The organism is Actinomadura sp. 3N508, assembly GCF_044326375.1.
Taxonomy (GTDB): Bacteria; Actinomycetota; Actinomycetes; order Streptosporangiales; family Streptosporangiaceae; genus Spirillospora.
In genome coordinates this window covers 114,430-171,582 of the sequence record NZ_JBIRAX010000006.1, presented here as the reverse complement: position 1 = coordinate 171,582, position 57,153 = coordinate 114,430, and the positions used below count along the sequence as shown (strand labels likewise).

The 57,153-nt window shown below is 72.7% G+C and carries 50 protein-coding genes and 1 tRNA gene (2 of these 51 cut by a window edge); 26 read left to right on the top strand and 25 right to left on the bottom strand.

The genetic code is table 11. The features are described from left to right. Together ACH34S_RS22530 and ACH34S_RS22525 are read right to left on the bottom strand one after the other, a co-directional pair. Positions 1–392, bottom strand: the beginning of a protein-coding gene (locus ACH34S_RS22530; RefSeq protein ID WP_395954715.1) for a polyprenyl synthetase family protein. Its footprint begins 598 nt before the window's first position; 392 of the gene's 990 nt are visible here — the first part of the coding sequence; its start codon is at positions 390–392; its stop codon lies beyond the left edge, outside the window. Next, entirely contained in the window at positions 385–627 is a 243-nt protein-coding gene (locus ACH34S_RS22525) for a hypothetical protein (RefSeq protein WP_395954714.1), read from the bottom strand. The genes ACH34S_RS22530 and ACH34S_RS22525 overlap by 8 nt, the downstream gene beginning before the upstream one ends. 517 nt (positions 628–1,144) lie before the next feature. Between ACH34S_RS22525 and ACH34S_RS22520 the strand changes: the two genes are divergently transcribed. Beyond that, on the top strand, positions 1,145–2,518 hold the full coding sequence (locus ACH34S_RS22520) for a glutamate decarboxylase (RefSeq protein WP_395954713.1): 1,374 nt from the start codon (positions 1,145–1,147) through the stop codon (positions 2,516–2,518). Positions 2,519–3,348: 830 nt separating this feature from the next. Continuing rightward, complete coding sequence (locus tag ACH34S_RS22515) at positions 3,349–5,742, top strand: NACHT domain-containing protein (protein ID WP_395954712.1); 2,394 nt, start codon at positions 3,349–3,351, stop codon at positions 5,740–5,742. 172 nt (positions 5,743–5,914) lie between these two features. On the opposite strand, the gene ACH34S_RS22510 is transcribed toward ACH34S_RS22515, so the two are convergent. After that, positions 5,915–6,160 carry a hypothetical protein gene (locus ACH34S_RS22510; RefSeq protein WP_395954711.1) on the bottom strand — a complete coding sequence of 82 codons (246 nt, stop codon included), beginning with the start codon at positions 6,158–6,160 and terminating at the stop codon, positions 5,915–5,917. A 265-nt stretch (positions 6,161–6,425) separates the two neighbouring features. Here ACH34S_RS22510 and ACH34S_RS22505 point away from each other — a divergent pair, with 265 nt between their 5' ends. The 3 genes from ACH34S_RS22505 to ACH34S_RS22495 all read left to right on the top strand — a co-directional run bounded on the left by ACH34S_RS22505 (position 6,426) and on the right by ACH34S_RS22495 (position 11,357). Next, on the top strand, positions 6,426–6,686 hold the full coding sequence (locus ACH34S_RS22505) for a hypothetical protein (RefSeq protein ID WP_395954710.1): 261 nt from the start codon (positions 6,426–6,428) through the stop codon (positions 6,684–6,686). Positions 6,687–7,042: 356 nt separating this feature from the next. Next, positions 7,043–10,711, top strand: coding sequence for a protein kinase (locus ACH34S_RS22500; RefSeq protein ID WP_395954709.1), 3,669 nt, complete (start codon positions 7,043–7,045; stop codon positions 10,709–10,711). Positions 10,712–11,213: 502 nt separating this feature from the next. Continuing rightward, entirely contained in the window at positions 11,214–11,357 is a 144-nt protein-coding gene (locus tag ACH34S_RS22495) for a hypothetical protein (protein WP_395954708.1), read from the top strand. 546 nt (positions 11,358–11,903) lie between these two features. Here the strand turns inward: ACH34S_RS22495 and ACH34S_RS22490 are convergent. The 3 genes from ACH34S_RS22490 to ACH34S_RS22480 form a co-directional block, all read right to left on the bottom strand. Beyond that, positions 11,904–13,133: an acyl-CoA dehydrogenase family protein gene (locus ACH34S_RS22490; RefSeq protein ID WP_395954707.1), complete on the bottom strand. Its 1,230-nt coding sequence runs from the start codon at positions 13,131–13,133 to the stop codon at positions 11,904–11,906. A gap of 93 nt (positions 13,134–13,226) precedes the next feature. After that, positions 13,227–14,210, bottom strand: coding sequence for a glucosyl-3-phosphoglycerate synthase (locus ACH34S_RS22485; protein WP_395954706.1), 984 nt, complete (start codon positions 14,208–14,210; stop codon positions 13,227–13,229). A 91-nt stretch (positions 14,211–14,301) separates the two neighbouring features. Beyond that, a complete protein-coding gene (locus ACH34S_RS22480; RefSeq protein WP_395955079.1) occupies positions 14,302–15,738 on the bottom strand; it encodes a helix-turn-helix domain-containing protein in 1,437 nt (478 codons plus the stop codon). A 150-nt stretch (positions 15,739–15,888) separates the two neighbouring features. Here ACH34S_RS22480 and aceA point away from each other — a divergent pair, with 150 nt between their 5' ends. The 5 genes from aceA (at position 15,889) to ACH34S_RS22455 (ending at position 21,684) form a co-directional block, all read left to right on the top strand. Next, positions 15,889–17,172 (top strand): isocitrate lyase, encoded by a 1,284-nt coding sequence (gene aceA / locus ACH34S_RS22475; RefSeq protein WP_395954705.1) that lies wholly within the window; start codon positions 15,889–15,891, stop codon positions 17,170–17,172. A 264-nt stretch (positions 17,173–17,436) separates the two neighbouring features. After that, positions 17,437–18,951 (top strand): M1 family metallopeptidase, encoded by a 1,515-nt coding sequence (locus ACH34S_RS22470; RefSeq protein WP_395954704.1) that lies wholly within the window; start codon positions 17,437–17,439, stop codon positions 18,949–18,951. Positions 18,952–19,066: 115 nt separating this feature from the next. Further along, positions 19,067–19,855 carry an ABC transporter permease gene (locus ACH34S_RS22465; RefSeq protein WP_395954703.1) on the top strand — a complete coding sequence of 263 codons (789 nt, stop codon included), beginning with the start codon at positions 19,067–19,069 and terminating at the stop codon, positions 19,853–19,855. Positions 19,856–19,857: 2 nt separating this feature from the next. Then, a complete protein-coding gene (locus ACH34S_RS22460; protein ID WP_395954701.1) occupies positions 19,858–20,691 on the top strand; it encodes an ABC transporter permease in 834 nt (277 codons plus the stop codon). A gap of 12 nt (positions 20,692–20,703) precedes the next feature. Further along, the gene (locus ACH34S_RS22455) at positions 20,704–21,684 is read left to right on the top strand and encodes an ATP-binding cassette domain-containing protein (RefSeq protein WP_395955078.1); all 981 of its coding nucleotides are present in this window, start codon (positions 20,704–20,706) and stop codon (positions 21,682–21,684) included. 58 nt (positions 21,685–21,742) lie between these two features. On the opposite strand, the gene ACH34S_RS22450 is transcribed toward ACH34S_RS22455, so the two are convergent. After that, positions 21,743–22,195: a hypothetical protein gene (locus tag ACH34S_RS22450; RefSeq protein ID WP_395954700.1), complete on the bottom strand. Its 453-nt coding sequence runs from the start codon at positions 22,193–22,195 to the stop codon at positions 21,743–21,745. A 243-nt stretch (positions 22,196–22,438) separates the two neighbouring features. On the opposite strand from ACH34S_RS22450, the gene ACH34S_RS22445 reads away from it, so the two are divergent. The 3 genes from ACH34S_RS22445 to ACH34S_RS22435 all read left to right on the top strand — a co-directional run bounded on the left by ACH34S_RS22445 (position 22,439) and on the right by ACH34S_RS22435 (position 25,566). Next, the gene (locus ACH34S_RS22445) at positions 22,439–24,493 is read left to right on the top strand and encodes a DUF6077 domain-containing protein (RefSeq protein ID WP_395954699.1); all 2,055 of its coding nucleotides are present in this window, start codon (positions 22,439–22,441) and stop codon (positions 24,491–24,493) included. A gap of 87 nt (positions 24,494–24,580) precedes the next feature. After that, positions 24,581–25,171 carry a hypothetical protein gene (locus ACH34S_RS22440; RefSeq protein ID WP_395954698.1) on the top strand — a complete coding sequence of 197 codons (591 nt, stop codon included), beginning with the start codon at positions 24,581–24,583 and terminating at the stop codon, positions 25,169–25,171. 5 nt (positions 25,172–25,176) lie between these two features. Then, positions 25,177–25,566, top strand: a complete 390-nt coding sequence (locus ACH34S_RS22435; RefSeq protein ID WP_395954697.1) for a hypothetical protein — start codon at positions 25,177–25,179, stop codon at positions 25,564–25,566. 61 nt (positions 25,567–25,627) lie between these two features. Here the strand turns inward: ACH34S_RS22435 and ACH34S_RS22430 are convergent, their stop codons facing one another. After that, positions 25,628–27,064, bottom strand: a complete 1,437-nt coding sequence (locus ACH34S_RS22430) for an alpha/beta fold hydrolase (RefSeq protein ID WP_395954696.1) — start codon at positions 27,062–27,064, stop codon at positions 25,628–25,630. A 242-nt stretch (positions 27,065–27,306) separates the two neighbouring features. Between ACH34S_RS22430 and ACH34S_RS22425 the strand changes: the two genes are divergently transcribed. Then, complete coding sequence (locus ACH34S_RS22425) at positions 27,307–28,056, top strand: hypothetical protein (protein WP_395954695.1); 750 nt, start codon at positions 27,307–27,309, stop codon at positions 28,054–28,056. Between the two features lie 47 nt (positions 28,057–28,103). After that, positions 28,104–28,955 (top strand): helix-turn-helix domain-containing protein, encoded by an 852-nt coding sequence (locus tag ACH34S_RS22420; RefSeq protein WP_395954694.1) that lies wholly within the window; start codon positions 28,104–28,106, stop codon positions 28,953–28,955. Between the two features lie 31 nt (positions 28,956–28,986). Here the strand turns inward: ACH34S_RS22420 and ACH34S_RS22415 are convergent, their stop codons facing one another. The 3 genes from ACH34S_RS22415 to ACH34S_RS22405 form a co-directional block, all read right to left on the bottom strand. Continuing rightward, positions 28,987–29,316: a DMT family transporter gene (locus tag ACH34S_RS22415; protein WP_395954693.1), complete on the bottom strand. Its 330-nt coding sequence runs from the start codon at positions 29,314–29,316 to the stop codon at positions 28,987–28,989. Next, positions 29,316–30,194 (bottom strand): LLM class flavin-dependent oxidoreductase, encoded by an 879-nt coding sequence (locus ACH34S_RS22410; protein ID WP_395954692.1) that lies wholly within the window; start codon positions 30,192–30,194, stop codon positions 29,316–29,318. Before ACH34S_RS22410 ends, ACH34S_RS22415 begins: the two co-directional genes overlap by 1 nt. Positions 30,195–30,266: 72 nt before the next feature. Further along, the gene (locus tag ACH34S_RS22405; RefSeq protein WP_395954691.1) at positions 30,267–31,427 is read right to left on the bottom strand and encodes a helix-turn-helix domain-containing protein; all 1,161 of its coding nucleotides are present in this window, start codon (positions 31,425–31,427) and stop codon (positions 30,267–30,269) included. Between the two features lie 129 nt (positions 31,428–31,556). Here ACH34S_RS22405 and ACH34S_RS22400 point away from each other — a divergent pair, with 129 nt between their 5' ends. Next, positions 31,557–32,351, top strand: coding sequence for a class II aldolase/adducin family protein (locus tag ACH34S_RS22400; RefSeq protein WP_395954690.1), 795 nt, complete (start codon positions 31,557–31,559; stop codon positions 32,349–32,351). Positions 32,352–32,358: 7 nt separating this feature from the next. On the opposite strand, the gene ACH34S_RS22395 is transcribed toward ACH34S_RS22400, so the two are convergent. Both ACH34S_RS22395 and ACH34S_RS22390 read right to left on the bottom strand, forming a co-directional pair. Next, positions 32,359–33,771, bottom strand: a complete 1,413-nt coding sequence (locus tag ACH34S_RS22395) for an ATP-binding protein (RefSeq protein WP_395954689.1) — start codon at positions 33,769–33,771, stop codon at positions 32,359–32,361. Beyond that, the gene (locus ACH34S_RS22390; RefSeq protein WP_395954687.1) at positions 33,768–35,414 is read right to left on the bottom strand and encodes an FAD-dependent oxidoreductase; all 1,647 of its coding nucleotides are present in this window, start codon (positions 35,412–35,414) and stop codon (positions 33,768–33,770) included. Before ACH34S_RS22390 ends, ACH34S_RS22395 begins: the two co-directional genes overlap by 4 nt. A gap of 98 nt (positions 35,415–35,512) precedes the next feature. Between ACH34S_RS22390 and ACH34S_RS22385 the strand changes: the two genes are divergently transcribed. Beyond that, positions 35,513–36,568: a Gfo/Idh/MocA family oxidoreductase gene (locus tag ACH34S_RS22385; RefSeq protein WP_395954686.1), complete on the top strand. Its 1,056-nt coding sequence runs from the start codon at positions 35,513–35,515 to the stop codon at positions 36,566–36,568. 11 nt (positions 36,569–36,579) lie between these two features. Here ACH34S_RS22385 and ACH34S_RS22380 read toward each other — a convergent pair whose 3' ends face one another. The 7 genes from ACH34S_RS22380 to ACH34S_RS22350 form a co-directional block, all read right to left on the bottom strand. Continuing rightward, the gene (locus ACH34S_RS22380; RefSeq protein ID WP_395954685.1) at positions 36,580–37,596 is read right to left on the bottom strand and encodes a coiled-coil domain-containing protein; all 1,017 of its coding nucleotides are present in this window, start codon (positions 37,594–37,596) and stop codon (positions 36,580–36,582) included. 191 nt (positions 37,597–37,787) lie between these two features. Continuing rightward, positions 37,788–38,228, bottom strand: coding sequence for an HNH endonuclease (locus ACH34S_RS22375; RefSeq protein WP_395954684.1), 441 nt, complete (start codon positions 38,226–38,228; stop codon positions 37,788–37,790). Between the two features lie 25 nt (positions 38,229–38,253). Continuing rightward, a tRNA-Asn gene (locus tag ACH34S_RS22370) sits at positions 38,254–38,324 on the bottom strand. Between the two features lie 104 nt (positions 38,325–38,428). Further along, on the bottom strand, positions 38,429–39,406 hold the full coding sequence (locus tag ACH34S_RS22365; RefSeq protein ID WP_395954683.1) for a GNAT family N-acetyltransferase: 978 nt from the start codon (positions 39,404–39,406) through the stop codon (positions 38,429–38,431). A gap of 114 nt (positions 39,407–39,520) precedes the next feature. Beyond that, complete coding sequence (gene meaB, locus ACH34S_RS22360; RefSeq protein WP_395954682.1) at positions 39,521–40,504, bottom strand: methylmalonyl Co-A mutase-associated GTPase MeaB; 984 nt, start codon at positions 40,502–40,504, stop codon at positions 39,521–39,523. Next, positions 40,501–42,714, bottom strand: coding sequence for a methylmalonyl-CoA mutase (scpA, locus tag ACH34S_RS22355; protein WP_395954681.1), 2,214 nt, complete (start codon positions 42,712–42,714; stop codon positions 40,501–40,503). Before scpA ends, meaB begins: the two co-directional genes overlap by 4 nt. After that, on the bottom strand, positions 42,711–44,558 hold the full coding sequence (locus ACH34S_RS22350; RefSeq protein WP_395954680.1) for a methylmalonyl-CoA mutase family protein: 1,848 nt from the start codon (positions 44,556–44,558) through the stop codon (positions 42,711–42,713). The genes scpA and ACH34S_RS22350 overlap by 4 nt, the downstream gene beginning before the upstream one ends. A gap of 106 nt (positions 44,559–44,664) precedes the next feature. Between ACH34S_RS22350 and ACH34S_RS22345 the strand changes: the two genes are divergently transcribed. The 5 genes from ACH34S_RS22345 to ACH34S_RS22325 all read left to right on the top strand — a co-directional run bounded on the left by ACH34S_RS22345 (position 44,665) and on the right by ACH34S_RS22325 (position 48,881). Then, entirely contained in the window at positions 44,665–45,843 is a 1,179-nt protein-coding gene (locus tag ACH34S_RS22345) for an acyl-CoA dehydrogenase family protein (protein WP_395954679.1), read from the top strand. Between the two features lie 129 nt (positions 45,844–45,972). Further along, positions 45,973–46,182, top strand: a complete 210-nt coding sequence (locus ACH34S_RS22340) for an HGxxPAAW family protein (protein WP_395954678.1) — start codon at positions 45,973–45,975, stop codon at positions 46,180–46,182. Between the two features lie 17 nt (positions 46,183–46,199). Next, entirely contained in the window at positions 46,200–46,379 is a 180-nt protein-coding gene (locus ACH34S_RS22335; protein WP_395954677.1) for a hypothetical protein, read from the top strand. A 140-nt stretch (positions 46,380–46,519) separates the two neighbouring features. Beyond that, positions 46,520–47,608, top strand: a complete 1,089-nt coding sequence (locus ACH34S_RS22330; protein ID WP_395954675.1) for a glutamate--cysteine ligase — start codon at positions 46,520–46,522, stop codon at positions 47,606–47,608. A gap of 307 nt (positions 47,609–47,915) precedes the next feature. After that, entirely contained in the window at positions 47,916–48,881 is a 966-nt protein-coding gene (locus ACH34S_RS22325) for an anti-sigma factor RsbA family regulatory protein (RefSeq protein WP_395954674.1), read from the top strand. A gap of 10 nt (positions 48,882–48,891) precedes the next feature. Here the strand turns inward: ACH34S_RS22325 and ACH34S_RS22320 are convergent, their stop codons facing one another. Beyond that, on the bottom strand, positions 48,892–49,836 hold the full coding sequence (locus ACH34S_RS22320; protein ID WP_395954673.1) for a phosphotransferase: 945 nt from the start codon (positions 49,834–49,836) through the stop codon (positions 48,892–48,894). Between the two features lie 108 nt (positions 49,837–49,944). On the opposite strand from ACH34S_RS22320, the gene ACH34S_RS22315 reads away from it, so the two are divergent. From ACH34S_RS22315 to ACH34S_RS22300, 4 genes are all read left to right on the top strand, one after another. Then, positions 49,945–50,388 (top strand): hypothetical protein, encoded by a 444-nt coding sequence (locus ACH34S_RS22315; protein ID WP_395954672.1) that lies wholly within the window; start codon positions 49,945–49,947, stop codon positions 50,386–50,388. A gap of 95 nt (positions 50,389–50,483) precedes the next feature. Next, entirely contained in the window at positions 50,484–51,116 is a 633-nt protein-coding gene (locus ACH34S_RS22310; protein WP_395954670.1) for a GNAT family N-acetyltransferase, read from the top strand. A 328-nt stretch (positions 51,117–51,444) separates the two neighbouring features. Continuing rightward, complete coding sequence (locus ACH34S_RS22305) at positions 51,445–52,239, top strand: SAM-dependent methyltransferase (protein WP_395954668.1); 795 nt, start codon at positions 51,445–51,447, stop codon at positions 52,237–52,239. Between the two features lie 196 nt (positions 52,240–52,435). Further along, a complete protein-coding gene (locus ACH34S_RS22300; protein ID WP_395954667.1) occupies positions 52,436–53,767 on the top strand; it encodes an acyltransferase family protein in 1,332 nt (443 codons plus the stop codon). Positions 53,768–53,770: 3 nt separating this feature from the next. Here ACH34S_RS22300 and ACH34S_RS22295 read toward each other — a convergent pair whose 3' ends face one another. The 4 genes from ACH34S_RS22295 to ACH34S_RS22280 form a co-directional block, all read right to left on the bottom strand. Beyond that, positions 53,771–54,667, bottom strand: a complete 897-nt coding sequence (locus ACH34S_RS22295; RefSeq protein WP_395954666.1) for an alpha/beta hydrolase-fold protein — start codon at positions 54,665–54,667, stop codon at positions 53,771–53,773. 10 nt (positions 54,668–54,677) lie between these two features. Next, positions 54,678–55,625: a DMT family transporter gene (locus tag ACH34S_RS22290; protein ID WP_395954665.1), complete on the bottom strand. Its 948-nt coding sequence runs from the start codon at positions 55,623–55,625 to the stop codon at positions 54,678–54,680. A gap of 443 nt (positions 55,626–56,068) precedes the next feature. Beyond that, on the bottom strand, positions 56,069–56,266 hold the full coding sequence (locus ACH34S_RS22285) for an MbtH family protein (RefSeq protein ID WP_395954664.1): 198 nt from the start codon (positions 56,264–56,266) through the stop codon (positions 56,069–56,071). Position 56,267: 1 nt separating this feature from the next. Further along, on the bottom strand, positions 56,268–57,153 hold the 3' portion of the coding sequence (locus ACH34S_RS22280; RefSeq protein ID WP_395954663.1) for a lysine N(6)-hydroxylase/L-ornithine N(5)-oxygenase family protein. Its footprint extends 419 nt past the window's final position; the window shows 886 of its 1,305 coding nt (coding positions 420–1,305); its start codon lies beyond the right edge, outside the window; the stop codon is at positions 56,268–56,270.

Sequence of the window (57,153 nt, the reverse complement as noted above, 5' to 3'; positions counted from 1 at the left end):
CGCGGCAGCCCGCAGGTGTGGAACAGCTCTCCCGCCCATGCCAGCAGCAGATCACCGATCATGATGGCCAGGCCGTCGCCGAGCCTGGCGTGCGCGGTGACCCGGCCGCGCCGCAGCGGGCTGCGGTCGATGATGTCGTCGTGGACGATCGCCGCCGCGTGGACCAGTTCCAGCGCCGCGGCCGCCCGCACCATCGGCTCGGCGTCGGGCTGTCCGGCCGCCCGCCACCCCCAGTAGCAGAACGCCGGACGGATCCGCTTGCCCCCGGCGACCGAGGCGCGCAGTTGCTCGGCCACCGGCGCCAGCTCGCCGTCCAGCGCCGTCAGCGCCCCTATCTCGGACTCGACGAACTCCGCCAGGGCCCGGTCGACACGGATCCGGAGGTCACCCATCGGCCCGGGTGGCGCGCTCGCTCACCCGCCGGGCCAGCACCTCCATGTGCGCCGGCGGCGCCTGTGCGGTCCGCCGTAGCGCCAGCTCGCCCCGCGCCCGCAGTTCCTGCCGCACCTCGCCCAACCCGGGTAGGCGCCGCACCACGCCCCGCATCCCGCCCATCACCACGTCGGCCGCCCCGGCCGCCAGGTGGAGCACCTCGTCGCGCGCCCGGGCATCCTCGCCTCGCACCATCGCAACTCACAGTCATATGGACGACACCATCCGCAATATCAACTCACTTCTGGCCACGTCCTGCCATCGACCCGTCACAGTTCTCACCATCAGGTGAGAACACGCTGGCGCCACATGCCACTCCGCTGCCCGCGTGGTCGCCTAGGCCACGAGTGCCGCTGCTTGCCACTGTCCAGATATCGAGAGGCGCGGCACCTGGCTTGGCGCGCTGCGGTCGCGGCCTACATGGACGTGTCCGGTGGCGGCTCCGGCGGCCACTTCATGCTCGCTCGGCCTCTCGTGTGAACGAGGAACGTGCCAGGGCGACTTCGCGGCCGGCCAGGCGCGGTTCTCGACCCGGCATCGCGATCAGCATTTCCCGCGAGTACCACAGGGACAGCCTGCCTGCCCGATGGTATTTTCCCTCCCCGTTGCCGTTTCAGCGTTTTGCGAGATGGGGCGAGCCGGGTATGCATGCCCGCGAGTTGGTCGGCTGACGGCTCGTTCTCTTCCAGCTCCCATCCGCAGGGGTTTCTCTATGGCGTTGCACGAGGTGAAGCAAGCGAAGCCGCATGACTTCGATGACGTCTACGCCGAATCGCTGAGCGAGCGGAAGCTGGCCAAGTACCGGATTCCCGAGCGTCTGTCCGATCCGCGCGCGGTGTACGAGCTGGTCAGTTCCGAACTGCTGCTGGACGGCAACGCCGCGCAGAACCTGACGACGTTCTGCACCACGTGGAGCGAACCCGAAGTGCACCGCCTGATGGACCGGTGCCTCGACAAGAACATGATCGACAAGGACGAGTATCCGCAGACCGCGGAGATCGAGTCCCGCTGCGTGCACATTCTGGCCGATCTGTGGAACTCCCCTGCCGAGCAGACCACGATGGGCTGTTCGACGACCGGTTCCAGCGAGGCCGCGATGCTGGGCGGCCTGGCGATGAAGTGGCGGTGGCGGCAACGCCGGGAGGCGCAGGGCAAGCCCGCCGACAAACCGAATCTGGTGTGCGGTCCCGTCCAGATCTGCTGGGAGAAGTTCGCCCGCTACTTCGACGTCGAACTGCGGCAGGTACCGCTGGAGGCGGGGGCGACCGGTCTGCGGCCCCACCAGCTCGCACAGTACGTGGACGAGAACACCATCGGCGTGATCGCGATCCTGGGCGTCACCTTCACCTGCGACTACGAGCCCGTCGCCGAGCTCGCCGCCGAGCTGGACCGGATCCAGGACACGACGGGTCTTGACGTGCCGATCCACGTGGACGCCGCCAGCGGCGGCTTCGTCGCCCCGTTCATCCAGCCGGACCTGGTGTGGGACTTCCGCGTCGAGCGGGTCGTGTCGATCAACTCCTCGGGCCACAAGTACGGGCTGGCGCCGCTGGGCGTGGGATGGGTGGTGTGGCGAGACTCGGAGTCGCTGCCGCAGGAGCTGATCTTCAAGGTGAACTATCTCGGCGGCGACATGCCGACCTTCGCGTTGAACTTCTCCCGTCCCGGCGGCGAGGTCGTCGCGCAGTACTACCTGCTGCTGCGCCTGGGCCGCGAAGGGTATCGGCGCGTCCAGCAGGCGTGCGCCGACACCGCGCGGTACCTCGGTGAGCGGATCGCCGGGCTGGGCCCGTTCGAGCTGCTGTACGACGGCCGCGGCGCGCTGCCCGCGGTGTCCTACACACTGAAGCAGGGCAGCGCGTTCACCCTGTACGACCTCACCGAGCAGTTGCGGGTCCGGGGCTGGCAGGTGCCGTCGTACCCGCTGCCCGCCGACCGGGACGACACCGTCATCCAGCGGGTGATGATCCGGCATGGCATCGGCCGCGACGAGATCGCTCTGCTGGTCGCCGACATGCGCCGCTGCCTGGACCGGCTGTCGGCCGGCAGCACCGGCGCACCGCACCAGCCGGGGTTCCACCACTAATGAACGTCCAGGTGCCCGCACGCCGACGGGCGGACGGTCACCGCCACCGAGCGCGGCCACCGGGAGCCACCAGCTTCACTGACCACTCCGGCAAACCACGCCGCCACTGCGCTGGCCGGTATCTGGAGAATTCGCCAGCGCGATCCCAGGGCTCATTTTCGTTGTCTCCCCGGAACGCACACCAGTACCAATTCACAGCACTCCAGCTGGACAACAAAAGCCTGCCCGAACCCGACTCGGCGGCACCAATCCAACCGCTGGACCGATCCCTGCCACCTGTTCGCCCCCGAGCAACTAGCCGCGCTCGGCCGCGGCTTCGCCGAGGTCCACGCACCTTCCTCGCCCATTGCCGCACCGCTGCGCCTGCCCCACACCGACCAATGCAACTTCACAACCCGGGACGCCAAGCATCCCTTCTCACTCCAGGTTGGCTGGATCGCCACAGGCGGAAAGGGCCGTGGACGACCACGGCTTCACAGCCATCTGATTGTGGCCTCCCATCTCAGGCCCCTTGCGCGCGGTCTATGCCGACTGCGGGCAGCTGCGCGGACCCCACCTCTCACGAGGTGCAAGTGATCCGGCAGGACGGGAGGACCGTACGGCTCGCTGTGGTCATCCACCACCCGAAGGGGCTCCTGTACCGCACAGACGCCGGCCCATGGCAAGCCCCCCGCCGCACCGCGCCACCGATAGCTCCTCACGCGATGCCATCGCCCCATGTGCCCTTCCCCAATTCGGGCTGCCCGCCTGGTGGGTTCGGGTGGGCCGGGATGGGGTGATTGTTGACCTTGTCCAGCGCTGTGCGGGGCATCGGCGGCACGATGGCGATCGTGGGAAAGGCTAAGGGTTGGTGGACATGGCTGGCGGTCCTGGCGGTGGTGGCCGGGGTCCTGGTGCTGGTCGGGTGGACGTTCTGGCCGATATTGGAAAGTGGTCAGAGCGGAATGAAGCAGGCGTCGGAGCGTGCTCCGCTGACCGGAGGGGTCCTGTTCACGGCCGCGGTGATCATTGTCGGCACGGTGCGGTGGGCCCGGCGACGCTCCCGACGGCTCGGCGCCGCCGCACCGACCGCAGACACCCTGGCGCAGGCCAAGAAGCTGCTGGCCGATCTGGTGAAACAGCAGTGGCAGCAGGAGGAGCGGCTGCGGTCGCTGGCTGATCCCGTCCCGATCCCGGTGCGGTGGCGGACCCCGGACGCGGCCGAGGTGATGGACCATGCCATCAACATCGACCCGTCCGCCGCACCGCCCGGTGGGCCTGCGGGTGGATCGGCGCGGTTATGGTGGGCGGCCTCCAGCGCCGACATCGGCGCGCTGGCCGATCGGTTCCGCCGCACCCGGCGACGCCGGCTGGTGATCCTGGGCGGACCGGGTACCGGCAAGACCACCCTGGCGGTGCAGCTGCTGCTGCACCTGCTGGCCAAACCCCCCGCCGATGAGCCGGTCCCGGTGCTGCTGCCCGTGGCCGGCTGGGACACCCGCCGCCACCCCCGCCTGCAGGACTGGATCGCCGACCGCCTCGCCAGCGACTATCCGGCGCTGCGCGCACCCGAGCTCGGCGCCCAGGTGGCAAGCGCGCTGGCCGGGCGCGGGCACATCCTGCCGGTCCTGGACGGGCTGGACGAGCTGCCCCCACCCGCCCAGACCGCGGTGATCACCGCAGTGAACCGCTCCCTGGGCGGCGACGACCAGCTCATCCTCACCAGCCGCACCACCGAGTTCACCGCCGCGATCAGCGCCGCCGGGGACGTGATCACCTCCGCCGCCGTGCTGGAACCACTCCCGCTGACCCCCGCGGCAGCCGCCGACTACCTCACCCGCTGCCTGCCGCCCTCCCCCGGACCGGCCTGGCAGCACACCCTGACCGCGCTACGCGCCACACCCCCCGCCGACCAGACCCCGCCCGGCCAGGCCCGTCGGCCGGCGGCGGCGCTGGCCGACCTGGCCGCCACCCCGCTGGGACTGTGGCTGGTCCGCACCGCCTACACCGAACCCGGCGCCGACCCTACGTCGCTGACCGACCCGGACCGCTTCCCCACCCCCGCCGCGCTCCAGGCCCACCTGTTCGACCTGCTCATCCCCGCCGTGATCACCACCCGCCCTCCCAGCGACAACTCCGCCGAACCGTTCCGCCCCCGCCGCGGCCACGACCCCGCCCAGGTCCGCCACTGGCTGGGATTCCTGGCCCACCACCTCACCACCCAACCGGCCACCGGCGGCCAGGGCACCCGCGACCTGGCCTGGTGGCGACTGGCCGCCACCACCCACACCTTGACACCCACTACCCGATTCACCCTCGCTCTCGCCGTCACCCTCACCACCGGAGTCGCGGTCGGGCTCCCGGTCGGGCTCGCGGTAGAGCCCCTGCTCGGGCCCGCGGTCGGGCTCCCGGTCGGGCTGGCGGCCGGACTCGCGGCCGGGCTCACGGCACGGTCGTGGGCACAGGACTCACCCGGATACGCGGACCTGCATCTCCGCGGACGCTCGGCCGCCCTCGCGCGCAACCTCGCAGCCAGGCTCCTGGTCGGGCTCGTAGTCGGGTTCGTGGTCGGGCTCGCGCTTGCGCCCCTGGCCTGGCTCACGCAGAGGCTCGGGAACGCCTCCCCGGACAGTCTCGGCGGCCTCGCGTACGAACTCCCACGCGAACTCAAGTCCGAGCTCGTGCACGACCCCGCGGAGAACTTCGTGATCATGCTGTCGGTCGGGCTCGTGTCCGGGCTCGTGGTCGGGCTCCCGCTCGCGCTGGCGCTGGGGATCATGGCCTGGGCAGCCACCCCGGCGCAGGCCGATCACGCCACTACACCGATGAGCAGCTGGCGCACCGACCGGAGACTGAACCTGCTCCGCTTCGGCACCATCACCCCTGCGGTCGCCGTCGTGGCCGCGGCCGCCGCCGCGGTCTTGCTGATGATGGAAACGGGCGACCTTTCGTCCGGCCTTACGTCCGGGCCTGCGTTCGGGCTTGCCCTCGGGCTTGCGTTCGGGCTCCCGATCGGCCTTGCGTTCGGCAAACACCGGGCCTGGTGGGCCTACCAGCTCGCCACCTGGAAACTGGCACGAGCCGGTCACCTGCCACGCCGGCTCATGCCCTTCCTGGACGACTGCCACCGCCTCGGCCTGCTACGCACCGTCGGCCCCTACTACCAGTTCCGCCACGCCGAACTCCACGACCACCTCGCCGCAACCCACCCGCCTCCGCACCACCCCCGACGCCAGACACCGTAAGCACTCCCGCACGATTTGAACCGCCAGCACACCGATCCCCGAAGGCCAGGGAAATACTGCACCCCTAGAAAACCGCAGTGCACCGATTCGCCCGATGGCACCGGCGATCGACTGGTTACGGCCGATGACCTTGGTCCGGGGGGGCCGCCCCGGACCGCAGAAGGTTCACCCCCTACGTCCAGAGCACCCGCGACCGATCCAGGCCGGGCTGGATGCGCTGGACGGTGAACCGTTCCTGGCCATCTCCCGCAACCACGGCACCTATGCCCGATGGGATCGCCCGGTCCCCGCGGTCACTGGGTAAGGCGATCACCACATGCTCGTCCTTCCGGGCGGCGACCGCATCGTGGACGGCTGCCGGATCCGCATGCTCGGCACCACTGAAAAAGCGTCCGCGCAACGGTTCGATCACAGCCACCGCTGGGCCCTCACCCGCACCCAGCCGATACCAGGATCCGCGACATCGGAGGGCTCCTGGCCGGTAACGCGGTCAGTGTGAACGTGGCGCGATGGCTGGCCGAACGGATCCAGTACCCCCTGACCGCCTAGCGTCATCGTGCTCTGGCACGAACCGGCGCCTACATTCCCGGGCACGGCACCCCGACGGTGATCTTGGCCAATCGCAACCAGCCGCCTCCAGCGCCACCGTGGCGACCGTGCGGGGCAACCGTGGTGAACCGCGTGTGCCCGAGGACCCCGCCAAGGGTCTGGTGTTGCAGGCGATCACCGAGGCGGTGCGCGCGCACGAGAGCTACGCGTGGTTGGCCGCCGCGCTCGACCAGCACCGCCCCATCTCCGGGCCGGAACCCGTGGAAGGCGCGCACGAATCCATGCCTGACCGCGCCTCCACGCCCGCCGGTCGCATGGCCGCGACCGCAGGCCAGAACGCACCCGTCACCCAGCCCGCCCTGTTCGACCTGCTGCCGGAGCAAACAGGAGCATGAACCCGCACCCGGCGTTTCTCGCCGACCTGCCGGTGGCGGAGCGACCGCGGTTCTGGCTGCTTGCCCAACCCGTGATCAAGCATCCGGACGGCCCAGGGCTAAGGGTCGGGCGGGCGGCCTTTGCGGCGGACCGTCGAACCGGGTTTATGAAGCCCCACACGAACTAGCTTGCCTGGGCGCGCGGCGGCCGCTTCGCGGTCAGCCAGTATCGCTCCGAGGATTTCATCTCACGGCGAGTCTCCGTGCACCGCGCTTGGTGCACCTGGGCGATGCCGAACTCGTCCCGGATTCGCGTCATCATAGTGAATTGTTGATCATTTACCGCCATAGGCGACGTTCTGGATGGGGTTGATCTGGTGTCGGGTCGGCTGGAGGCGGGAGATCCCGAACGGATCGGTGAGTTCTGGCTGTCGGGACGGTTAGGCGCTGGTGGGCAGGGCGTCGTGTACGACGCCTACGCTCCGGACGGGAGCCGGGTGGCGGTCAAGGTGCTGCACGGAGTCCAGGGGTCGCCCAAGGAGCTGGAGTGGATGGCCGCCGAGGCGCGGGCCGCGCAGCGGGTCGCCTCGTTCTGCACTGCCAAGATCCTTCAAGTGCGGCTGGAGCCGCCCCGGCCCTACATCGTCAGCGAGTACATCGACGGCCTCAGCCTCCAGGACACCGTCAACGGCACCGGCGAACGCCAGGGACGCCGGTTCACCGGGGACGATCTGCACCGCCTCGGGATCGGGATCGCCACCGCGCTGGCGGCCATCCACCAGGCACGGGTGGTGCACCGCGACCTCAAGCCCGGCAACGTGATGCTGGGCCCGGACGGGCCACGCCTGATCGACTTCGGGATCGCGCGGATACTGGACACGCATACGACTACCGAGGGCGGCGGGTTCGCCGGGACGCTGCGGTACATGGCGCCGGAGGTGTATGCGGGGCAGCGCGCCGGGGCCGAAGCCGACGTGTTCGCCTGGGGCGCGATCATGGTGTTCGCGGCCACCGGCGAGCACGCATTCCGGGGCGGCGCGCTGCCCGAGATCGCCCACCGGATCCGCACCCACCACCCCGACCTGAGCGCGTTGCCCGAAGCGCTGCGTCCCCTGGCGGAGGCGGCGCTGGCCAAGGACCCGCTGCACCGCCCGTCCGCGCGGACGATCCTGGCCGCGCTCACCGGGGACCCCCGGGAAGGCGCGGGCGACCTGGCGGAACTGGTCGCCACCGGGGCCGCCCAGTCGGGGCTGCGGTCGCGGTGGGAGCCGGGCGACCCGGCACTGGGCAAGGTCGCCGAGGACGCCTACGCCGCCCTGCCGCCGCACGAGCAGAGCCTCGTCCCGGAGGTGTTCCTGCGGTGCGTGGTGCCTGGCGAGGACGGGAGCCTGGCCACCCGTCCCGTGGCGATCGCGGAACTGGCCGACCGGGACGATCCCGCCGAGTCGCAGGCACTGCAGCACCTGACCCGGGCATTCCATCCGCTGCTGGTCGAGTCCGGCCAACAGGTCGTCCTGGCGCGTCCCGCAGTGCTACGGGCCTGGCCGCGGCTGCGGAGCTGGGTCGCGGACGAGCGCGAGGGGCTGGGCACCCACCAGCGCATCCGCCAGGCCGCACGTACCTGGGACGATCACGGGCGGCGCCGCGGCGACGTGCTGACCGGCGCGCACCTGGAGGAGGCCGTCCGCTATGCGACCACCGCGGAGCGCCGCCAGTCCCTCAACCGGCTGGAACGCGGCCTGCTGGACGCCAGCACCCGCGCCCAGACCGCGCGCAGCCGCCGTACCCGCGTGATCGCGGTCGTGCTCGCGGTGACCACGGTGCTGTCGCTGACGGCCACGGGATGGGCGGTCCAGGCACAGCGAAGCACCGTGCGGCAGCGCGACACCGCGGCCTCGCGGCAACTCGCCGCGCAGAGCCGGCAGTTCAGCGCCACCGCCCCGGACAAGGCGGCCCTGCTCGCGGTCGCCGCCCACGGCATCCGCGAAACCTCCGAGAGCCGCGCCGCGCTGCTCAACCTCGTCACCAACCCGGCGCGTGGCGTCCTGAGCGGATACCAGCGCAATGCCGTCTCCGTCTCCGCCGACCGCGACGGACGGTTGCTCGCCATCGGCAACGACGACGGCACCATCGCACTGTGGGATGTGCGAAGGAACCGCCAGATCGGCGGTTTCCTGCGCCTGTACACCCCCTCCCTGCCTCGGGGAGGGTCGTCGGTGGCGTTGAGCCCGGATGGCCGGACGCTGGCCGCGGCCGCCAGCGAAATGGACGACTCCGGCGAAGTGCTGCAGAAGGCCGTGCGACTCTGGGATGTGCACACCCGCCGGCCGCTGGGCGACCTGCCCGTACCGTCCCAACCCGATTCGGTGGTCTTCACCTCCGATGGAAAGAAGGTCGCCGTCGACAACGGCAAGGGGGTCGCGCTCTGGGACGTACAGAGCCGCCGTCGGCACGGTCACTTCATTTCCTACCCGTCCGCCGGGAGCGCCGACGTTTATCCTGTGATCGACTCCCGCGCCACGACCGTGGCCGTCGGCGAGGTGACCGGCGACGGCCCGGACACCGTGGGGCTGTGGGACCTGGCCACCGGCCGGCGTACCGCGTCCTTCCCCGTGAAAGGCGAGGCAACGGCGGTGAGCCCGGACGGGCAGACCGTCGTCACGGAGGACTACACAAAGTCGGACGATCGCCGCAACGTGTTCCTGTGGGATGCGCGGACCGGGCGCCAGCAAGGCGGTGCCATTCCCCTGGCCCTTGGAAGCACCGTGGGACCGTTCAGTCCCGACGGGCGGATCGTGGTCGTCGGCTCCCAACTGTGGGAGAGGAGCGGCACGCACGTCGGTTCCATCGCAACCGAAGGCGACGGCTCGATGAGCGTCGCCGCGTTCGCCGGCGAGGACACCGTGGTCTCCCTGGACGCCGATGATCCCGCGAGAGCGATGCGGCTGTGGGACGTCAGCGTCCACCAGCCCGATCACCGTCCCTTCCGCGTCGGACCCCCCGAGAACCAGATCCACCTCGGCTTCAGCCCGGACGGAGGGACCCTCGTCAGCGACAACGGCGTGTACGGCGGCGGCCCGGCCGTCTTCCGGACGTGGGACACCACCACCGGGCGGGAGACACGACCGGCCCTCCCGGCGGCGGGTACACCGATGCTCACCTCGCCCGACATGATCACGGTGGCCCCCGGCGGACGGACCTTCGCGACCGGCAACCTCTACGGTGAGGTGAGGATCTGGGATCCGGTGGCGCGACGCGGGTACGCCCCGGGCGGCGGCCCGCAGGGCCGCATCAGCGCGATGGCCATCAGCCCGAACGGGCGCGTGCTGGCCACCGGCGGAGGCTCACAGGGCGAAACGAGCTCCCCGACCGTCGACGGCAAGGTGCAACTGTGGGACCTGCGGACCCGCACCCTGATCACCAAGCGGCCGCTCTTCTCGTCGGGCACCGAGGTGTCATCGCTGGCCTTCAGCCCCAACGGCAGGACGCTGGCCGCCGGCACCGGCCGGACGGTCCGGCTCTGGAACGTGTCGGACCACAAGCCGCTCACCCAGATCAGCGGGGTCACCGACCAGGCCGGCGTCCTGGCCTTCGCCCCCGACAACCGCACCCTGGCCATCGGCGCCGCCAACACCACCGTACTGTGGGACGTCCGCGACCGGCGCCAGATCGGCACCCCGCTCACCGGCCACTCCGGAACGGTGACGGCCCTGTCCTTCAGCCGCGACGGGACGACGCTGGCCACGGGCGGCGAAGACCAGGTCGCCAGGCTCTGGGACGTCGTCGGCCAGACCCAGATAGGCGCGCCCCTCGCCGGTCACGGCGGGCCGGTGGAGTCCCTGGTCTTCACTCGCGACGGGCCGTCCCTGATCACCGGCGACAGAAGCGGGACCGTCCGGCGATGGAACGTCGGCATGCCCGCGGACCCGGTGGCAATCGCCTGCTCCATCGCCGGCCGCACGCTCACCCGCACCGAATGGGCCCAGTACGTCGCGTCCGGCATCGGCTACCGCGACATCTGCCCGTCACTGAGCCGATCGCGTTGATCCCGCGCAACCCCTCCGGCGCTCGCGTAGCCGAGGGGATGGGCGAGGATGCTCCCAGACCGCGGTGAGCTTCGTCCTCAACGACCGGCCCGGCCAGTCCACCCCGACGAGACCAGGCAACGATGCCGCTGAACCTCGACGGCCAGGGCCACGGACGGAATCTCTCGGTCGTCGGCGACGACGGCGCAACCTGTGCCGTCGCCGCCACGCCGGTCAGCCCTGCCCGTGAGCGTCCCACAGCAAGCCACGCCTGCCTAAACCCGACCCAGATCGCAAGCTCGCACCCCCTGCGATCCGCGATGGTTCGAGATCAGGCACAGGCTCCAACGCCACTGGCCGAGTGGTTGTCGCTCAAGCCCCAAGACCCGCAAAAGCGGAGGCAGCCCGAGACACGCAAGCCCGGTGGGCGCGCCACTTCCAGCGCCGCGCCCGATCCTCGGACAACACGCGGTGACGGACGGTAGCGCGCTACCGCCAGGCAGCCGCAGACCGGGACCGGCTCATGGCCGCCCTGCACACCATCCTCGACTGCGACGCCGCATCACCAGCCGCGCTCCCCCACGTCCAGGACCTCCTCGACGCCCAGCCACCCGGCAGCCGAATCGCGCCCGGCCGCGGACACGCCCCGCCGCCCGCGGGGAGGTGAGGGTCCGCACGCCGATCGCTTCGTGCCTGCGCGGGTTGGCACGAGCCAAGCCCGCGCGGCCGCCAGACGCCGGGCGCCGCAGCCAGCCACCGTGTCCTGCCTCCAGGAGGCCGGGTGAGCCAAGGCGACGCGCCAGAACAATGCACACATCACGACACCGACCGCGCCGATCCGCCTTCCCTCCCCTTGACGATCGGGCGCTGGGACGTGAACGACGCTGCCCGACTGGGTGGCGCTCAGCGGTATCTCGGCCAAGGCCCAAGCGCTCTACTGGCAGCTGGCCCTGCACCTGAACCGGCGACGCGGCGCCCGCGGGTGAAGGACGCCAAGGGAAGACTCGCCTGCGGTTCGAGATGACCCGCAAGCAGGGGACGCACCAGTTCCGGCACTAAGTCAGCGTCACGCTCCCCGGGCGGGGTGTCCATCGACGAGCTGGCGGAGTGCCTGGGCCACAAGGATCCGGGGTTCACGCTGCGTTACTGCGCTCATATGCAGGTCAGCTGTACAACCGTGCGAGGCAGGCGGAGGGCGAATACGCAGGTCGGACTACCTGACCGGGAGGCCGGTTACGGTGCGGCCTATTACCAGGCGTTGGATTTCCGAGGTGCCTTCGAAGATGGTGAAGATCTTGGCGTCGCGGTGCATGCGTTCTACCGGGTAGTCGCGGGTGTAGCCGTTGCCGCCGAGGATCTGGATGGCCTCCTCGGTGACGTTCACCGCCATCTCGCTGGCCATCAGCTTGGCCATCGAGCCCTCGGCGTTCTCGAAGTCCTTGCCGGTGCGGGCCATCCAGGCGGCGCGCCAGACCATGAGGCGGGCGGCGTCCAGGCGGCACTTCATGTCGGCCAGCTTGAACGCGACGGCCTGGAAGTCGCCGATCTTGCGGCCGAACTGCTCGCGTTCGCGTGCGTACTGCAGGGCGTAGTCGTAGGCGGCGCGGCCGATGCCTAGGGCCATCGCGCCGACGGACGGGCGGGTGGTCTCGAACGTCTTCAGCGCGGCCTGGCCCTTGGAGCGCTTGCCCTCGCGGGTCCGGGCGATGCGCTCGTCGAACTTCTCCTTGCCGCCGATGATGTTGCCGCTGGGGAGGCGGACGTCGTCCAGGATCACCTCGGCGGTGTGGGACGCGCGGATGCCGTGCTTCTTGAACTTCTGGCCCTGCCGCAGGCCCGGGGTGTTCGGCGGGACGATGAAGCTGGCCTGGCCGCGGCTGCCGAGGTCGGGGTGCACGGAGGCGACGATGATGTGGACGTCGGCGATGCCGCCGTTGGTCGCCCAGGTCTTGGTGCCGTTCAGCACCCATTCGTCCTTGGCCTCGTCGAAGACGGCGCGGGTGCGGATGGCGCCGACGTCGCTGCCGGCGTCGGGCTCGGACGCGCAGAACGCGCCGAGGCGGACGTCGTCGGGGGTGCCGAACATCTGCGGGACCCACTCGGCGATCTGCTCGTTGGTGCCGACGGCGGCGATGGACGCGGCGGCGAGGCCGGTGCCGACGATGGACAGGCCGATGCCCGCGTCGCCCCAGAACAGCTCCTCGAACGCGACGGGGATGCCGAGGCCGGTCGGCTCCAGCCACTGGGTGGCGAAGAAGTCGAGCGAGTAGATGCCGACCTTGGACGCCTCCTGGATGAGCGGCCAGGGGGTCTCCTCGCGCTCGTCCCACTCCTCGGCGGCGGGACGGATGACGTCCCTGGCGAACCCGTGGACCCAGTCCCGGACCTCGCGGACGTCCTCGCTCGGCTCCAGCGAGAACGGCGTCGTCTCGGCGCTCGTCATGGCTAATTGACCCCTTCTCCAATATCGCTGTTACCCACGGTAGCACCTTCGTGAGTTACCACGGGTAACACCGTGGTCGACGCCACAGCGGGGTCAGCCGCGGCCGGGTGAGATGGAGCGCGCGGCGGCGTAGCCGGGAATCTCGATCATCGGGGGGCGCTCCCCCACGGCCACGTCGGTGGTGCGGGCGTCGTGGCCGCCCGCGGCGCGGTGGAAGCGGGTCAGCGCGGTGGACGGCGCTTCGAGCGGCATCATCCGGCCGTGCCGTTCCAGCCGCGACCAGGCGGTCAGCATGATCTGGCCGGACATCGCCCCGAGCGCCTCGGTCGACTGGTGGGCGTGGACGCGGCGTCCGAGGTCGACCTGGGCGATGGCGTCGAGGCCCGCGGCCTGGTAGATGTCCAGGAGGAGGCCCAGCTCGACGCCGTAGCCGGTGACGAAGGGCAGGCGCTCCAGGAGCGTGCGGCGTCCGGCGTACTCGCCGCCCAGGGGCTGCATGACACCGGCGAGCTGCGGCCAGTGCAGGTTGATCAGGGGGCGCGCGACCAGTTCGGTGACGCGGCCGCCGCCGCCCTCCACGCGGCGTTCGCCGTCGACCAGGGGGCGGTCGTAGCAGCCCTTGACGAAGCCGACGGACGGGTCGGTGAGCAGCGGCCCCAGCAGGCCGGTGATGTAGGACGAGGTGAACTCCCGCAGGTCGGCGTCGACGAACACGATCAGGTCACCGGACGTCACCGCGAGGGACTTCCACAGCGCCTCGCCCTTGCCGGACATGCGGCCGTGCTCGGGCAGGACTGCGTCTTGGGCCACGACGTCCGCCCCTGCGGCGGCGGCCACGGCGGCGGTCCGGTCGGCGGAGCGGGAGTCGACCACGACGATCTCGTCCACCAGCGGGATCCGCTCGACCAGGTCGGCCCGGACGGCGGCGACGATGGCCCCGACCGTCGCCTCCTCGTCCCGCGCGGGCAGCACGACGCTGATCCGCGCGCCGCCCTTGGCGGCGAGCAGCAGCCGCGGCGGCCAGTCCTCCGCCGCGCTGGTGCGGCGGGACAACCACGAAGCGACCTCTGGCAGCACGCGCTCTCCCTCCCGTGCGGGCCGTCCGGAACCGGGCGTCCCCTCATCTTGAGGGAACGCCAGATCCTCCCAGAACATTCACCACCGACGATCACTCGGCGGCGTGGCGGTCCAGGAACTCGTAGACGTCGGCCTCGTCCACGCCCGGGAAGGCTCCCGGAGGCAGGACGGACAGGACGTGCGAGTGCGCGCGGGCCGACGGCCACGCCATGCCCTCCCACCGGTCCGACAGCGCCCGCGGGGGCCGCTGGCAGCAGTCGCCGTCCGGGCAGGACGACTTGCGCCGCCGGGTCGACTCCCGGCCGCGGAACCAGCGCGAGTCCTCGAACCGGACGCCCAGCGTGATCGCGAAGTCGCGCTCGTGGCTGGGGTCGATGTGCGAGAGGCACCAGTAGGTCCCGCTCGGGGTGTCGGTGTACTGGTAGTAGACGGAGAAGCGGTCGGCGGCGCCGAAGACGTGGCGTCCGGCCCATTCGCGGCACATCCGCTGGCCCTCGATCGCGCCGTCCTCGTCCTGGGGGAAGTTCAGGCCGTCGTTGGCGTACGCCTTGTAGATGGTGCCGTTCTCGTCGTTCTTGGTGAAGTGCAGCTGAAGGTCGAGATGGTGGGTCGCGACGTTGGTGAAGCGGTGCGCGGCCATCTCGTAGGAGACGGCGAAGACGTCGGCGAGGTCTTCCACCGACAGCTCCCGCGCGGCCTTGGCCTCCTGCAGGAACGGGACGGCGCTGCGCTCGGGGATCAGGATCGCGGCGCCGAAGTAGTTGGCCTCGACGCGCTGGCGCAGGAAGTCGGCGAAGTCGCGGGGCTGGTCGTGGTCGAGCGCGATGTGCCCGAGGGTCTGCAGCAGGATCGTCCGCGGGGTGTGCATGCCGAGCTGCTCGCGCTCCAGGTAGATCCGCCGGTTGCGCAGGTCGGTGACGGACCGGACGGAGCGCGGCAGGTCCTGGACGTACTGCAGGCTGAACCCGAAGTGCCCGACCAGCGTCATCAGCAGCCCTTGCGACACCGCGCCGCGCCGGTAGCCGACGGCGTCGAGGGTCTGGGAGGCGATCCGCTCGATCTCGGGGAAGTGGTTGCCGCGCTCGTGCATCTGGCGGCGCAGCTCGGCGTTGGCCTTGCGGGCCTCCTCCGGGCTCGCGGTCGGCTTCGTCCGGCTGCGTTTGAGCTCCCCGTACAGGGCGAGAATGTGCTCGATGACCTCGTTGGGCATGCGCTTTCCGACCCTGAGGTGGGAGAGGCCGAGCGTCCGGTAGAGCGGGTCGCGCTGCGCCTCCTCCAGCTCGATCTCCAGCTGCGCGCGGCGGCTGGGCGGCTGGCGGCGCAGCAGCTCCTCGACCGGGCATTCCAGCGCGGTGGCGAGGGCCTGCAGCAGCGTCAGCTTCGGCTCGCGCCGGCCGTTCTCCAGTAGGGACAGCTGGGACGGGGCGCGCCCGACGCGCTCGCCCAGCTCCGCCAGCGTCATCCCGCGGCCGCGCCGGAGATGGCGGAGCCGCTGCCCGAAGGTGACGAGGTCTACGTCGCTCGTCAAGTTGAGGGGTTCTTCTGGCCGCAAGGTCGTCACGGCTTCATGGTAGCGGAAATTTCGCACTTCTTTCACTACTCGCGGGTTCATTAGGGGGTTGTGATCGGGGCATAGTCGTCCACAAGCACCCAGGGGACGACACGGAAGGGCAACACCATGACTGACAGTCGCCTCAAGGGCGCAGCCGAGGAGCTGCGGCGGCAGTGGGAGACCGACCCGCGCTGGTCGGGCGTCGAGCGGACCTATACGGCCGAGGACGTCGTGCGCATTCGCGGTTCGGTCCAGGAGGAGCACACGCTCGCGCGGCTGGGCGCCGAGCGGCTCTGGACGCTGCTGCACGAAGAGGACTACGTCAACGCTCTCGGCGCGCTGACCGGACTCCAGGCCGTCCAGCAGGTCAAGGCGGGCCTCAAGGCCATCTACCTGTCGGGCTGGCAGGTGGCGGCGGACGCCAACCTCGCGGGCCAGACCTACCCCGACCAGAGCATCTACCCGGCGAACTCGGTCCCGGCCGTGGTCCGCCGCATCAACAACGCGCTGCTGCGCGCCGACCAGGTCCAGTGGGCGGAGGGAGAGGGCGACACCCACTTCCTCGCGCCGATCGTCGCCGACGCCGAGGCCGGGTTCGGCGGCGTGCTCAACGCCTTCGAGCTCATGAAGGGCATGATCGCGGCCGGTGCGGCGGGCGTGCACTGGGAGGACCAGCTGGCCTCCGAGAAGAAGTGCGGCCACCTCGGCGGCAAGGTCCTCATCCCGACCGGGCAGCACGTCAAGACCCTCAACACCGCCCGGCTCGCCGCCGACGTCTGCGGCGTGCCGTCAGTGATCATCGCGCGGACCGATGCCGAGGCCGCGACCCTGATCACCGCGGACGTCGACGAGCGCGACCGCGAGTTCATCACCGGCGAGCGCACCGCCGAGGGCTTCTACCGGGTGCGCAACGGCATCGAGCCGTGCATCGCCCGCGCCAAGGCGTACGCGCCGCACTCCGACCTGATCTGGATGGAGACCGGCACCCCGGACCTGGAGCTGGCCCGCCGGTTCGCCGAGGCCGTCAAGGCCGAGTACCCGGACCAGATGCTGGCCTACAACTGCTCGCCGTCCTTCAACTGGAAGGCGCACCTGGACGACGCGACCATCGCGAAGTTCCAGCGCGAGCTCGGCCACATGGGCTACACGTTCCAGTTCATCACCCTGGCCGGGTTCCACGCGCTCAACTACGGCATGTTCGACCTGGCCCACGGCTACGCCCGCGACGGCATGACGGCCTACGTCAACCTGCAGGAGCGCGAGTTCGCGGCGGCGGAGAAGGGCTTCACCGCGGTCAAGCACCAGCGCGAGGCCGGGACGGGCTACTTCGACCTCGTCAGCACCGCGATCAACCCGGAGTCGTCCACCACGGCGCTGAAGGGCTCCACCGAAGAGGGTCAGTTCCACTAACGGCCGCGCCCGCCCGTCCTTCACCGGACGGCCGGCGCCCGCCCTCCGGGCTGATCCCCCCGAGCCGAAGGCCCCCGCGTCCCTACACCCGCGGGGGCCTTCTGGCGTCCCCGGGACCCGCATCTGCCAGGGCGTGCCCGGCCCGGCGATCTTCCGATCCCGGCAGGACACGGGTTAGGCCACATCCGGCAATGGATCTCGACATCGACCGAAAACCGGTGGAGTGTGAGCGCGCTATTGATCACTCGAGGGAGAGGATCCCTGATGGCGCGTTACAGACGGTTCATTCCGTCCCGGGAGAACCCCGGGCGAATGCTGCCGATCGCCGTCGCCGCCGTGAGCGTCGTCGCGCTCGCGCCCGCCGCGTCCGCGGCCGACGGCGGGCACCACCACGGGCGCTACACCCCCGGCGCCTCGGGTGTCGGCGACCCCTACTTCCCGCTTGAGGGCAACGGCGGCTATGACGCCCTGCACTACTCGCTGGACCTGAGCTACGACCCCGACTACGACCAGCTGGACGGGACGGTGACCCTCACCGCCCGGGCCACGCAGAACCTGTCGGCGTTCAACCTGGACCTGTCCGGCATGGACGTCGGGGAGGTCACCGTCGACCGGCGCCGGGCGGACTACAAGCGCCGCGGCCAGGAGTTGACGATCACTCCGCGCAAGGGGTTGCGGAAGGGCTCGGTGTTCAAGGTCGCCGTCAAGTACGGCGGCGTGCCGCAGACGATCGTCGGGTCGCCGATCGTGTTCGGTTCCCCGTACGGGTTCCTGCACACCCCGGACGGCGCGTTCGTCGGCGGCGAGCCCAACGGGCCGAGCACCTGGTTCCCGGTCAACGACCATCCGATCGACAAGGCGACCTACGACTACACCCTCACGGTGCCGCAGGGCCTGAAGGCCGTCGCGAACGGGCGGCTCGTCTCGCACCGCGGCTCGGTCGCCTCGTTCAGCCGCCGCAAGGCGCAGACCCGCGCCGAGGTCTTCAAGTGGCGCGAGGACAGCCCGATGGCGAGCTACCTCACCACGATCGACATCGGCAAGTGGGAGGTCAAGGAGGGCCGCACGCCCGGCGGGGTGCCGAACTACACCTACGTCGACCCGGTGCTGCTGGCGAACCAGCCGGACGCGGTGGACTTCTTCTACAACACCACCAGCGAGGTCACCGACGGGCTCGCGAAGATCTACGGCCGCTACCCGTTCAGCGCCACCGGCGCCATCGCCGACGACGCCCGCTTCAACGGGCAGCCGCTCGGGTTCTCGCTGGAGACCCAGAGCAAGCCGGTGTACTCGGCCGTCCGCAGCACGGGCACGATCGTCCACGAGCTGGCGCACCAGTGGTTCGGCGACTCGGTGTCGCCGAAGCAGTGGGACGACATCTGGCTGAACGAGAGCTTCGCGACGTGGGTCACGTGGCACTGGAACGAGACGCACGGCGGCACCTCCGCCGCCGCGCAGGCCCGCGCGACGTACGCGGCGCGGCCGTTCCCCGACCGTGAGGGCCGCCCGTTCTGGTCGGTCGTGCTCGGCGACCCGAAGCGCGACACGATGTTCAACGACCGCGTCTACAACGGCGGCGCGATCATGATCCAGGTGCTCCGCGAGAAGATCGGCGACGACGACTTCTTCGAGCTGCTGCGGACCTGGATCGCCCGGCACGCCTACCGCAACGCGGAGACCGCCCAGTTCACCGCACTCGCGGAGCAGATCTCCGGCCAGGACCTCGACGCTTTCTTCAAGGACTGGCTCTTCTCCCCCATCAAGCCAGAGATCCCGTAACTCCGGCGCACATGCGGACGGGCCCCGGCGGACGCCCCGGGGCCCGTTCCCGTTTCGCGCATTCTGTGCCAAATTACGTGGTGGGGGCGGGCCCGCCTGTTTAGGCTCTCGGCAAGTGGGTGTTCTTCCTTGGGTGTGGTGGTACGGCGTCCGCCGTCACACGGCTTATCCGCTCGGTTCCGCCACCGAGGCCGTGACCAACACCGTCTTCGGGTTCATGCGCGCGTACGTCCTTATCGCGCTGTGGCAGGCGCGTCCCTCCCTCGGTGGTTACGACGAGATCGACGCCGTCACGTTCTGCTTCATCACGCAGGCGCTGATCGGCCCCGTCCAGATCTTCGGCGGGATGGACCTGACCGAGCGGATCCGCAACGGCGACGTGGCGATCGACCTGCACCGACCGGCGGGGCTGCAGGGCTGGTGGCTGGCCGACGACCTCGGCCGCGCGGCGGGCTCGCTGCTGCTGCGCGCCGGGCCGCCGCTGCTGGCCGGGGCGCTGGTGTTCCCGTTCCGGCCGCCTGCACCGGCGCACCTCGCCGCGTTCGCGGCGGCGCTGGTCCTCGCGGTGACGGTGAGCTTCGGGCTGCGTTACCTGGTGGCGATGGGGATGTTCTGGCTGCACGACGACCGCGGCCTGAGCGCCGTCACGCTCGTGATGTCGCTGTTCTTCTCCGGGATGATCCTGCCGCTGGTCGTGTTCCCGGGCGCGCTCGGCGACGTCGCGCGGGCGCTGCCGTGGGCGGCCATGATCCAGGTGCCGGCGGACGTGTTCCTCGGCCGTTACGACGGCGCCGGGCTGCTCGGCGCGCTGGCGTTCCAGGCGGCGTGGGCGGCCGTCCTGCTCGGCGCGGGCGCGCTGGTCACGCGGGCGGCCCGGCGGAAGCTGGTGGTGCATGGTGGCTGACGGTGATCGGGCCGACGGGGGCCGGGGCGGTCGTGGTTGACGCGGGGCGGATGTACGGGCTGCTGGTGTGGACGTGGATCCGGGCGGCGGCGCAGTACCCGGTGTCGATGGTGCTGCTGGCCCTCGCGACGGCCGTCGTCACCGGCCTGGACGCCGCCGCGATCGTGCTGCTGTTCTCGCAGGCGCCGCGCATCGCCGGGTTCGGCGCGCCGGAGGTCCTGTTCCTGTACGGGACGTCGGCGCTGTCGTTCGGGATCTCCGACATCCTGCTCGGCAGCACCGAGCGGCTCGGGTACCACGTGCGGCGGGGGACGCTCGACGCGATGCTGGTGCGGCCGGTGAGCCCGCTCGTCCAGATCGCCACGGAGGACTTCTCGCCGCGCCGGTTCGGCAAGCTCGTCCCGGCGGTGGGGGTGCTCACGTTCGCGCTGGTCCAGGTGGACGTGGCGTGGACGCCGGGCCGCGCCGCGATGGTCCCGCTCATGGTGCTGTCCGGGGCGGCGATCTTCGGGGCGCTGTGGGTGCTGACGGCGGCGGTGCAGTTCGTGATCGTGGACGTCCACGGCGCGTCCAAGTCGCTCACCTACGGGGGCGGTTTCCTCACCCAGTACCCGATGACGATGTTCGCGCGCGACTTCGTCCGCGGCGTCACGTTCGTCGTGCCGCTGGCGTTCGTCAACTGGCAGCCCGCGCTGTACGTCCTGGACCGGTCCGACCCGCTCGGGCTGCCGGGCGCGGCGCGGTTCGCCTCGCCGCTGGTCGCCGCCGCGCTGTGCGGGGCGGCCGGGCTCGCGTGGCGGGCGGGGCTGCGGCACTACCGATCGACAGGGAGCTGATGCCGGGTGACGATGATCGAGGCCGAGAACGTGGTCAAGTCGTTCACCGTCCGGACCAGGTCGGGCGGCCTGCGCCGGACGCGGACGCCGCTGCGCGCGGTCGACGGGGTGTCCTTCACCGTCCGGCCGGGCGAGTTCGTCGGGTACCTCGGGCCGAACGGCGCCGGGAAGTCCACGACGATCAAGATGCTGACCGGGATCCTCACCGCGTCGTCCGGGCGGCTGCGGGTGTGCGGGCTCGACCCGTCGCGGCGGCGCACCTCGCTCGCCCGCCGGATCGGGGTGGTGTTCGGGCAGCGCACGACACTGTGGTGGGACCTGCCGCTGCGCGACTCCCTCGCGCTCGTCCGGCGGCTGTACCGGGTCGAGACGGCCGCGCACCGGGAGCGGCTCGCGGAGCTGACCGCGTTGCTGGAGCTGGAGCCGTTCCTCGACACGCCGGTCCGGCAGCTGAGCCTCGGGCAGCGGATGCGCGGAGATCTGGCCGCCGCGCTGCTGCACGACCCGGAGCTGCTCGTCCTGGACGAGCCGACGATCGGCCTGGACGTGGTCAGCAAGGCGACCGTCCGTGACTTCCTGGAACGTATCAACGCCGAGCGCGGCACGACGATCCTGCTCACCACGCACGATCTCGGCGACATCGAGCGGCTCTGCCGCCGCGTCCTGATCATCGACCAGGGGCGGCTCGCCTACGACGGCGGCCTGGACGCGCTGCGCCGCACCGTGGACGCCGACCGGCTGCTGGTCGTCGAGCTGGACCGGCCGGTCCCGCCGATCGCGCTGGACGGCATCGAGGCGGAGCGGGTGGAGGGGCCGCGGCAGTGGCTGCGGCTGCCGCGCTCGGCGAACGCGGCGGCGGTGGTGGCGGAGCTGGCGCGCAGCCATGACGTCCGGGACATCTCGCTGCGGGAGGCCGGGATCGAGGACGTGCTCGCGAGCCTCTACCGGGGTGACCACGCCTACCGCCGCTCGGGCCGCCCCGTGATGCCGTGACGCCGGGCCGGGGGCGCCGTGTGTGCCGGGGGGCGCCGTGGGAGCCGTCGTGGCGCGGTCAGAAGTCCAGGTCGGCGGGGTCGTCGTCGCGGCCGGATCCCCAGCGGCGCGGCGCCCACGCGGGCATCAGCAGGGCGAGGCCCATCATCCCGTACACGCCGGAGCCGAGGAGCATGCGCAGGCCGAAGTCCATGTCACCGGCGGGCGGCACCTTGCCGGGCAGGTCGAGGACGCCGTCCGGGTCGGCGAGGAACCAGACCGAGAAGCCGAGCAGCGCCAGCGCGGGGACGAGCGAGACCAGCGGCGACGCCCACCGCGCGACGATGATCACGCCCATCACCAGGCCCACCGCGGCCAGCAGGGCGAACGCGCCGTAGATGCGGGTGCGGTCGGTGATCTCCTGGCCCATGCCGTCGAAGGACTGGCCGGCCTGCACGTATCCCCAGGCCGCGCCGTACACCAGCCCTGGTGTCAGCACGACGCCGAGGAAGAAGCCGATCGCGTGGCGCACCGCGCATCACATCCATTCGTTCCGGTCCATTCGTTCCGGTTTGGCCCCAATCACAACACGCGGATCGGGCATGGCGCAGTAAATCCGGCCGACGAGGACGACTCGCCGGCGAACCGCGGGTGCGGGTCAACTCCCGGCCAGGATCCGGCGTCGAATACATAACAAGATCATGAGAGGGCACCGTGCCTGCGACCGTTCCCGGCCGGCCCCCAGCCGGGAGACGCACCGGTGAGGAGCACGCGCATGCGCACAGGGGGAACGCAGGTGATCCAGGAGCTGGACCGCGCCGCCGTCACGAGCGAACGGGCCGCGCCGGCGCGCGCGACCCTGCTGATCGACGGGCTCACCGACGGCGTCGTGCTGCTCTTCGCGGCGTGGACCGTCGTCTACCATCTCGGGCTGCTGTTCCGCCCGCCCACGCCGGTGCTGCTGGCGGTGTGGCTCGCGGGCGCGGTCGCGATCGGCGTGCTGTTCGCGGCGCGGCGAGAGTGGTGGGCAATGCGGCCGTGGCGGGAGCCCGTGGTGCTGCCGGTCGCCCGTCCGAGATCGGCGCCGGGGTGGCTGGTCGCCGTCGCGGTGGTCGCGGGGGTGGTGGCGGGGACGTCCGCGGGCCTGCACCCGTCCGGCGTCCCGTGGTGGTGCGCGTGGGTCGCGGGGATCGTGAGCGTCACGGCCTCGGCCGCCTGCCTGTTGCTGCGCCGGACGGCGCCGGACGACGGCGAGGCGGAGGGCACCGTCCCCGACGTCCGCGACACCCGGTGGGGGACGCCGCTCGCGCTCCTCACCGGCGCCGGGTTCGCGCTCGCGTCGCTGTTCATCGTGAACTCCGACGGCGACGACGCCTACTTCGTCTCGCGCTCCGTGGCGACCGCGACGACCGGCGAGATCCCGCTCAAGGACGTCATCTTCACCCCCGGCACCGCCGACGAGATCTCGGGCGAGCCGCCGGTGGCGTCGATCGAGGTCCTCGCCGGTGCGCTGGCGCGGCTGCTCGACGTCCCCGCGGCCTCGTTCGTCTGGTTCCTGCTGCTGCCCGCGGTGACCTTCGTCGCCGTCTGGGCGCTGTGGCGGCTGGTCAGGGCGTGGGCGCCGCGCAACGCCGCGCTGTGCTTCGCGGTCGGCGCGGTGTACCTGCTGTGGAGCGGGATGGGCGGGGCGTCGCTCGGATCGTTCCACCTGCTGCGGATGTGGCAGGGCAAGGCGATGCTGGTGTCCGCGCTGGTGCCGCTGCTGTTCGTCTACCTGACGCGGTGGGCGGAGCGGCGCACCCGCGGCGACCTCGCGCTCCTCGCGGCCGCCGGGGTCGCGGCGGTGGGGCTGACCTCGTCCGCCGTGTTCGTGGTGCCGCTCGCCGCGGGTGCCGCCGCCGTCGCGCTGATCGCCGCCGGGCGCGTCCCGGCCGGTATCGCCGCGTGCGCGGCGATGGTGTACCCGGTGGGGACGGCCCTGGCGGTGAAGCTGCTCTACGGCGAAACGAGCGTGGTCGGCAGGGTGCACGACGCTCCCGGCAGCTACCGGTGGGTGCTGCTGCACGCGGCGCTCGGCGTGATCGGCGGGTGCGCGGTGTGGCTGTCGCCGTGGACGGCGCGGCGCGGCGTCCCCGCGCTGATCGCGACCGGCGTCGCGGCGGTGCTGACGGTGCTGATCGTCCCCGGGGTCCTGGAGGCGGCGGCGGACGTGTCGGGCGCCGGCCAGGTGCTGTGGCGGACGATGTGGATCGTTCCCGCGCCCGCGCTGATCGGGCTGCTGGCCGCCGTCCGGATCCCCGCCGGGCCGTGGTCCGGGCCCGCGCGCGCCGCCGTGACCGGGGCCCCGGCCGCCGTGCTCGCGGTGGCGCTGGTCGCGGGCGGGACCCCGGTGTGGTCGGAGTCGAACGGGTCCGCCGTGGCGTCCCGCCCGGCGTGGAAGGTCCCGGCGTCCGCCGTCGGCACGGCCCGGGACGTGGTCGCGCTCGCGGGACGGGACGGCCTGGTGCTGATGCCGTCCGGCGTCATGCGGGTCGTGCCGCTGCTGACCGTCCAGACGCACGCCGTGAACCCGAACAGCCATTACCTGAAGCTGCTGCCGGTGCCGCCGGAGTTCATCCGGGACCGCAGGGTGCTGTCGGCGGCCGTCCGCGGGCCGCGCAGCGCCAAGCCGGAGGCGGCGGAGGTCGCGGCGGCGCTGGCGCGCACGAAGGTGGACGTGGCCTGCGCGAGCCGCCGCGACGGGCGCGGCCTGGCGCTGCTGCGGAACGCCGGGTACGGGGGCGACCGCCGCGTCGGCCACCTGATCTGCGTGTTCCCGCCGGCCGGCTGACCCCGTCGTGTCTGATTCGTTGCGATTCGTTTTGAACGCCGGTTTCCGGGCATCCGCGTTCCCAATCGATCCGACGCAGGAGGAACCATGTCGACCGCGATATGGGTCGTCATCGCCATCATCGTCGTAGCCGGCCTCGCCGCGGCCTTCTACCTGGCCTGGACCGGCACCCGGACGCGGCGGCTCCGGGAGCGCTTCGGCCCCGAGTACGACCGGGCCGTGGAGCGCCAGGGCGGCCGCGCCGCCGCCGAGCGGGAGCTGCGCTCCCGCGAGGAGCGCCACGAGGAACTCGACCTGCACGACCTCGACCCGGAGCGGCGCGAGCGGTACCGCGAGCAGTGGGCGGGCGTCCAGGAGCGCTTCGTGGACGCCCCCGAGGCGGCGGTCGAGCAGGCCGACGGGCTCGTCACCGTGGTGATGGGCGAGCGCGGCTACCCGACGCACGGCTTCGAGGACAAGGTCGCCCACCTGTCGGTGGAGCACGGCCGCACGATGGACCACTACCGCCGCGCCCACGCCATCAGCGACCGGGCCGCGGCCAGGCAGGCGTCCACCGAGGACCTGCGGCAGGCCATGGTGCACTACCGCGCGCTGTTCGACGAGCTGCTCGCCGCGCCCACGGGCGCGGCCGCGGGCGGGCCGGCGGGCGGCACCGGAGACCGGGCCCCGAGGAGCTGACACCGATGGAGCACAGGCGACCCGGCATGGCCGGTGACACGCACGTCGCCGGCCCCGCGCCGAAGCCTCCCGCCATCGACGTGCCGGGCCCGGCCGACGCGCCCGCCCCTGCCCCGGCGGAGGCGCCGGGGCGGCTGCTCGACGCGGCCGAGGCCGACCGGTTGCGGGAGCGCTGGCACGAGGTGCAGGCCGGGTTCGTCGACGACCCGGGCGAGGCCGTCCGCCGCGCGGACGGCCTCGCCTCGGACGCCGTCGACGCGCTCGGGCACGCGATCGCCGCGCACCGGCGGAGCCTCGCCGAGGCCGCCGCGACGGACGGGCAGCCCGACACCGAGCGGCTCCGCCTGGCGCTGCGCGGCTACCGCGACCTGCTGAACCGGGTCATCGACGCCTGACCGGCGCCGACGACCCGGAGGCCCGGAGCCCGGAGCCCGGAGCCTGGAGCCCGGACGAGCGTCAGCCGTCCAGCAGGAACCGGGTGACCGCCTCGCGGCCCGCCGTCCCGAGCTCGCGGTTCTGGATGGAGTGCGCGGCGCCCTTCACCACGACGAGCTTGCCGCGCGGCGCGTAGCCGAGCGCCTCCCGCGCCCATTCGACCGGCGTGGACAGGTCACGGTCACCGTTCACCAGCAGCACCGGGACGGGCAGCTTGGCGCGCGGCGGCTCGGCGCTGTGCCGGGACCAGGGCCAGGTGAGGCATTCCTGGACGAACCCGTTGCCCACCGCCGTGTCGGCGGTGAACGGCCAGGTGGCCCGGGCCGGAAGGTTGCGGCGCGTCCGCTCCAGCGCGGCCTTGCGGACGGACGGCCGCGTTTGCGACGTCCCCCACGGGAAGTACCCGTCGCCGCAGATCGTGGCGATGTGCAGGCCCGAGCTGTACTGCGCGACGGGATCGCCGCCGCCCGCCAGGAACTGGAGCAGCCGGTCGAGCCGCGCCGGGTTCCCGTTCCGGGCCTCGTGGATCGCCGAGACGGCGTCGCCCGCGCCGCCGGGCAGCGAGTCCGGGTTGCGGAACGTCGGGTCGACGAACTCGTAGGTGACCAGCATGTCCCAGATCAGCACGGAGTCCGTGCGGTGCCGGACGACCCAGGCCAGCTCCTCGGCCGGGTCGAAGCCGCACGCGGGGGCGGTCTGGCAGGCCTCGCGCAGGACCCGTCCGGTGGCGCGCAGGCTCGTCAGGTAGAGCATGTGGTCGCGCCGCGGGTCGCGGTGCGGCACGACCGAGTCCAGGACGAGCCTGCGCACGTGCTGCGGGTAGCGCGCGGTGTAGGAGGCGCCGGTGATGGTGCCGTAGGAGACGCCGTCGACCGTCATCGTCCGGACGCCGAGCGCCTGCCGCAGCCGGTCGAGGTCGCCGACGGTCTGCTCGGTGGTGTAGTAGTGCCGCCGGTCCCCGAGGACGCCGGCGCATTCTGCGACCGCCTCGGGCGTGGGCGGCTCGATGTCGCTGCTGCCGACCTGCGCCTGCAGCGCCGGGCAGTTGATGGCGCCGAACTCGCCGGTGCCGCGCTGGTCGACCATGACGATCCGGTAGTTCTTCGCCACGTCCGGCATGCGCTGGGCGATGCGGCTGATGTACGGGGCGCCGGGCTGCCCAGGACCGCCGGTCAGGAACAGCAGCACGCCCTTCGGCGCGTCCGCGTTGTCGGCCGTGGCCACCTGCAGGCGGAGCGTCTCCGGCCCGCGCGGGTGGCGGTGGTCGAGTGGCACGGTCAGGAAGGAACAGGTGTATCCGGCCTGGCCGGGGCAAGGACGGGGGTCGGTCAGGACCGGTCCAGAGGGACCGGACGAGGACGGCCCGCCTGCGGGCCCGGGTGACGCGGAGGCCGTCGCCGCGCCCGGCGCGACGAGCGCGAGGACGAGGGCGAACGCCGCGATGGAACGTGATCGCATGTGACGATCATGACCCGGTGATCCACTCCGCGGTGAGATCTCGCCGGATCCGGTCACGGCGTGCCGAGTGGTCCCCCCGATCGCCCCTCTACCAACCCCCCACAACGGACTTTATGGACACAAAGTCACGAGTTCGAGTCCGGAAAGTGATAGCGGCACTACTGGTGGTCGGCTCCCGTAATGGGACAATTTTTGGAGCGGAGGGGGCCGTGAACGCCCGCCGCCGACCGTGGAGGAGCCGGATGCAGACCTGGGACGTCATGCGCCAGGACGACCTCGGCAACACTTTCCATGTGACCTCGCACGACTCGCGGATTTCGGCTCTCGCCCAGGTCATGGTGCTGGAAAGCGGCGTCAAGCACAGGCAGACCTACTGGGTGGAGGGCCCGCCGGGGCCCGCCGTCCGCACGAACCGCGACCTGTACCTGGTGTTCCTGCATCTCGGCCAGGAGGCCAGGGCGGCGTCCTGGTCGCTGTCGGCGTTCCTGCGCTCGCTGTGGAAGGTGAGCGCACCGCTCGGTGACCAGGCCCAGCTGGAGCCGGACGACGTCGCGGCGATGTTCGCGGCGGCGTCCACCACGCCGCCCGCCGACTTCGACCCGGCCTGGAGCGGCAAGGACCTCTCGCTGCCCGGCGGCGAACCGGTGGGGTACGCCGACTGGGAGCGCGTCCTGCTGTCCCAGATCGCCGACCTGGAAGAATTCCTGGCCGCTCCCCCGGGCCCGCAGGCCAGGTTCGGCGTGGACGCGCCGCGCCCGCCCGGCTCCGGCGCCCGCGCCACCCCCGCCCGCTGGTACAACTTCGACCCGGCGACGTACCTGGAGTGCGCCGTCGCGGGGAGCCTCGGCGGGTGGGACGCCGCGGACGGCGCCCGCGTCCCGCTGCCCGCCGGGCCCGGCGAGCCGCCCGCCCGCTCCTACGTCCGCACGATCACCACCATGACCTGGGACGACCTGTCGCGCATCGCGGTGTGCGGCCAGGTGTACGAGTAGCATCGGCGCGCCCGTTTTCGTCCCGGCCGCGTGGTAGGACTGGGGACATGAGCGACAGGCCGGTCGAGTTCTCCGACCGCGGCGGCTGGTGGCTGGCGCAGCGGAGCCCGCACCCCGCGCTGCGCCCCTTCCTGCGCTCCTACGACGGCTACTGGGAGACCGAGTCCGTCCCGACCCGGATGCGCACCCTGCCCACCCGCACCACCGTCGTGATCATCAATCTGGGGTCGCCGCTCCTGCTGACCGTCCCCGACGCCGGCGAGCCCGACCGCGAGTACGGGTCGTTCGTCGCCGGGATGCACGACGGGCACGGCATGTACCTCAGCCCGGGCGGGCAGCGCGGCGTCCAGCTCGACGTGACCCCGCTCGGCGCCTACACGCTGCTCGGCGTCCCGATGGCGCACCTCACCAACGCCGCCGTCGAGCTGTCCGACCTGTTCGGGCGGAGCGCGCACACGCTCGTGGAACGGCTCGCCGCCGCCCCGTCCTGGAGCGAGCGGTTCGACGTCCTGGACGCGTTCCTGCTGCGCCGCCTGGACGCCGGTCCCGTGCCCGACCCGGAGGTCGCCAGGGCGTGGCGGCTGCTGAACGGCGACCCCGCCGTGACGGTCGCCGGCATCGCCGCCGACGTCGGCTGGAGCCGCAAGCACCTGACCCACCGGTTCCGGGAGCAGGCCGGGCTGCCGCCCAAGGTGATGGCCCGCGTGATCCGCTTCCAGCGCGCCATCGCGCTGCTGACCGGCGGCGCCGGGCTCGCCGACGCCGCGGCCGCCTGCGGCTACTACGACCAGGCGCACCTGAGCCGCGAGTTCCGCGCCCTGTCCGGCTGCACGCCGCGCGAGCTGATCGGCGGGCAGCTGGAGCAGCAGCGCGTCACCACCCTCGCCGAACCCGCCTGAGCTGAATGCGGGCCTGCCAGGGAGATGCGCCTCAGCCCTGGTGGACGCCGCCGCCGAGGTTCAGCACGATCACGCCCACCACGATGATCACCGCGCCGGCGATGGTGAGCGGCTTGACCTGCTCGTCGAACAGCAGGACACCGCCGATGAACGCGCCGATCGTGCCGAGCGCGGACCAGATCGCGTAGACGGGCCCGACGTTCAGGGAGGTCAGCGCCTTCGACAGCAGGAAGAACGAGATCAGGTATCCGACGACCACGATCACCGCCGGCCCGGGTTTGGTGAACCCGTCGGACGCGCGCATCGCCAGCGTGGCGGTGACCTCGAAGGCGATCGCGAGCGCGAGCAGCACGAACGGCATCAGCGGCCCTCTCCGGGCGCACCGTACTTCGCCGCGATGGCCTCGAAGACCTTCATGTCGGCGTCGAACGGCGAGCCGGGGCGCGGCCAGTGCAGCACGATCTCGGTGATGCCGAGTTCGGTGTAGCGGCCCGCGAGGTCGTCGAACGAGCCGGCCGACTCCAGCCACGGCTCGCCGCTGAAGCCCGTCAGCAGGATCCTGTCCTCGATCTCGCGGCCCTCCGCCTCGCACGCGGCGTCCAGGGCGTCCAGCCGGGAGCGGACGGTCTCCTGCGCGGTCCCGCCCTCGGGACGGCCGCTGGTCACCCACCCGGTGCCGTGCCGGGCGGCGAGCCGCATGCCGCGCGGACCGTTCCCGGCGATGACGAACGGCACCCGGGGACGCTGCACGCAGCCCGGCTCCAGGACGACCTCCTGCGCCGTGTAGTACTCCCCCTCGTACGTCGTCTCGGGTTCCCGCAGCAGCCGGTCGAGCAGCGCGACCCACTCGGCGAAGCGGGAGGCGCGCTCGCCGGGCGTCCAGTCGCCGCCGCCGAGGACGCCCGCGTCGGAGGCGCGGCGGGTGCCGCCCGACCCGATGCCGATCGCCAGCCGCCCGCCGCTGATGTGGTCGATCGTCTTGATCGCGTGCGCGGTGGGGACGGGATGCCGGAAGTTCGGGGACGTGACCAGCGTGCCGAGCCCGACCCGCGAGGTGACGGCGGCGGCCGCGGCGAGCGTCGTGTAGGCGTCGTACCAGGGCGTCGTGCCGCGCCAGGCGATGTGGTCGTAAACCCAGGCGTGCCGGAACCCCAGGTCTTCGGCGCGCCGCCACAGCTCCCCCGCGTCCGGCCAGGTCTGCATGGGCCACATCACGGTGCCGATCCTCGGTGGCGTCACCGATCCCCCTCAGCTCTCGTCCCGGACGTCCCCGGACGGAACGCCCCTCCCGGACGTCCATCCAAACAGGAATCAGGACGGCGCGCGGGCGAGCCAGCGGTGCAGGGCCCACCACCAGTGCGCGGCGCGGGACACGGCCGTCCCGCCCGCCGGGTCGAGCAGCGGGCGCCCGGTCAGCTCCTGCAGCCGCCGGACCCGGTACTTGACCGTGTTGCCGTGGACGTGCAGCGCCGCGGCGGCCGGCTCGATCCGGCCGCCGTGGTCGAGGTAGGCGAGGCCCGTCTCGGCCAGCTCGCGGTGGAAGGGCTCGTCCGGGTCGAGGCCCGCCAGCAGCGCGCCCGCGAGGACGTCGCCGAGTTCCGGCTCCGCCTCGGTGACGGTGAGCAGTGCCAGGTCGGCGAGCTCGCGCATGCCGGCGAGCGCGGCGTCCGCGCCCGCGCGCAGGGCCCGCCGTCCCAGCTCGTACATCGGCGCGACCTCGGGGGGATGCGCGGGCGGCGACGCGACCAGCAGGGGGCCGGACGTGGCGCGCGGCTCCGGGAGGTGGGCGATCAGCGCGGCGAGCCGCCCGTCGACCAGCCCGCACAGCCCCGGCCCCGCGGCGGTCAGCTCCGCCTCCAGCCGCGCCGCGACCGCCGGGTCGCTGACGTCGGAGACCACGCAGTGATAGGCGCAGGACGGGTCGAGCGGCGCGAGCACCGGGACGGCCTCACCGTGCAGGAGCTGCCGCAGCATCTGCACGTGCCCCTCCCGGACGGTGCGGGCCATCTCCAGCTCGGCGACCCGGTGCGCGTGGACCATCCGGCGGACGAGCGCGGTGCTGATCTCGTCGATGCGGGTGACGCCGTCGAGGAGCGCGGCGTCCGGGACGCCCCGGCGGCGGCCGTCGGCGACGAGCGTCCGGACGAGATGGGCGCGGCCCGCCTGGAAGCCGTCCAGGAACTCCTCGACCGGCACGCCTTGGCGCGCCCGGTCCGAGCCGAGCCGCTCCGCCGCGGCGAGGACGTCCCCGGCGGGACCGCCGCTCGCCGGCGCGTCCGGCCCGCCGCCCTCCAGCGCGGCGAGCACGCCCCGCACGAGCGCGCGGGTGTGCCGCCGGGTCTCCTCCTCGGGCAGCGCCGCCACCAGCGCGGACCGGCCGCGCGCGGCGCGGACGGCCGCCTCCAGCAGCACCGGGTCGTCGGCGTGCTCGGCCAGCAACCGCAGGAACCGGTCGCCGTCGCTGGGCTCCATGCCCCCATTCTGCGCCCCGGTTGTCGGCTGCGGACAACGAGGCCCGGACGGCTTGGATCGTTCCGGTCTAGCCGGACCGCCCGGCGATGGTGTTCGGTGGACGCAGACGACGAGTCGAGGAGTGCGCCGATGTCCGACGAGGACGAGTTCCTGGAGAAGCTGCCGACCGACCTGATCTTCAAGCTGCCGCCGAACTTCGACGACGTCGAGGACGAGCGCCGGCACCGCAAGGAGCGCCTCACCGCCGCGCTGCGCATCTTCGGCAAGTTCGGCTTCGAGGAGGGCGTGGCCGGGCACATCACGGCCCGCGACCCGGAGCGCACCGACCATTTCTGGGTCAACCCGTTTGGGATGTCGTTCAAGCACATCAAGGTCAGCGACCTGATCCTGGTGAACCACGAGGGCAAGGTCGTCCAGGGCCGCTACCCCGTCAACGAGGCCGCGTTCGCGATCCACTCGCAGATCCACCAGGCGAGGCCGGGCGTCGTCGCCGCCGCGCACAGCCACTCCACCTACGGGCGGGCGCTTTCGGCGCTGGGCCAGAAGCTGGAGCCGATCACGCAGGACGTGTGCGCGTTCTACCAGGACCACGGCCTGTTCGACGACTACACCGGCGTCGTCACCGACCTGGAGGAGGGCAAGCGGATCGCCGCCGCGCTCGGCGGCACCAAGGCCGTCATCCTCCGCAACCACGGCCTGCTGACGGTCGGCGACACCGTGGACGCCGCCGCCTGGTGGTTCATCACGATGGAGCGCTCGTGCCAGGTGCAGCTCCTCGCCAAGGCCGCCGGGCAGGTCGTCCCGATCGAGCACGACAACGCCGTCCTCACCCACCAGCAGATCGGCAACGACCTGGTCGGCTGGATCAACTACCAGCCGCTCTACGACCAGATCACCCGCGAGCAGCCCGACCTGTTCGAATAGCCCGCGATCAGCCGGCGCCGCCCGGTTCGGTGAGCGGCAGCAGCACCTGGAAGCGGGTGTCGCCGGGCAGCGACTCGACCCGGATGTCGCCGCCGTGCCGGTCGGCGACGATGCGCCAGGAGATGTCCAGCCCGAGGCCGGTGCCCTGCCCCACCGGCTTCGTGGTGAAGAACGGCGTGAAGATCCGGCCGAGGTTCTCCTCGGGGATGCCGGTCCCGGTGTCGGCGATCTCCACGAGCGCGTGGTCGTTCTCTCGCGCCGTGCGGATCGTGAGGGTGCCGGAGCCGTCCATCGCGTACAGGGCGTTCACGATCAGGTTCGTCCAGACCTGGTTCAGCTCCGCCGCGTAGACGGGGACGAGCGGCAGCCCCGGGTCGTAGTCGGTCTTCACCACCACGTCCTGGCCGATCTTGCGCTTGAGCATGGTGAGCGTGCTGTCGAGCAGCTCGCGCAGGTCGGCGCGCTGGTGGGCGGCGCGGTCGAGCTGGGAGTACTGGCGCGCCGAGTCCAGCAGCGCGGTGATGCGGCCCATCGCCTCGGAGATCTCCGCCTGGAGCTGCGCGACCTCCATCACGTCGGCGAGCCAGCGCAGCGCGCCCGGCAGGTGCTCGCCCGCCGCCGTCGCGACCTCCTCGGCCTGCTCGATGCCGATCCCGGCGGCGACCAGCCCGGGCGCGAGGTCCCAGCCGCCGTCGACGCCGTGCTCCTCCATCCAGTCGCCGAGCTCGTCCTCGGCGTCGCTGACCTCCAGCGGGCTGCGCCTGGCCGCCTGCGGCCGGAGCTCGGGACGCAGCGCGACCAGCGCGCTCAGATGCGTGCAGTCGACGCCCTGGGCCGCGAGGTCGGCGAGGCTCCGCTGCGCCCCGATCAGCCGCTCGCCCAGCTCGGTGCTGGCCCGCGCCGCCGCGGCGGCGGGGTTGTTCAGCTCGTGGGTGAGCCCGGCGGTGATCGTGCCGAGCGCGGTGAGACGCTCCCGCTGGTCGACGACCCGCCGGTTGTTGGTCATCCCGAAGAAGATGCCCTCCAGCAGGTGGGCGGCCATCGGGAACCACTTGAGGACGGACTTGCCGAACTTGCGGGCGGGCAGCACGAACATCCGGCAGTCCCGGACGGCCCGGAGCGTGTGCTGGTAGATCTGCTCGATCTTGTCGCCCAGATACGCCTGGACGGCGCCGCCATAGGTGCCGGGACGCTCCGTCCGGGTCACCTCCACGATGTGGCCCCGCACGTTCGTGGAGAGCGCCATCTCACCGTCCAGCAGCACGTACAGGAACTCGGCGGAGCCGCCCTGCTCGCAGATCACCCCGCCCGCCGGGACGGTCTCGACCGTCCCGTGCTCCGACAGCCAGGCCAGCTTCTCGTCGTCGAGGTCCTCGAAGAGGAACAGCTCCCGCAGTTCTTCGGGCGTTGCCGTGCTCATGCCTGCTCCAGATAGCGGTGGACTAGCGCGACGGCCATGGCGCCGTCGCCGACCGCGGACGCGACCCGCTTCATCGACTCCGAGCGGACGTCGCCCGCCGCGAACACGCCGGGGACGCTGGTCTCCAGGTGGTAGGGCTGCCGGGCGAGCGGCCATCCGGCGGGGCGGCGTCCCCCGGCGACGAGATCGGGGCCGGTCAGCACGTAGCCGCGCGGGTCGCGCTCGACGAAGCCGTCCAGCCAGCCCGTGCCCGGCTCGGCGCCGATGAACACGAACAGCCAGTGCGCGTCGATCGTCTTCTTGCCGCCCTCCCACGCGAACGTGAGGCGCTCCAGCCGGTCGGCGCCCTCCGCCGCGCAGACGGTCTTGCCGGTGTGGACCTCGATGTTCGGCGTCTCGGCGATCTGCTCGATCAGGTAGTGCGACATCGACCGCTCCAGGCCGTCCGCCCGGACGATGATGTGCACCTTCTTGGCGTATTTCGCGAGGTGGACGGCGGCCTGCCCGGCGGAGTTCGCGCCGCCGACGATGGCGACCTCCTCGTCCTTGCAGGACGGCGCCTCGGTGAGCGCGGCGCCGTAGAAGACGCCGCGGCCGACGAAGTCCTCCACGCCCTCGGCGTTGAGGCGCCGGTAGGACACGCCGGTCGCGAGGATGACGGCGTGCGCGGCGATCTCCGTGCCGTCCGCAAGCCGGGCGACGCGGGCCGTGCCGCGCGCCTCCAGCGCGATGACCTCGCCCGCCTGGAGCAGCTCGGCGCCGAACCGGTCGGCCTGACGGCGGGCCCGCTCGGCGAGCTGCGCGCCGGTGACCCCGTCGGGGAAGCCGAGGTAGTTCTCGATGCGGGAGCTCTGCCCGGCCTGGCCGCCGAGCGCGCGCCGCTCCACGACCACCGTGTTCAGGCCCTCCGAGGCGCCGTACACGGCCGCGCCGAGCCCGGACGGCCCGCCGCCGATGACGATCAGGTCGTAGAACCCGGTGGACGGGGTGGTCGACAGGCCGATCGCGGCGGCCAGCTCGGCGTCGGACGGGGCGCACAGCGTCGTCCCGTCGGCGGTCACGATCAGCGGCAGCTCCGGGGCGCCCGCGGCGGCGACGAGCTGCGCGCCCTCCGGGTCGCCGTCCATGAGCCAGTGGTAGGGCACCTGGTGCCGGGCGAGGAAGTCGCGGACCTCGTAGCAGCGGGCCGACCAGCGGTGCCCGACGACGCGCAGCTCCCGCGGCGGGGGCCGGTCGGTCCGCGACCACGCGTCGAGCTGCGTGTCGATCACCGGGTAGAACTTCTCGTCCGGCGGGTCCCAGGGCTTGAGCAGGTAGTGGTCGATGTCGACGACGTTGATCGCGCGGATCGCGGCGTCGGTGTCGGCGTAGGCGGTGAGCAGGACGCGCCGCGCGTACGGGTACAGGTCCATGGCGCGTTCGAGGAACTCCACGCCGTTCATCTCGGGCATCCGGTAGTCGGCGAGCATGACGGCGGTGTCCTCGCCGCGCAGCCGCAGCTCGCTCAGCGCGTCCAGCGCCTGCCGGCCGGACTCGGCGCGCACGATCCGGTACGACTCGGCGTACCTGCGGCGCAGGTCCCGGGCCACGGCCCGGGACACGCCCGGGTCGTCGTCGACCGTCAGAAGCACTGGCTTGGGCAAACGGGCCCCCTCGTTCCTGTACATCCCTGGACGAAAGCCTACGTCGCCGCCCGACCCCGGGGCCCGGGCGGCGCCGCGCCATCGGTCATGATCGTCGCATGGACCTGCGTGTTGCGCTGATCGGATACGGCACCGGCGGCTCGGTGTTCCACGCGCCGCTGATCTCGTCCGTCCCCGGAATGCGGCTCGCCGCGGTCGTCACCGGGAACCCGGAGCGGCAGGCGGCGGTGCGGGAGCGGTATCCGGAGGCGGAGGTCGTGGACGGCGCCGACCGGCTCTGGGGCGCGTCCGGCGAGTACGACCTGGTGGTGATCACCGCGCCGAACCGGCAGCACGTCGCGCTGGCCCGGACGGCGCTGACCTCGGGCCTGCCCGCCGTGGTGGACAAGCCGGTCGCGGCCTCCGCCGCGGACGCCCGGTCGCTGGCCGCGCTGAGCGCGGTCCGGGGGCTGCCGGTGTTCCCGTTCCACAACCGGCGCTGGGACGGCGACTTCCGGACGGCGTCCCGGCTGATCGGCGCGGACGCCCTCGGCGACGTCCGGCGGTTCGAGTCGCGGTTCGAGCGGTGGCGGCCCGAGGTGAGGAAGAGCTGGAAGGAGAGCACCGACCCGCGCGACGCGGGCGGCATCCTGTTCGACCTCGGCACGCACCTGATCGACCAGGCGGTCGCGCTCTTCGGCCGTCCCGCGACGGTCTACGCGGAGATCGACACGCGGCGGCCGGGGGCGGTGGCGCCCGACGACGTGTTCGTGGCCCTGTCGCACCCCGGCGGCGTGCGCTCCCATCTGTGGGCGAGCGCGACGGCCGCGCAGCTCGGGCCGCGGTTCCGGGTGCTGGGGAGCCGCGCGTCCTACGTCGTGCCGGGAATGGACGTGCAGGAGGGGCAGCTCCGCGCGGGCCTCACCCCGAAGGACCCGGGCTACGGGATCGCCTCACCGGAGTCCTACGGCCTGGTCGGGGCGCCCGGCGACGAGCGGCTCGAACCCACCGCGACCGGCGCCTACCAGGAGTTCTACGCCTCCGTGGCCCGCGCGCTCGCCGGCGAGGGGCCCGCTCCGGTGACGCTCACCGACGCGATCACGGGCCTGGAGGTCGTCGAGGCCGCCGCCCGCTCCGCCGCCGAACGCGCCGTCATCGACCTCGACGAGGGTTAGCGCGTTCCAGGTCAGAGGACGGACACGTGCACGTGGTCGTAGTGGTTCTGCGTGACGCTGCCGCGGTCCTCCATCTGGCGCCAGCCGCCGCTGCTGCGGAAGTCGTAGATCCGCTGCTTCCAGATGACGTACTTGATCCCGAGCCGGGACGCGTTGTTGATCACGTACTGGGCGACCTGGTCGCCGTGCGCCTGCGCGGACGCGCTCGGCATCTGCCCGCCGGTGCTCTCCATGAAGTCGCAGGCCCGGCCGGAGCCGTGGTCCTGCGGGTCGCCGGGGCGCGAGCACCCGATGGACGGGAACGGTCCGAACCGGCCGTCGATCGCGAGCAGGGCCGTGCGCATCCGCGCGGTCATCGAGTTCCCGGTGATCGGGGACTTGGAGCCGCTCACGCCGTCGGGGCGCCCCGCGGGGGCCTGCGTCCTGGTGACCTCGGGCTTGTACTTGGCCAGCAGCTTCCGGACGCGGGTGCGCTGGCTCTCCAGGTCCTCGATCTCCTTCTTGACCGCGTCGAGCTTCTTGGCGGCCGTCGCCTGCGACTCGGTCGCCTTCGTGTTCAGGACCTGCAGCGTCTGGAGGCGGCGGCCGTTGTTGCGGCTGATGTGCTCGATCACGGCGGCGTCGCGGACGGCGGCGCCCGGGTCGGCCGAGGAGATCATCGGGGCGACGTCGAGCCGTCCGGTCATGTAGGCGGTGGAGGCGAGCCGGGCGATGTCCGCGCGGGCGGCCTCGTACTCCTTGCCGGACGTGGCGGCGTCCGCGGCGGCGCGCTCGGCGGCCTTCTTCGTCTCTTCGAGGGTGACGAGCTCGCCGCGGTACTCCTTCGACAGCTTCGCGGCGCGCTTCTGGAGGTCCGCGTACTTCTTCTTGGTGTCCTGCGGTTCCTGCGGGAGCCCGGCCGCGCTCCCGGACGCCGGCGGCAGCGCCACCGAAAGGCCCGCCGCGAGGGCGAGGGCCGCGAGGCGCCGCCCCGCTCTGCGCCGCCCGCCCGAGCGGGGCGCCGTGCCGAGGGGATCAAGGGCCGCCACAGATCACTCCTAGATAACAAAGCTCAAGATTGGCGGCACGCTACCACAATCACCTAATTAGCCTCAGACGCTTCTAAAAACACACAGAGTAACGCGAACACTACCGGATCACACCTGGCTCATGATTCGGGGGCCGGTCCGCCGCGGTGCGGTGGACCGGCCCCCGTCGCGGCTCACGCCACGGCCTCGGATCAGTGGCCGACGAGCTCGTCCCAGCGCGGGACGCGCGGCTCGGACAGCAGCCGCAGGCCCGCCTCGGCGACCGTCCGGTCGCCCTTGCGGTTGTTGCACCTGCCGCAGGCCAGGACGGTGTTCTCCCACGTGTCGCCGCCGCCGCGCGACTGCGGGTGGACGTGGTCGATGGTGTTGCCGCGCTTGCCGCAGTAGCAGCAGAGACCCCGGTCGCGCAGGTAGACGCCGCGCTTGCTCCACGGCGGGCGCCGTCCGTGCCGCCAGCGCATCGCGACGTACCGGACCAGCCGCAGGACGCGCGGCACCGGGAAACGGCCGAAGGTGCGGCCCTCCTCCGCCTCCTCCACGACCGCCACCTCGCGGACCAGCATCCGGATGGCGTGCCGCAGATCCACCTTCTGCAGTGGCTCGTACGACGCGTTCAGGACGAGCACGTTCACCGGGTCACCTCCCTAGCCCGTGCCGCTCCCCCGCCAGGATTCGAACCTGGATATCCGCATTAACAGTGCGGCGTTCTTCCGTTGAACCACAGGGAAATGTTCCGGCAATTATCCGGCTTCCGGGCATTTCCCGGAAGCCTCCATAAGAGTGCCGATCCACGGGCGGCGGAGGCAACGCATTTTCGCCCCGGCGGGGAGGTTCAGACGGCGGGGAGGGCGTCCACGGGGGCCAGGTATTCCATGGACTCGCGTTCCATGCGGAAGCCGAGTTCCTCGTTGACGGCGAGCATGTGGGCGTTGTCGCCGGCGTTGTCGGTCTCGATCTCGCGGACCTCGGGGCGGGCCTCGGCCAGCCAGTCGAGCATCGCCGCCTTCACCCAGATGCCGATCCGCCTGCCGCGGTGCTCGGGCACGACGGCGGTGTCGTACTGGGCGGCGCGGCGGCCGTCGCCGTGCGGGACGACGACCTCGGTGAACCCGGCGACGGCGTCGCCCGACAGCGCGGCGACGGTATAGAGGTCGTCGCCGCGCTTGGCGACGACCTCCTCGGTCTCGCGGACGCGGTGGGCGTCCCAGGGCGTGCCGTCGACCTCGGCGAAGTCGGCCATGGCGTGCTTGGCGCGGGCGAGGGCGGTGGCGTGCTCGTCGGGCACGACGCCGTGCCAGCGGACGAGCCGGTACCCGGCGGGCGCGGCGGCCAGGAGCCGCGCCACCCGCTGGGGCGGGACGTCGTCGAGCCGCAGCAGCATCCCGCGCAGCGTCAGGACGCACTCGAACCCGTACGACTCCAGGAACGGGGCGGCGGGGGTGTCGGCGAAGACCTGCGCGATCACGCTGGTGCGGCCGTCGGCGCGCAGCCCTTCCGCGGCCGCGGCGAGCAGCCGCCCGCCGAGCCCGCGGCGGCGCAGCGGCGGCCGGACCTGGATGTCGATCTCGGCGGGACGCCGCGCGCCGGGCTCGCCGGGCAGCCGGACCGCGGCCACCCCGGCCAGCCGGTCGCCGTCGGCCACCGCCCACAGCCGCCGCCGCGATCCCGGCTCGGGATCGAGCAGTCGCGCGGTCTGCTCCGGGTCGGGCGCCGGGCCCCCGGCGGGGTCGGCGGCGTGGACGGCGCTGAGCACCTCGTGCCACTCCCGGATCTGCGCCTCCGTCGGATCATCGAGCGCGATGACGTCCATCCGACTGTTGTACCTGATCGGCGTGCCGCGCGACCGGCGGCCCGGGGCAACGCGGGGGTTTCGGACGCCGCGAACGCGGGTCAGCGGCCCGCCGGGAACGCGGGCCGGCGGGGGTCAGCGGCCCCGCGAGAACGCTTCCATGATCCGTTCGGCGGCCAGCGCTGGGGTGAGGGAGCCGTCCGCGACCTCTTCCTCCAGCCGGGGCGCGAGCCTGCGGACCTCGGGATCGGCGTGCAGCTCGCCGAGGAGCCGCTCGCGGACCATCGCCCACGTCCAGCCGACCTGCTGGCGGCGGCGCCTGGCCTCCAGCTCGCCGGACTCGCGGAGCCGGTCGTGGTGCTCGGCGAGCCTGCTCCACACCGCGTCCAGCCCGGTGCCCTCCTTGGCGCTGCAGGTCAGGACGGGCGTGTCCCGGACGCGTTCGTCGCTGCGCAGCATCCGGAGGGCGCCGGCGAGCTCGCGGGCGGCGCGCTTGGCCTCCAGCTGGTGCTCGCCGTCGGCCTTGTTGACGGCGATGACGTCGGCCAGCTCCAGGACGCCCTTCTTGATGCCCTGGAGCTGGTCGCCGGTGCGGGCGAGGGTGAGGAACAGGAACGTGTCGACCATCTCCGCGACGGTCGTCTCGGACTGGCCGACGCCGACCGTCTCGACGAGGACGACGTCGTACCCGGCGGCCTCCATGACGACCATCGCCTCGCGGGTGGCCTTGGCGACGCCGCCGAGCGTCCCGGCCGTGGGCGAGGGGCGGATGAAGGCGTCCGGGTCGGCGGCGAGGCGCTGCATGCGGGTCTTGTCGCCGAGGATGCTGCCGCCCGTCCGGGTCGAGGACGGGTCGACGGCGAGCACGGCGACCTTGTGCCCGTCGCCGGTGAGGCGGGTGCCGAGCGCGTCGATGAACGTGGACTTGCCGACGCCGGGCACGCCGGTGATCCCGATGCGGCGGGCGCCGCCGGTGTGCGGGGTCAGCTCGACCAGCAGCTTCTGCGCCAGCTCCCGGTGGTCGGGACGGGTCGACTCGACGAGCGTGATCGCCCGGGCGATCCAGGCCCGCGACCCGTCCCGCACCCCGGCCGCGTAGTCGTCCAGGCCCGCGGTCATTGCTCTCTGTGGCCGAGGCGGGCGGTCAGGTCGGCCAGCAGGCCGGCCGCCGCGTCCGCGAGGACGGTGCCGGGCCCGAAGATCGCGGCGGCGCCGGCGGCGCGCAGCTCGTCGAAGTCTCCGGGCGGGATGACCCCGCCGACGACGATCATGATGTCGGCGCGGCCCAGCTCGGCCAGCTCGGCGCGCAGCGCGGGCACCAGCGTGAGGTGCCCGGCGGCGAGCGAGTTGACGCCGACGATGTGCACGTCGGCCTCGACGGCCTGCCGCGCGACCTCCGCCGGGGTCTGGAACAGCGGGCCGACGTCGACGTCGAAGCCGAGGTCGGCGAAGCCGGTCGCGATGACCTTCTGGCCGCGGTCGTGGCCGTCCTGGCCCATCTTGGCGACGAGGATGCGGGGGCGGCGGCCCTCGGCGGCCTCGAACGCGGCGGCCGCCGCACGCGCCTTCTCGATCGCGGTCACCTCTCCCGCCTCTTCCCGGTACACACCGGAGATGGTACGGATCTGCGCGGCGTGCCGCCCGTACGCCTTCTCCAGCGCGTCCGAGATCTCCCCGACGGTGGCCTTGGCGCGGGCCGCGTCGATGGCGAGGAAAAGAAGATTCTGCTGTGCGCCCGGCTCGCGGGTTCCGTTCTCGGCGGCCTCGGCGGCGCGGGTCAGGGCGTCCAGCGCGGACCGCGTCGCGTTCTCGTCGCGCTCCTCCCGCAGCCGCCGCAGCTTGTCGATCTGCTGCGCGCGGACGGACGCGTTGTCGACCTTGAGGACGTCGATCTCCTCGTCGGCGTCCGGGCGGTACTTGTTGACGCCGATGACGGGCTGCCGCCCGGAGTCGATGCGGGCCTGCGTGCGGGCGGCGGCCTCCTCGATGCGCAGCTTCGGCAGGCCCTCGTCGATCGCCTTCGCCATGCCCCCGGCCTGTTCGACCTCGGTGATGTGGCCCCAGGCGCGGCGGGCGAGGTCGTAGGTGAGGCGCTCGACGTAGGCGCTGCCGCCCCACGGGTCGATGGTGCGGGTCGTCCCGGACTCCTGCTGCAGAACGAGCTGGGTGTTCCGGGCGATCCGGGCCGAGAAGTCGGTCGGCAGGGCGAGGGCCTCGTCCAGCGCGTTGGTGTGCAGCGACTGGGTGTGCCCCTGCGTGGCGGCCATGGCCTCGATGCAGGTGCGGGCGACGTTGTTGTAGACGTCCTGCGCGGTGAGCGACCAGCCGGACGTCTGCGAGTGCGTCCGCAGCGACAGCGATTTGGGGTTCTTCGGGTCGAACCCCTTCACGAGCCTCGCCCAGAGCAGGCGGGCGGCGCGGAGCTTGGCGACCTCCATGAAGAAGTTCATCCCGATCGCCCAGAAGAACGACAGGCGGGGCGCGAACGCGTCGATGTCGAGGCCCGCCTCGCGCCCGGCGCGGATGTACTCCACGCCGTCGGCGAGGGTGTAGGCGAGCTCCAGGTCGGCCGTCGCCCCGGCCTCCTGGATGTGGTAGCCGGAGATCGAGATGGAGTTGTACTTCGGCATCCGCTGCGAGGTGAACGCGAAGATGTCGGAGATGATCCGCATCGACGGCTGCGGCGGGTAGATGTAGGTGTTGCGGACCATGAACTCCTTGAGGATGTCGTTCTGGATCGTCCCCGCGAGGGCCTCGGGCTTCACGCCCTGCTCCTCGGCCGCGGCGATGTAGAGCGCCAGGACGGGCAGGACGGCGCCGTTCATGGTCATCGACACGCTCATCTTGTCCAGCGGGATGCCGTCGAAGAGCTGCCGCATGTCGTAGATGGAGTCGATCGCGACGCCGGCCATGCCGACGTCGCCGGAGACGCGCGGGTGGTCGGAGTCGTATCCGCGGTGCGTGGCCAGGTCGAACGCGACCGACAGGCCCTTCTGCCCGGCCGCGAGGTTGCGGCGGTAGAACGCGTTGGACTCCTGCGCGGTGGAGAACCCGGCGTACTGCCGGATCGTCCACGGCTGCGTCGCGTACATCGCCGGGTACGGGCCGCGCAGGAACGGCGCGATGCCCGGGTAGGTGTCGAGGAAGTCGACCCCGGCCAGGTCGTCACCGGTGTAGAGCGGCTTGACGCCGATGCCCTCGGGGGTCTCCCAGGTCTGGGCCTCGGGGTCGCGGCCCGTGGAGTCGGTGACGGCGGCGCGCCACCGCTTGGCGGCCTGGTCCGCGGGGGGCGCCGCGCCGAGCTCGATGTCGCTGAAGTCGGGGATCATTCGTTCACTCCCAGATCACGGAGGGCCGTCTCCAGCACCGCGATCGCGTCGCATCCCGCGTACACGCCGGCGTCCACGCCCTCATAGGTTCCCTTACCCGCCAGCCAGACCTTGATTGCGCCCGCTCGGCGAAGAACCCGCGCCGCCTCCGCGGCCCGCTCCTCGTACACCGTGTCGCTGGAGCAGAGGCAGGCGACGGCCGTCCCGGACGCCGCGAACTCCTCGGGCGGGCCGGTGACCGTCTCGATCCCGCCCGCCTGGAACAGGTTCGCGGCGAACGACGCCCGCGCCGTGTGGACGGCGATCGGCCCGAGCGTGGCGAGGAACACCCGGGGACGCGCGCCGGCCGCCTCGGCGTGCGCGTCGGAGCGGTCGCGGAGCGCCTCGAAGTCCTGCGCGTACGTGACGACGGGGAGCCGGGCGCGGGACGTGAAGTGCGAGTGGGCGCCGGGTCCTTCCGGGGCGGCCTCCCGCTCGGGGAGGGTCTCGGCGAGGTTGGGGAACTCGCTGACGCCGGTGAGGGGCGCCTTGCGGCGCGCGATGTCCTTGCGGCGCCGCGCCCAGGTCGCGGCGACCCGGTCGGCGACCAGGCCCGATTCGAGGGCGGCGGCGAGCCCGCCGGCCCTCTCGATCTCGGTGAACCAGTCCCAGGCGGCGTTGGCCAGGCCCTCGGTGAGGCTCTCGACGTACCAGGACCCGCCGGCCGGGTCGACGACGCGCGCGAGGCTCGACTCCTCCAGCAGCAGGGTCTGGGTGTTGCGGGCGACGCGGCGGGCGAAGCCGTCGGGGAGGCCGAGGCGGGCGTCGAACGGCTGGACGGTGACCGCGTCCGCGCCGCCGGTCCCGGCCGCGAACGCGGCGAGGGTGGTGCGGAGCATGTTCACCCACGGGTCGCGGCGCGTCATCATCGCCGACGACGTCACCGCGTGGATCCGCGCGGACGTCCCGTCGGCGGCCCCGCTGACCTCGGCGACCCGCGCCCACAGCCGACGGGCGGCGCGGAGCTTGGCGATCGAGGCGAACTGGTCTGCGTTGACGGCTAGGCGGAACTCGATCTGCCCGAACGCCTCGTCCACGCTCAGCCCGGCGCCGGTGAGGGCGCGCAGGTAGGCGACTCCCGCGGCGACCGCCGCGCCCAGCTCCTCGGCGTCGGAGCCGCCCGCGTCGTGGAACGGGGTCCCGTCGGCGACGACGGCGCGCAGCTTCGGGAACTCGCGGGCGCACCGGACGGCCAGCGCGGCGGCCTCATCCAGCGAGCCGGGCGTCCCGGTGCGGGCGGCGAGCCCGAGGGGGTCGGCGCCGAGGGTGCCGGACGCGTCCGCCGCGTTCCCGCGCTCGGCGACGAGGGAGAGGAACGCGTCCGCGGCCTGCGCCGTCTGCGTTCCCGCTTCGAGCGCGACGGGCGCGAGGTCCAGCATGACGCCCCGAAGCGTCTCCGCAAGGGCTCCGACCGGGGGCCCCGCGTCGCCCAGCCGCAGCCAGATGGACGTGGCCCCGTTCTCCAGGTCGGCGAGGATCGCCTCGCGGGTGACCGCGGGGTCGGGATGCGCGTGGAGCTGCCGCACGTCCCAGCCCGCGATGCCCTCACCGTCCGGCCGCACCTCACGGACGTACGGGGCCAGCCCGGGCCGTCCCGGCGGCGCGTCGTCGCGGGTGTAGAGCGCGGCGATCGGCACCCCGTCGTAGGACTCCCGGGTGAGCAGATCCTCGATCGCGTCGAGCGGGATGTCCTCCGCCGCCGCGCCGGACCTGCGCAGCACCCCCTTGACCATCTCCCGCCACCGGTCGCGGTCCACCGGGGAGAAGGCGGCAGCCAGTTCGATTTCGTCAGGCGGCACCGTCATGTCCCGGATCGTAGGCGAGCCCTCATATGCCGCTCTAAAGCGGGTCCCGCCCGCCGGGCGGGGCGCGTCCCCGGTTAGCGCCGCGGCGCCCGGGAAAGAGCAGGCCATGACCCTGGATGCGCTCCCCGGCGACCTGTACCACATGCAAGAGCTCCTCGACGAGCGCGAGAAGGAGATCGTCGGGCGGGTGCGGGACTTCCTGGAGTCGAAGGTCGCGCCGATCGCGAACGACTGCTGGGCACGGGCCGAGTTCCCGTTCGACCTGATCCCGCAGTACGGCGAGCTCGGCATCGCCGGGCTCGCCCACGACGAGTGCCCGGGCGAGAAGCCGAGCAGCCTGCTCACCGGGTTCCTGGCGATGGACATGGCGCGGGTGGACCCGTCCATGGCCACGTTCTTCGGCGTCCACACGGGCCTGGCGATGGGCAGCATCGGCCGGTGCGGCTCGCCCGAGCAGCGCGAGCGCTGGCTGCCCGCGATGGGGCGGATGGAGAAGATCGGCGCGTTCGCGCTCACCGAGCCGGAGGGCGGGTCGGACGTCGCGCTCGGCCTGCGCACCACCGCCCGCCGCGACGGCGGCCACTGGGTCCTGAACGGCGCCAAACGCTGGATCGGGAACGCGACGTTCGCCGACCACACCGTCGTCTGGGCCAGGGACGAGGCCGACGACCAGGTGAAGGGGTTCGTCGTCGCGAAGGGCACGCCGGGGTTCACCGCCACCCGCATCGAGAACAAGATCGCCCTGCGGACGGTGCAGAACGCCGACATCACGCTCACGGACTGCCGCGTCCCGGAGGCCGACCGGCTCGCCGGGGCGAACACGTTCAAGGACACCGCCGCCATCCTGCGCCGGACGCGCAGCGGCGTCGCCTGGCAGGCCGTCGGGGTCATGCTCGCCGCCTACGAGATCGCCCGCGACTACGCGGTCGAGCGCGAGCAGTTCGGGCGGCCGATCGCCCGGTTCCAGCTCGTCCAGGACCTGCTGGTCAGGATGCTCGGGAACGCGACCGCCTCGCTCGGCATGGTGGTGCGGCTGGCCCAGCTCCAGGACGACGGCCTGTACCGCGACGAGCACTCGGCGCTGGCCAAGGCGTACTGCACCACCCGGATGCGCGAGGTGGTGGGCTGGGCGCGGGAGCTGATGGCGGGCAACGGGATCGTCCTGGACTACGACATCGGGCGGTTCGTCGCCGACGCCGAGGCCCTCTACTCCTACGAGGGCACCCGGGAGATCAACACGCTGATCGTCGGGCGCGCCGCGACGGGCCAGAGCGCGTTCGTCTGATCTCGTGTTCGTCTGATCCAGCGCCCGTTCGAGCCATGCGCGTTCGCCTGACCCCGGAAGGCCCTGTGGCTAGGGGCGTTGCTAGAGTTCGGCGTCAAAGCCCCAACGGAATCCCTGCAGAGGAAACGCATGTCGACTGGCAGCCACGCCGGGCGCCCGAAGTCCTGGGTCGCGGTGACCATCATCTTCGTCGGTTTCATCGTCGGCGGCGTGGGCCTCGTCATGGGACCCGACTGGATCGTGTTCGGCGCGGGCGCCGCGCTGACCGTGCTCGGCGGGATCGTCGCGCTCGCCGTCGACATCATGACCGACGTCGTCGTCGACGAGCCCCGGCACTGACGGGCCCAGGACCGACGATGTTCGGCCGCCCTCCGATCGAGGAGCGGATCGCCGCCCGGCAGCGCGAGCGCGGGCCGCTGAAGCCGGGGAAGGTCTTCCCGCACGCGCCCGCCAAGATGCTGTTCTTCGTCAGCATCGGCATCGTCGTGGTCACCCACTTCATCGCGCTGTCGCTGTACTTCTTCGACATCACCTGACGGCCGGCGGCCCGCGGCGCGGATCAAAACCGGTCACGGGGGAAGGTTTCGGGCCGTCCGGCAGATGCGAACGTGGCGGGGGCCACGTACGGTCGAGGTGAAGCAGCCTCCTGCGTCGCTCCCGAGCCCGAGGTGGTGGGATGCCGCTGCGATTCGGAATCGAGGAAGAGTACTTCGTCGTCGATCCCGTCTCCCGTGAGGTCGTCCCGCGGGCCGCCGCCGTCGTGCGGCGGGCGTCGGCGGCGCTCGGCGAGCGCGCCTCCACCGAGCTGGTCGACTTCCTCGCCGAGGCCAAGACGGCCCCCTGCGACGACCTCGGCAAGCTCGGCGAGCAGGTCCGCGCGATGCGGGCGGCGATGGCGGCCGCGGCGGCGGCCGAGGGCGTCCGGCTCGCCGCGACCGGGACGCCGGTGCTCGGCGAGCTGATCCCCGCCCCGATCAGCGCGGGCGCCCGGTACGCCGAGAGCCGCGCCACCTACCGGGGCCTGGACGACGAGCAGTGCATCTGCTCCTGCCACGTCCACGTCGAGATGCCCGACCGGGAGCGCGCGATCCAGATCAGCAACCATCTGCGGCCGTGGCTGCCGACGCTGCTGGCGCTGGCGGCGAACTCGCCGTACTGGGCCGGGCGCGACACCGGCCACGACTGCTGGCGGGTGATGACGTGGGCGCGGTGGCCGGTCGCGGGCCCGCCGCCGTACTTCGAGTCGTGCGCCCACTACGAGGACGTCGTCGCGACGCTGCTCGGCTGCGGCGCGCTGATGGACACCGGCACGATCTTCTGGGACGTGCGGCTGTCGGCGCGGCTGCCGACCCTGGAGATCCGGCTCGGCGACGTCGCCCCGACCGCCGCCGACGCGACCGTGTTCGCGGCGCTGATCCGGGCGCTGGTGCAGGCGGCGTCCGCCGCGGTCGACGCGGGCGAGCGGGCGCCCGACCCGCCGCAGGAGCTGCTGCGCGCCGCGTACTGGCTGGCCGCGCGGGACGGGCTCGCCGGGAAGGGGATGGACGTGCGCACGGGCCGTCCCGCCGGGTTCCGGGAACTGGCCGGCGATCTGCTGGCGCACGTCCTGCCCGCGCTGCGCGACGCAGGCGATCTCACGGTCGTCACCCGCGGTGTCCACCGGCTGCTGACCGGCGGGACGGGCGCGGAGCGGCAGCGCGGCGCCTACCGGCGGCGCGGCCGACTGACCGACGTGGTGGACGCCGCGATCCTGCGCGACCGCTGAGCCTGGTGAGCCCGGTGAATCGATCGGGGCCGGTGGGGCCAGATGAGGCCCGCGGGGCGCGGTTCGACGGCGCCGGAAAGCGCTTTCGGCTATCGAAAACGCGACTTTACGGACTTCGCCGTTTTTCGAAGGGCAACGGCGGGTAATCGTCGGAGTGACCAAGGCTCGGCCGAAGCGGCCGCCCGACCCCGGGGGACGCGGCGCACAGGTCGTCTCGCACGAGCCGCTCCCGACCGCGTAATCTCGACCTGATGCACGTGCATGAGCCACCCGCTCCACCTTCCGCCCCGAACGGAGTGACCGCGCGATGAGTCCCAGGCCCGGGGGGCCGGGCACATCGACGCGCGGCGCGTTCGTCCACGCGGGCTTCTTCCACCCGGCCCTCTTCTACCGCGACGAGGGGGAATACCTCGCGGGCACGGTGCCGTTCGTCCGCGCCGGCCGCGAGGCGGGCGAACCCGTGGCCGTCGCGGTGCCGGGCGAACGTCTGGCCACGCTGCGTGACGCGCTGGGCCGGACCGCCGACGAGGTGTCGTGGCTGGACATGTCCGAGGCGGGGCGCAATCCGGGCCGCATCATCCCGGGCGTGCTGCGCGACTTCGCCGACCGGCACGCGGGCGGCGGGCGGGTGCGGATCATCGGCGAGCCGATCTGGCCCGGCCGCTCCGCCACCGAGTACCCGGCCTGCGCGCAGCACGAGGCGCTGATCAACCTGGCGTTCGCGGGGCGCGGCGTGTCGATCCTGTGCCCCTACGACGTCAGCGGCCTGGACGAGGTCGTCATCGCCGACGCCCGCGCCACCCATCCCGTGCTGATCGACCGGCACGGCGAGCACGTGAGCGGCGACTACGCGCCCCACCGCGTCATCAGCGCCTACAACCGGCCGCTGCCGGAGCCGCCCGGCGCGGTCGCGATGAGCTTCGACCTCGACGCGCTGCCCCTGGTCCGGGAGTTCGTCACCCGCTGGGGGGCGCGGCTCGGCCTCGGGCCGCGGGCGGTGGGCGACCTGGAGCTCGCCGCCAACGAGCTGGCCGCCAACTCCTGCCTGCACGGCGGCGGGGCGGGCACGGCGCGGCTGTGGTCGGAGGACGGCCAGGTCGTGTTCGAGGTCCGGGACGCCGGGACGATCACCGACCCGCTGGCCGGGCGGCGGCCCGCCGACATGAGCCCGGACGGCGGCCGCGGCATCCTGATGGTCAACCATCTCGCCGACCTCGTCCGGATGCACACCGGCCCGGACGGCACCACGGTCCGCATCTACATGCGCAACTGACACCGCCCGCCTAAGGGGCGACGGCGCGGCCGATCCCGGCGAGCGACTCGGCGAGCAGCGCCGCGCGCCCGGTCGCGGCCGCGTACTCGGCGAGCGTCGCGCTCAGGTTCAGCGCGAGCGTCCGCGCCGCCGCCTCCCGGCCGGGCGGCACGGGCCCGTACGCCGCCAGGAACGCGGCGCGCGCGGCGCCGCCGAACCCGGCATAGGCGAGGGACAGGTCGACGGCCGAGTCGGCCAGGCACACGTCGCCCCAGTCGATCACCCCGGCGGCGCGGCCGTCCGGGGCGAGCAGCAGGTGCCGGACGTGCAGGTCCCCGTGGACGATCACCGGTTCGCCACCCGGCGCGGGCCACCGGCGGGCTTCGGCGAGGAACGCGTCCACGGCCGGGTCGCGCTCCCACAGGCCGCGCGCGGCGAGCGCGTCCAGGCGGCCGGACGTCCGCGCCGCCCGGACCGCCGGATCGGCCCGCCCCATCGGGTCGAGCGGGAGCCCGTCCCCGGCCGCGGGGACGAGCGCCGGGTCGTGCAGGGCCCGCAGGAACGCCCCGGTCTCGGCGGCGAGGGCGGCCCGCCGGTCCTCGGGCGGGCGGACGTCGGCGAACTCGCGGCCAGGGATCAGCCGCGCGCCCCAGAACGGCCACGGGAAGTCGTCCGACGGCTCGGCGGTGAAGCGCGGCACGGGCACCGGCAGCGGCAGCCGCGGCGCGAGGACGGGCAGTGCCGCCATCTCCCGCTCGATGCCCGGGACCGCGATCGCGCGGCGCGGGAACCGGAAGACCCACTCTCCGCCGACGAGGAAGACGGTGTTGTCCCAGCCGGTGGCGAGCCGCTCCACCGGGGCGCCGCGCAGCTCGCGGAACCTCCGTCCGATCAGCGCGGCGGCCAGGTCCGCGGTGACCTCGCGCTCGGGGGCCCATTCGGGCTCCGGCGGCGATCGGTCCGGTCGGCTGGTCACGCCCGCCAACGCTACCCCGATGCCGAGACTTGACCCCGCCCCAGGTGTAGCGGGCGGAAGGCGGGAATGAACCCTGCGCCCGATCTCTCCCGACATCAATGGGGAACGATGCGTTTTCTGGCTCGCGCCCACCAGATGCCCGCCAGGCTGATCGTGGGGGCGTTCATCGTGAATTCGGGGCTGTCGAAGCTCAAGGGCGGGGACGAGGTGGCCGAGCAGATCCACGGCACGGCGAAGGCCGCCTACCCGTTCCTGGAGTCGCAGGATCCGCGGGAGTTCACCCGCCGGTTCGCCACGGCCGAGGTGGCGCTCGGTGCGGCGCTGATCGTGCCGCTGGTGCCCTCGCTGCTGGCCGGCGCGGCGCTCACCGCGTTCGCGGGCGGGCTGAACGGCCTGTACCTGCGGCTGCCCGGCATGCGGGAGCCCGGCGGGCTGCGTCCCACCGAGCAGGGCACGGCGCTGGCGAAGGACACCTGGCTGCTCGGCATCGGCTCGGGACTCGTCCTGGAGGAGCTCGGCCGGGCCTGCTGCGGACGGCGCGGGCGCGACTGACCGTCCGTCCGGCCGGCCGGTTCGCCCGGCCGGACAGGTTGACGTGGGCGGGCGGGCCCGGTGAGGATTCAGCGCGTCCCTCAGGAGGCCCCGCCATGACCGACCAGTCCGCGCCGTCGCCGCCCGCCGTCCGCGACGCCGCGACGCCCGACGCCGCGGAGATCGCGGCGCTCCTCGGGCGCGCCTTCGACGACGACCCGCTCTGGTCGTGGCTGGTGCCGGACGAGGCGTCCCGGGTGCGGCGGCTGGCCGGGGTGTTCGAGATCATGCTGCGCCGGGTGCACCTTCCGCACGGTGGCACCGAGCTCGCCGGACGGGACGCGCGCACGGAGGCGGCGGCGCTGTGGAACCCGCCCGGGCACTGGCACGTCCCCTTCCGCGTGCAGGCGGCCCAGACGCTGCCGCTGCTGCGGGTCCTCGGCGCGCGGACACCCGTCTCGCTGCGGACGCTCGGCGCGATCGAGAAGCACCATCCCCGGGAGCCGCACTGGTACCTGGCGGTGCTCGGCACCGATCCGCCCGCGCAGGGCAACGGCCTCGGGAGCGCGCTGCTGCGGTCCCGGCTCGACCGCTGCGACGCCGAAGGCATGCCCGCCTACCTGGAGAGCTCGAAAGAGCGCAACCTGCCGTACTACGAGCGGTTCGGGTTCAAGGTGACGCGGGAGCTGGCCCTGCCGGGCAAGGGCGCGCCGTCGATCTGGCTCATGTGGCGGGCGCCCGGCTCCTGAGCGGTCCCGGGCCGGCGGTCCCGACAGGGATTCGGCATCGCCGTTAAGTCCTAGTCATGGCCGGAAGCGGCCATTTGAAGGTCTGGCGGCACGGCGGAGATGTGCGCTCGGCTACCGCCCGCCGACGCCTCGCTTAGCTGATCATCGTCGTCGGCGCCGCTTCGACCCGCGGGACGCGTCCAAACGCGGCTGGCCCGATGCGGCCACGCGGCGGGCGCCTTTCGGGCCGTCCCGCGGCCGTCTCGACCTTCCGGCGACCTTCGCCGCCTACCGTCGAGGGTGAGCCACGCCCCCGCGCTCCTCTTCGTGAAAGCGACAGGTGAAGCGAATGACGACGGTCGGCACAAGGGTGCCGGAGACGCGGCTCGCCCTGCACAGGCCGGGGCCGGCCCGCGTCCAGGACTACCTGTTAGGCGGCAAGGACAACTACGCCGCCGACCGCGAGCTCGCGGTGCGGCTGCTGGAGGTCCTCCCGCAGGCGGCGGACGCGGCCCGCGCGGCCCGCGAGTTCCTCGCCCGCGCGGTGCGGCTGCTCGCGGGACGCGGCGTCCGGCAGTTCCTCGACCTCGGCTGCGGCCTGCCCACTGCCGGCAACCTGCACGAGCTGGCCGCCCGGCACATACCGGGCACCCGCATCGTCTACGTCGACAACGACCCCCTGGTCATCGCGCACGCCCGCGCGCTGATGCTGGACGGCGGCAACATCGCGGCGCTGCGGGCCGACATCCGCGACCCCGGCGCGATCATGGACAGCCCGGAGGTGCGCCGCCTCATCGACCCGGCGGAGCCCGTCGCGCTGGTGTTCTCCTCCGTCCTGCACTTCCTGCCCGGCGCGGCCGATCTCCTCGCCGCGTTCGCGGGCCGGGCCGCGCCCGGCAGCGCCCTGGTCGTCTCGCACTTCACCGCCGACTTCGCGCCGGTCGCGATCACCGAGGCGGCGCGGCTCTACCTGGAGGCGAGCGACATCCCGCTGTTCCCGCGCGGCGCGGTCGAGGTGGCGCGGCTGCTCGGCCCGTTCCGGCCGGTCTCCCCCGGCCTCGTCCCGCTGACCGCCGGGCCGCTCGGCGGGACATTCCGGCCCGGCCATGAACCGATCATGTACGGGGCCGTAGGTCTGCGCTGACCCCGGCCGGGCTGTGGAGTTGGTCACACCCGGGCCCGGCGCGGCCCGCCGTCCGCGGACCGCCACGGCGCCGCTCACGCCGGTGTTCGCGGGCCTCCGCGGCCATCACCCTGAGTCAGCCGCCGGTGCACCGAGTTAAGAAAAATGTCATTCGCCGGTTAGAGAACGCGTCCGCGCCGCCCCTAGGGTGTCCCGGATGCCGACGAACACCCTCACCCCGCCGCGAACCCGGCTCGGCACCCGTCCCGACCGGGCACGCCGGATGGAGTGGCTGGACGCCCTGCGCGGCCTCGCGGCGCTCGTGGTGGTGTTCGAGCACTCCCTGGACGTGCTGCTGCCGGAGGTCCGCGCCACGGCGAGCCCGTGGTTCGACTTCGGCCGCTACGGCGTGTTCGTGTTCTTCCTGGTCAGCGGGTATGTGGTGCCGTTCTCGCTGGAGCGGCGCGGGAGCGTCCGGCATTTCTGGGCGGGGCGGTTCTTCCGGCTGTACCCGGCCTGGTGCGTGTCGCTGGCGCTCGCGCTGCTGCTCGGCGCGGCCGGGATGTCCTACGGGCTGCCCGCCGCGCTCGGCGAGCGTCCGTGGGCGTCCGCCCTCGCGCACATGACCATGCTGCAAGACCTTCTGGGCGTGCCGAACGCCGTCAACGTCTACTGGACCCTCTCCTACGAGATGGTCTTCTACCTGCTGGTGACGGCGATGTTCGTCGCGGGGGTGCATCGCTCCAGCGCGCGGGTCGCGCTGGGGTTCGGGGTGGGCGCGGCGATCCTGGGCGTCGCGCTGCCGTCGGGCCTGCTGGCGTCCCGGTGGCCGGGCGGGACGATCCTCGCCGCCGCGCTGTTCCTGGCCGTCGGGCTCGCGGCGATGGTCAGCCGCCGCCGCGCGGTGCGCCGGACGGGCGTCGCGGTCGTGGCGGCGCTGGCGCTCGGGCTGCTCGTCCTGGACAGCCGCATCGGCGCCATCGAGAGCCTCTGCATCATCGCCACGATGTTCGCCGGGACCGCCGTCCGGGGCATCCAGGACGGCCGGCTGCGCACCTGGCCCGCCGTCGCGATGGTCGCGGTCGTCCCCGCCTTCACGCTGGTGGCGGGCCTGCGCAGCCCGACCGCCCTCGCGCTCAACGCCAACCCGGAGCCGCTCGGGATCGACTGGACCATCGCCGTGGCGGCGGCGTGGCTGACGTTCCTCGGCGGGCTCGCGCTGCGGAACCGCCCGATGCCCCGCGCGCTGGTGTGGTCGGGGCTGGTCAGCTACTCGCTGTACCTGCTGCATCCGCTGGTCATCCAGGCGATCTGGCACGCCGCCGGGCGCGACCCGGGCGAGCTGCCGGGCCAGATCCGGCTGATCTGGGGAATGGTGCTGGTCGTGGCCGTCCTCGGCGCCGCGGCCGTGGCGCACCGCTATGTCGAGCTCCCGGCGCAGCGGCTCGGGCGGCGCCTGACCGCGCGGCCCCGTCCCCCTGCGGACGACACCCCGCGCCGAGACCCGGGCGATGAACCCGGTACCGAAAGCGTGCGCGTTCTCGCCTGACCGTCAGCGGGCCGCGAGCTGGTGCCCGAGGAAGGCGAGCTGCGGGCGCAGGAGGCGCTGCCAGTAGGCCACGTCGTGGCATCCGCCGCTCATCGAGCCCTCCGGGCGGACCCGGTCGCGGAACCGGCGCACCGCCTTCGCGAACGGGTCGCTGTTCCCGCAGTCGACCCTCAGCGGGACGCCCTTGAACGCCGCCGGCGAGGCGAAGACGTCGTTGCGCTCGAAGTCGGTGCGGCCGTCGAACGCGCGCCGGTTGACCGAGCGCGCGTCCTCGTAGGAGGAGAACAGCGCCGGGGACGCGGCGACGACCGCGGCCGTCCGCGCGGCGCCGAGCCGGCGGGTGAGGCCGAGCGCGCCGTAGCCGCCCATCGACCAGCCGATGGCGCCGATCCGGTCGGTGCGGGCGCCGCGGGCGCCAAGGCGCGGCAGCAGCTCGTCGGTGATCATCCCGAGGGGGTCGTCGCCGTCCGCGCGTGGATGCCAGTAGGAGTCCTTGCCGCCGTCGACGGCGACGAGCGCGAACGGCGGGACGCCGCCGTTCGCGACGGCGTCCGGCAGGTAGTGGTGCAGGTTGAGGCTCGCCACGAGGGACGTCGCCGTGTGGCCGGTGCCGTGCAGGGCGACCACGACCGGCAGCCCGCGCAGGGAGCGGCCGTCGGCGGGCGGCACGATGGCGGCGGTGACGGCGGTCCGGCGGCGCGCGGACCGCCAGGTCATGAACTCGATCCTGACGGGCCGGGGCGGCGGCTCCGGGACGTTCCCGCACCGGCCGAGCGCGCGGTCGAGACGGACCCTGCCGGGCAGGACCTCGTGCTGGACCAGCGCGTACCCGGCCCCGCCCAGCGCCGCGGCGGCCCCGAGACCCCCGGCCCCGCCGAGCAGCGCACGTCTGGTGATCACTGCGGTTCCCTCATGCCGACGCGGTCTCTCTCCGTGCGGCCGCCGCGGACCGGGAGAGCAGGGCGACACCCGCGGTCAGGAGCATGGCAGTGAACGATACGGCAACGAACGCCGATACCGTCCGCGGCGGCAGGGTGTGGAAGGCGAGCACCGCCACCAGGTAGGACGCGATGGGGTTGGTCATCGTCATCGCCGTCATCGCCGCGGGCAGCGACCCGGCGGCGAACGCCCGCTGCTCGATGACGAGCCCGAGCAGCGTGCTGCCGGCGAGGGCGTAGCCGGGCCAGTCCACGGCGGTCGCGGCGACGCCGCGGTCGACGAGGGCGGCGGTGGTGAGCTTGATCAGCACCGCGGTCGCGGCGAAGCAGAGGCCCGCGCAGACGCCGAGCAGCGCGGCCCGCACCGGTCCCCTGCGCAGCCACGCCGCCCGGGACAGCACGATGATCAGCGGGGCGGCGATCAGCCCGGCGATGAACAGCCGCGGCCGGGACGGCTCGCCCTCGGGCGGGATCGCGCCCGGCACGGTGAACAGGACGGCGAGGCCCGCCGACACGGCGATGCCGCCGAGCAGGTCAGTCCGGGCGGGGCGGCGGCCGGTGCCGACCGTGCCGAGCAGGATGGTGAAGACGAGCTGGGTGACCAGCAGCGGCTGGACGATCGCGGTCGAGCCGAAGTGCAGCGCGGTGGCCTGCGCCGCGAACCCGGCCAGGTTCACGCCCCAGCCGGTCAGCCACACCGGGTCGCGGAGCAGCCGGCGGATCAGCCCCTGCGCGGCGGTGGCGTCCGAGCCGCCGCGCACGGCGCGCCTGGCCGCGCGGTACTGCAGCGCGGCGGCCCCGGCGAACAGGAACGCGGCGAGCAGGCTGAAGCCGACCGACCAGGCCATCTCCCCGGACCACACCGGTCCGAGCCCGCCGGCGGCCCCCGCGCCGGCCGTGTCCGATCCGGACCGGGTCACAGCGCCTCCCGCCTCGTCCGTCACTCCCGCCCGTCACCGATCATCTTCCCCATCATCGGTGGTGACGATCAGGCGCGGGGCCGCGAAAGCGGCGAAGGAAAAGGAGTGAAGGGAGGCGAGGGGGCAGGCCGGGGGCCTCAGGCCGTCCCGGGCGGGAGGTTCGGACCGGCGGGCTGGACGGTCCCGCGGCGTCCGCCCCGGCACCGCGGGACCGTCCAGCCCGCCGGCTGCGTTCGACCCCGCCGAGCGGGCCCCCCTCCTGCACGGCCCGCCGGCGGCGTCGCTCTCCGCTCCCAACTCCTACAGCGCCGGCCCGCCGCGAAATGTCACACGACGGGCCGGAATAGTGGTCTACCTGGGAGGATGCCGCCGCACGGCTTCCGCGGGACCAGTGCGCGGCGCGCCCCCGCGCGCCGCGGGCGTCAGGTGGTGCGGCGCGAGCGTCAGGTGGTGAGGCTCCGCGGGCGGAGGTCGGTCCAGCTCGCGGTGACGTGGTCGAGGCATTCGGCCCTGGGCGCGGGCCCGAAGGTGATCGTCCAGCCGGCGGGGACGTCGGCGAACTCGGGCCACAGGGAGTGCTGGCCCTCGTCGTTGACGAGGACGAGGAACGTGCCGTCGGGGTCGTCGAACGGGTTGGTCATCTCAGGCCTCCTGGGCTACGGGGACGGAGCGGCGGGCGATGGAGCGGACGATCTCCCCGGTCCGCACGGCCGTCATGGAAAGCAGCGACGACGCGATGCCGTGGCTGTGCTCGGTGGCTCCTTGCAGGTAGACGCCCCAGCGCGGGCCGGGCTCGGTGGCGAGCCGGTAGTCGCGCTCCACCACGGGGCGCCCGTCCGGGCCGGTCCGGCAGTGCGGCCCCGCCTCGCCGAGCAGGTCGAACGGGTCGCGCTCGCGATAGCCGGTGGCGTAGACGATCGCGTCGGCGGCCAGGTCGGCCATCTCGCCGGTCGGCAGGAACCGGACCCGCGCCCGCACTCCCCCGGGCTCCTCCCGGACGTCGGCGATGCGCGAGACGTTCAGGATGCGGAGCCGTTCGGCGCCCGCGACCTTCTCGGCGTAGGAGCGCCGGTACAGCTCGTCGATGAGGTCGAGGTCCACGACGGAGTAGTTGGTGTTGCGCGAGTAGTCGAACAGCATCCGCTTCACGTCGTCGGGCGCGGTGTAGTAGTGGTCGACGGCCTCGGGGTCGAAGATGCGGTTGGCGAACGAGCTGTCGTCGGCGGGCGAGTACCCGTAGCGGGTGAACACGGCGCACACTTCGGCGTCCGCGAAGGTGCGGTGCAGGTACTCGACGGCCTCGGCGGCGCTCTGTCCCGCGCCGACGACGACGAGCCGCTTCGGGGCCCAGCCCGGCCGTTCGGCGAGGCGGGTGAGCAGGTCCTCGGTGTGCCAGATCCGCTCGCCGGACCGGACGCCCTCCGGCAGGACGGGCTCCAGCCCGGCGCCGACGACGACGTTGCGGGTCAGGTGCGTCTCCAGCTCGTCGTCGCGCCGCACGACGACTTCGAGGGTGTCGTCGTCGCGC

Bases quoted from the DNA above. Each gene is read 5' to 3' on its own strand.
- ACH34S_RS22525 (WP_395954714.1), bottom strand. From the start codon at position 627: ATGGTGCGAGGCGAGGATGCCCGGGCGCGCGACGAGGTGCTCCACCTG.
- ACH34S_RS22520 (WP_395954713.1), top strand. From the start codon at position 1,145: ATGGCGTTGCACGAGGTGAAGCAAGCGAAGCCGCATGACTTCGATGAC.
- ACH34S_RS22495 (WP_395954708.1), top strand. From the start codon at position 11,214: ATGGCCGCCCTGCACACCATCCTCGACTGCGACGCCGCATCACCAGCC.
- ACH34S_RS22490 (WP_395954707.1), bottom strand. From the start codon at position 13,133: ATGACGAGCGCCGAGACGACGCCGTTCTCGCTGGAGCCGAGCGAGGAC.
- aceA (WP_395954705.1), top strand. From the start codon at position 15,889: ATGACTGACAGTCGCCTCAAGGGCGCAGCCGAGGAGCTGCGGCGGCAG.
- ACH34S_RS22470 (WP_395954704.1), top strand. From the start codon at position 17,437: ATGGCGCGTTACAGACGGTTCATTCCGTCCCGGGAGAACCCCGGGCGA.
- ACH34S_RS22455 (WP_395955078.1), top strand. From the start codon at position 20,704: ATGATCGAGGCCGAGAACGTGGTCAAGTCGTTCACCGTCCGGACCAGG.
- ACH34S_RS22445 (WP_395954699.1), top strand. From the start codon at position 22,439: ATGCGCACAGGGGGAACGCAGGTGATCCAGGAGCTGGACCGCGCCGCC.
- ACH34S_RS22440 (WP_395954698.1), top strand. From the start codon at position 24,581: ATGTCGACCGCGATATGGGTCGTCATCGCCATCATCGTCGTAGCCGGC.
- ACH34S_RS22435 (WP_395954697.1), top strand. From the start codon at position 25,177: ATGGAGCACAGGCGACCCGGCATGGCCGGTGACACGCACGTCGCCGGC.
- ACH34S_RS22430 (WP_395954696.1), bottom strand. From the start codon at position 27,064: ATGCGATCACGTTCCATCGCGGCGTTCGCCCTCGTCCTCGCGCTCGTC.
- ACH34S_RS22425 (WP_395954695.1), top strand. From the start codon at position 27,307: ATGCAGACCTGGGACGTCATGCGCCAGGACGACCTCGGCAACACTTTC.
- ACH34S_RS22420 (WP_395954694.1), top strand. From the start codon at position 28,104: ATGAGCGACAGGCCGGTCGAGTTCTCCGACCGCGGCGGCTGGTGGCTG.
- ACH34S_RS22415 (WP_395954693.1), bottom strand. From the start codon at position 29,316: ATGCCGTTCGTGCTGCTCGCGCTCGCGATCGCCTTCGAGGTCACCGCC.
- ACH34S_RS22405 (WP_395954691.1), bottom strand. From the start codon at position 31,427: ATGGAGCCCAGCGACGGCGACCGGTTCCTGCGGTTGCTGGCCGAGCAC.
- ACH34S_RS22400 (WP_395954690.1), top strand. From the start codon at position 31,557: ATGTCCGACGAGGACGAGTTCCTGGAGAAGCTGCCGACCGACCTGATC.
- ACH34S_RS22395 (WP_395954689.1), bottom strand. From the start codon at position 33,771: ATGAGCACGGCAACGCCCGAAGAACTGCGGGAGCTGTTCCTCTTCGAG.
- ACH34S_RS22385 (WP_395954686.1), top strand. From the start codon at position 35,513: ATGGACCTGCGTGTTGCGCTGATCGGATACGGCACCGGCGGCTCGGTG.
- ACH34S_RS22365 (WP_395954683.1), bottom strand. From the start codon at position 39,406: ATGGACGTCATCGCGCTCGATGATCCGACGGAGGCGCAGATCCGGGAG.
- meaB (WP_395954682.1), bottom strand. From the start codon at position 40,504: ATGACCGCGGGCCTGGACGACTACGCGGCCGGGGTGCGGGACGGGTCG.
- scpA (WP_395954681.1), bottom strand. From the start codon at position 42,714: ATGATCCCCGACTTCAGCGACATCGAGCTCGGCGCGGCGCCCCCCGCG.
- ACH34S_RS22350 (WP_395954680.1), bottom strand. From the start codon at position 44,558: ATGACGGTGCCGCCTGACGAAATCGAACTGGCTGCCGCCTTCTCCCCG.
- ACH34S_RS22345 (WP_395954679.1), top strand. From the start codon at position 44,665: ATGACCCTGGATGCGCTCCCCGGCGACCTGTACCACATGCAAGAGCTC.
- ACH34S_RS22340 (WP_395954678.1), top strand. From the start codon at position 45,973: ATGTCGACTGGCAGCCACGCCGGGCGCCCGAAGTCCTGGGTCGCGGTG.
- ACH34S_RS22335 (WP_395954677.1), top strand. From the start codon at position 46,200: ATGTTCGGCCGCCCTCCGATCGAGGAGCGGATCGCCGCCCGGCAGCGC.
- ACH34S_RS22330 (WP_395954675.1), top strand. From the start codon at position 46,520: ATGCCGCTGCGATTCGGAATCGAGGAAGAGTACTTCGTCGTCGATCCC.
- ACH34S_RS22325 (WP_395954674.1), top strand. From the start codon at position 47,916: ATGAGTCCCAGGCCCGGGGGGCCGGGCACATCGACGCGCGGCGCGTTC.
- ACH34S_RS22315 (WP_395954672.1), top strand. From the start codon at position 49,945: ATGCGTTTTCTGGCTCGCGCCCACCAGATGCCCGCCAGGCTGATCGTG.
- ACH34S_RS22310 (WP_395954670.1), top strand. From the start codon at position 50,484: ATGACCGACCAGTCCGCGCCGTCGCCGCCCGCCGTCCGCGACGCCGCG.
- ACH34S_RS22305 (WP_395954668.1), top strand. From the start codon at position 51,445: ATGACGACGGTCGGCACAAGGGTGCCGGAGACGCGGCTCGCCCTGCAC.
- ACH34S_RS22300 (WP_395954667.1), top strand. From the start codon at position 52,436: ATGCCGACGAACACCCTCACCCCGCCGCGAACCCGGCTCGGCACCCGT.
- ACH34S_RS22285 (WP_395954664.1), bottom strand. From the start codon at position 56,266: ATGACCAACCCGTTCGACGACCCCGACGGCACGTTCCTCGTCCTCGTC.